Raw genomic sequence first — 53,833 nt, forward strand, 5'->3', positions numbered from 1 at the left:
GGGAAATTCGATTCGCCGCCTCCACTCATACTGATACTCATACGTAGTTGCCCCACACAGCAGCGGCTGTGTGGGGCATCTTATATTTCACCACTCGGAGTGTCTTTGACCTTGCTTATCCCGTACCGCTATGCTTAAACGAACGCAGTAATAACACTCATTCGCGCCAAGGTGGCAGAGTCCGGCCGAACGCAGCGGCCTGCAGAGCCGCCCCCCGCCGGTTCAAATCCGGCCCTTGGCTTATATTAGATACTTACAACCCAACCGGTTTGTAGGGATCAACCCCAACACGATGGGGCCATATTGAACTTTTCCGACTTTTCCAATACAGATACCAATTAATCGCATTCCGCGATAGCAACGCCTAACCGAGGTGTCGCGACATGACCAGTCGTCGCGAGTACTCTGGCGACTCGATCGATGGGACGCACCATACATCTCCGGGCGCCCTGAGCTGACGAAGAGACTGGCACTGTCGAACAGTTCATGCATTACTACAACCATTACAGACCGCATCAAACGCTCGACGGAAATACTCCAGCTGAGGAGGTTCAGAACTAGACAGTGCCAGTCATCTCAATTTCTGATAACAATGACACTTCCTAAGAAAACCGTCTGGGTGCCGATCAGTAGTTTTGTGGATGGATCAGGGACGAATGGCCATCATGAGAACGATGGTGCTAATTGTGGTTCGCTCTTCTAGCGGAGATTGTTGATCTTCTGTAGCTGTCGCTCAGAAGTCGAAAAGGACAAGGGCACCGCGCCAGCGGTGCCCATCACGAATGATTCCGCTGGATGTGTTTGGCTCGGAATCGCTCGCAGCGGACCTGTTGCAGCAGGTTCGCTGGCGTGACGGCGTTGAATGCCCTCGCTGCCGTTCTGACCGGACGGCCAAGAACGGCAGCTACAGGCACTTTCAACGGTATCTCTGTAAGGATTGCGACCGCACGTTCAACGACAAGACCGGCACGATTTTTGCCCACTCGAAGATCGCGCTCCGCAAGTGGTTGTTTTCGATCTACGCGTTTCTCCGGTTCAAGACCAGTATTCGACAACTGCAGACCGAGACCGACGTCACGTACGAGACGATCCACCGGCACGTCGAGCGCTGTGGCGAAGCGCTCGACGCGCCTCACCTCGACCTCGTCGGCCCCGTCGAGATCGACAAAGTGTACGTGACCGCTGGCAAGAAGGCTCGCGACCGCGACTCCCGTTCGCGGTCGGTAGCCTCTCCACGCGTGGACGCGGATCGTACCAGAGCGACAAGCCACCGGTGTTCATTCTCGTAGAACGTGGCACCGGTGACCGCTACGTCGTGCCCGCGAAATCCGCCGACGAATCGACCGTCCGACTCCTCCTCGCGGTCGGCGAGGAGGAGTCGTTGACCGTCTACACTGACGGATTTCGGGCCTACGATCCACTTGACGAAGACGATGAAATCACCCGAGAATACGTCGTCCACAGCGACGGTGAATACGCCGACGACGAGGTCCATGTCAACACCTGCGAGAGCCAGGGTCGCAGGAGCGACCCGTGGCTCTCGCCCCATCGAGGCGTCTCGAAAGACAAGCTCACTCCCTACGTTCGGGCGTTTCAGCTATGCAGAGAACTGTTCCGGAAGCTGGGGAAAGAAGCGCTCAAACACGCTATCCGAGCAACGCTGTGAATCAACAATGTGCCCTAGAAGAGCGATTGTGGTTATGGAGAGCAGGGAACTGCCTCCCAGACCTGAATTGACATAATGGAGCTACGTCTCCTGCTACTGCAATAATTCGCCCATCTCGCCGTAAAGAACGGCCGATTTGATAATATCGACTGGAAATAGGATACTAGTTGAACGACTCAAAATCACTGTTCGTCGAGAAGACGAGTTCATCGACTGCCTGCATGAGCGGGGTGTTATGACTGGCGCGGAGTTCATCAGAGAACAGTCGTGCCTGGAGTGCAAGATCGGGACCGTAGTGTTCGACTAGGTCCGCGAAGCCGACCAAGGCGATCGCCCTGCTTGCGATCGCCCGCACGTTCTCTGGCCGGCATTCTATTGATTGTACGCGAGAGGGAACCTCCATCAACTATCATATAGTCATTTAGGTTGAATATCCTAAAGTTGGATTACGGTTGATGTTGATAGATATTGCCATCAGTTATATAATCCTCTTTGTAGTTGGTTGACGATACATCATGGATCCTGCAAAATCTCACTTACGAGATTTGTTGTTCGGGCAAATGAAAGGGCAAATCCTTGGAACTGGGATAAAACTGGGCGTGTTCGAGGTTGTTGATACAGAACCCAAACCTGTTGAGGAGATCATCACGACACTAGATATCGACCCAAATCACGGATATCGGTTTCTTAGAGCTCTTTCTCACTTGGGTGTAGTAAATGAAGCTGATGGAACGTTTTCATTGACGTCTTCGGGAGAACTTCTCACTGAGGATCATCCTCACACATTTAAGGATTATTTCCTTCTTGAAGTCAGCCAGGTGAATTATTCGCTTTGGTCACAGCTTCCGTCCTTAATTGAGGACGGAGAGCAGAATACGTATGTTCGTGAATTCGGGGAGCCATTATTCGATTACTTGGATTCAAACCCGGAAGTTGCGTCCTTGTTTAACGATGCAATGGAAAGTTATTCTCGACTTCAAGGAACTGAAATACAAGAATTGCTAAACGATGTCGAAATCACCGAGCAATCTCATATCTGTGACATCGCCGGTGGATACGGCTACTTGCTATGTAATTTTCTTTCTACACGAGGGTGTCATAGAAGAGTTCTCACACCGTGATCACGGTGCTTCCTGGATTGTCTCCTCGTTCGTAGTTGGTGATTGCGACGACGAGGNGAGGGTGTCATAGAAGAGTTCTCACACCGTGATCACGGTGCTTCCTGGATTGTCTCCTCGTTCGTAGTTGGTGATTGCGACGACGAGGCGAAGACACAGTGCGAGGAACCCCTGCGCTCGTGCGTGGACGCGGCCTCGGGCGCGAACGTGCCCGAGGCCGCAGTCTTTGACTGCGTCGTTGGTTCGTTCGACTCCACTCCGTCGGTTGTACGTCTCGTCTAGTGTCGCTTGCTTCAGCTGCACGCCCTTGCTGAGTTTCTCGATTCGGTCTTCGACCCTGTACTCGATGTCTTTCGGGTTGTCAGTGTTTCGTGCGTTATATGGAGCGACTGGCACGCCCCCTGCGGCCAGCAGGTGGTCGTGCCAGTCGAGCGTGTCGTAGGCACTATCCCCGATCATCCAGATCGGCTGTTCGACGGCGAGCGCGTCACGTGTGACGCGCATCGCCGTCTCTTCTGGCGCTTGTTTGCTCTTGGTGAATTCTGCGGCGATAGGGATCTTTTGTCCGGTCGAGACGATCGTACAGCCATAACCGTAGTAGTATTCTTCAGCGGTTGGATCGTAGCATTTCGACGCATCTTGATCGGCGGGCATCGTTCTCACGTCGGTCGAATCGATGCAGTAGGTCAGGTCAAGCAGACCGCGGTAGGCGGCCTGCTCGACGAGATGGTCGAAGATCTCGTCAACGACGTGTTCAAGATCAGTGAGAAAGCGATCGACCGCGTCTCTCGACGGCGGTCGATCGAAGCCACAGCTGAGCCAGACGACCGTGTTTCGAAGCTCTCGTTCGACGGGACGAATTCCATAGATGTCGCGGTAGTAGCAATGAAGGAAGCCACGCATCATCTCGGATGGTTTGTGGTCTCGTGTTCGCCCCGTCTTCGCCGGGGCGAACACGTCGAACTCTTCGAGAAACTCGAAGGAGAGATACTCAAACAACGCTAGCGTCTCTGTCTCCACGATATTGAAGAACGTCTCTACCGAAGGAGCATCTCGCAGGGTCGCTGAACACATCTACCTCAGTGTTCACCCTGCTCTCTGGTATGGTAACTGTTCTATGACGCCCTCNCCGAAGGAGCATCTCGCAGGGTCGCTGAACACATCTACCTCAGTGTTCACCCTGCTCTCTGGTATGGTAACTGTTCTATGACGCCCTCTTCTACACGTCAATCTCTTACTGGTACCGTATTCGAACAACCAGAAATCGTCGAACAAGAGGCACAGCACTTAGCAACAGAGTTTGGAGTGGCGGACCGCTGCTCATATGTTGCAGGGGATATGTTCGAAGCAGTGCCTAGTGCTGATGTCTATTTTCTCAAACACATAATTCACGACTGGAGCGATACTCAAGCCATTCAAATCCTCACAACAATCCGGGAACATGCTCCCGATGATGCGCAATTAGTGCTTCTTGAACACGTGCTCCCCGAGTCGAATTCATCACATTTTGGGGCACTTTATGATATTCAGATGATTGTCTGGACGACCGGTCGTGAACGGACGCCTGATGAGTATGCATCGTTGCTTGAACAGAGTGGTTGGGAACATAATGAAACTACATTCGGCAAAAATAATCTATTGGGTGCTATCAAGGCAACTCCCACTTAAAACGAGAAGTCGAAGGATAACATCTCAAGAATCACTCTTCATTCTTGTCACTAATGAATATAAATGCGCTATCTCCAGATACTAAACGAACTTGCCGACGCTACAGTTTTCTCTCTCTGAGGAGTTATAGAAAAGCTATTCAACAGGATATTTGAAACTATTTTTTAGCGCGGTTTCGGTTACTAAGTGGAGTTGATCGCTCAATTCGTAGCGAACGAAATCGGATATCTGCCAGCATCAACGAGGGGGGGCTCTATCTCGTCGATATCGTGTTTCTCGGTGAGTTGGTGCAAGAACACCGTCCTCAGAATGGAGCGCATTCTGGTGAACTGCACGAGAGCGTGGTTCCGCTGATTTAGCTAGGACGATGATGGGGCGATTATTCTGACAACGCGAACATACCGTAGAGTTGTGTGCCGGCGAGGAGAACAACGGCGAGGCCACCGCCGACGTTGATGACGGTGACAAGCGTTCGTGTGTTCTCGAGCACGAAGGGAGAGGCGATGACCCAGAGACCGAGGAGAGCGAGGAGGAGTGTGAGAGCGATATTCGGTGACTGATAGGTGTCTGATAGCAGTGCGTTGACGGAACCGAGGGTTGCAATAACTGCCCCGAGAAGGACGTTGTGGAGGTTGAGGAGTCCGGTAATGGTGACGACGATGGATGAGGCCAGAAGGAGGAGGCCGACGACTGCGGTTGCACCGGCCGTTCGGACGACGATCGGAGCAACTGATTTTGCAGTTGGTGATGTGGGTGTCGCGGATTCCGAACTGCCCATAGATGCCATTCGTGAGCGATCCATATAGAGCCACTGCAGGGATTGTACAACAGATTAGTTAGCAACACTCTCTTGGCGAGTAGATTTGTTGGTGATCGAACGAGGCAGTACGATTGTAACCGACGCGAGGATGTTCTGCTCCCTTCATTACTGCGATCGGACTGCATCGAAAACTGCGCTGGTTTCGATGTTCACGCTCGCAGCTGTGAGTAGGGTAAGAAGCGGGCCGGGCGCGACTTGAACACACGGTCGGACGTGCTCGCTCTGCTGTGCGCGACCTCCCTGCGATTCAAATCACGCTAGTCGTGTTGCTCCTCGCCTAGTTGCTCGAAGCAAAAGCGGGCCGGGCGCGATTTGAACACGCGACCGTCTGGTTAAAAGCCAGACGCTCTGCCAGACTGAGCTACCGGCCCCGTGGTTTCACTATCGGCGAGTGGTGGTTAAACGTTTCTTTCTTCGCTGCCGACTGGCCGGTGGTAATGGCCTATACTTTGTCATATAGTCCCTGTAGAACTGTGTCCTGCGTTGTCAGCGGTCGATTCGCCATCTGCTAGTTCAGTCGAAGTACTGTTCGAGTGCATCGGTGACGAGTTCACCTGGGGTGGTATCGTCGAGGGAGGCGCGGCGGCGGAGGTCGCGATAGGTGTCGGGTGAGAGCGAGAGTTCGAGCTGGCCGAGGTGGACGCCGTGGTTGGTCAGGGCGCGATTGACGGGGGTTCCGTCGTTGATCGTGCTGGCGACGGTGCGGATGTCGCGGACGGTGAGGTCGCCGTCGATTGCGGCCCAGGCCAGGAGGAGACGGGCTTCGCCGCCGACGCGGGCGATGTGTTTGGCGGCGGTGGGAGCGATTTGGCCGAGGGCGACTTGTTTGCGGACGGATCGGGGGAGGTCGTGGACGCGGGCCCATTTGCGGATGAACGAGACGGTCACGTCGGGGCCGGCGCGTTCGGCGGCAGCCTTGTAGGAGCCTTCGCCGCGGACGAGTGCGGCACACGCGGCGGCACCGCGGAGCATGTAGAGGTGGTCGTCTTCGGTGGTGCCGGTTGCGAACTGCGAGACGGTGTCGGCGGCGGCGTCGAGGCTATCGGGGTCGGTCGGATCGAACTGGACGGCTTTGCGGGCGCGTGTTCCGGTGACGGATTCGTCGCCACGGATGACGGGTGCGCCGACGGGTGATTCGCGGTCGGTTGGAATTGGCCGTCCATCGGGACCGCGATTGCGCCCGCGTGAATTTTCTTCGGGCCGGTTGTCGGTCATGGGTCTGCCCTGGTCTATGGAACAGAGGGGGAAAAGTGTCGCTCCCTGTGAAGCGGTGGGAGAGTACTAGAGTGGCGAGTATGTGTCTATTATCTATCGTCTGTTCTCTGTTGTCCGTTGTCTATCGTCTGTTCTCTGTTGTCCGTTGTCTATCGTCTGTTCTCTGTTGTCCGTTGTCTATCGTCTGTTCTCTGTTGTGCGAGTACCAACTGCGGGTAGGGAAACAGGGAGTACATCATTATCATGGATATTGTTATCCAATAACGATAGAAGGCGTTTCACAGCAGGTAGAGGAGACAGATCGAGGCTTCCAGGGTCGTGGTAACGCAGGGACGAGTTCAGGCCCAGCTCCGGGTCCGGATCCGGATCCGGGTTTTCGTTACTCCTCGTCGTCGCGCTGCTCGGCGAGGTGTTCCCAGATTTCGGTACAGCCAGCGCCTTCTTCGATGTCGTCGAGGTGGGCGTCATCGCGTTCTCGGTCCTGGTCTGGTGTGTCCGAGTTCGGATTGTGGCTGGGTCGTTGGCTTTGTTCAGCCGTGTCAGTCATGACTGCCCATTTGGTTGGAAAGCGCATAAGTGACGCCTCGTGTGCAATGGATACCTGTACTCGGTTATAGCGGAGATGGTTGCCGTCATCTCGGTTCGGGCGAGTGGCGTGGAGGTCGTCGTCGTCGGTCGGTTCGGTCGATCTAGCGTGTCATCGGCGAGGCAAAACGTTGCAGCCATCGACGGACAGAGGTGGGTCCAGCACAGAGTGTCCATAGATACCGATGGCGATTGCACTGCGGACGCTCGACGATGGGGCCTGGATCAGCGTCAACGACTCCCGTGAGGTCGGTGTGAGTGATATCTGGGCCCTTCCGACGCGCGAGTTCTGTTCGTGTGAGACGCCCCACGTTCTTCTCGAGGCGTTTTCCGCCGTTCACGTTTCGGATCATCGAGTACTCGCGGATGCGGTGGGGATGTGTATCGAGTGTGGAACGCGGGACAGTATCGATTCGTTGCCGGTTGGCCGAATCGTTAACGGCGAGTTCAAGCCGTACGAGCCGGCTGGTGTCCAGTCGACGATCACGGGTGCTGTGGATGGGGCGGCCTGTTCGAGTTTCGAGTCGGTGGAGTAATTCGACCGTTGTCATCGGCTGGGAGTTGAATCCCTGGTTGTTGTGGTCGGTGTGGATGGACCGAATCGCGTCAGTATGTGGTGGCAAAAACCTCCGCAACTGGCTAGAGGCGGCCGGGTCTGACGCGACGCACGGGCGTATAAGACTCGTAGTCTATAGACTGAGCAAATGCCTACTGATGTCGAGGAGTGGAAGGACGAGGTCTACGGCACGGACATTCGAGACCACATCGAGCGATTCGCCGAGGAAGGCTGGGAGTCGATCCCGGAAGACGAGCGCGACGCCTGGTTCGAGCGCTTCAAGTGGTACGGACTGTACCACCAGCGCGCCGGTCAGGAGTCGTACTTCATGATGCGGATCGGGCCGCCAAGCGGCGTGCTCGAGCCGGGTCAGTTCCGCCGGATCGTCGAAATCGCGGACGAGTACGCTCGCGGTCCGGTCGCGAATCCCGAGTTCGGTAACGGCTGGCTCGACGTGACGACGCGACAGGCAATCCAGCTGCACTGGATTCGAATCGAGGACGTTCCCGAAATCTTCGACGAACTCGAGGACGCCGGACTGTCGACGGTGCAGGCTTGCGGTGACTCCTGGCGGAACATCGTCGGCTGTCCGGTCGCCGGAAAGGACAAACACGAGCACATCGATGCTAACGAGCTGGCATACGAACTCCACGATACGTTCAAGCAGAACGAAGCACACTCGAACCTGCCCCGCAAGTGGAAGGTTTCCGTGACCGGCTGTGACGAGGGTTGCGGGCAGGGCGACATCAACGACCTGGCGTTCGAGCCCGCCGAGAAGGAGGTAGACGGCGAGACGGTGACGGGCTACAACGTCCGCGTCGGCGGCGGACTGGCGCGTAACGAACCCCGCTTTGCGAAGAATATCGACGTTTTCGCAACGCCGGAGCAGGCGGTCGAGGTCGCGGGTGGCCTCTCCAAGCTCTTCCGGGATCACGGCGACCGCGATAACCGCTACAACGCTCGCATCAAGTTCCTCGTCGACGAGTGGGGTCCCGAGAAGGTTCGGGAGACGCTTCAGGACGAGTATATCGATTTCGAACTCGAGACGGCGGGCGAGGACCTTCGGCACTCCTACAGCTACAACGCCGGCGACGCGGACGGCAAGCACGACCACGTCGGCGTCCACGAACAGGTCGACGGCAACAACTACATCGGCCTGAACGTCCTCGTCGGGCGACTCGGTATCGATGACGCCTACGAAATCGCCGACGCCGCCGAGGAGCACGCGTCCGGCGAGGTCCGACTCACGCAGCGCCAGAACATCATCCTGACGGACGTGCCGGACGAGGATGTCGACGCCTTGCTCGATAACGAGGTCTTCGACGAGTACAGCCCCGATCCGCACCCGTTCCGGCGGGGCTCGATCGCCTGTACCGGCACCGAGTTCTGTTCGCTTTCGATCGTCGAGACGAAGAACCGGCAGGTTCGGTTCTCGCGCTGGCTGGTCGAGAACGTCGACCTGCCGGCGGGCGTCGAGGACTTCCACATCCACCTCTCGGGCTGTACCGCCTCCTGCGCCCAGCCCCAGATCGCCGACGTCTCCCTGCGCGGGATGAAGACCCGCAAGGACGGCGAACCCGTCGAGGCGCTCGACATCGGCCTCGGCGGCGGCCTCGGCGAGAACCCGCAGTTCGCCTCCTGGGTCGCAGACCGCGTCCCGGCCGACGAAGTGCCGGGTGCGATCGAGAACCTGCTCGAGAACTTCGCGGACCGACGAACGGACGGCGAGAGCTTCCGCGAGTTCGTCGCCGACCGCGACGACGAGGAGTTAGCCGAACTCGTCGAACCCGAGGAGACGAGCTACGAGGATCCGTACATGCACAACACCAAGCAGACCTGGTATCCGTACGCGGAAGATGACGGGCTGGACGAAGGCCCTGCACCTGCCCGGGCGGACGGGACGCCGATTCCGTCGGACGACTAACCCGCCACCTCCCCCGTCTTCGATATCAGTAGCCGCGGCGGGTATCCACGACTCGTCGGTCGCCACTTTTCGTTCTCGGCGTCGGCATCGAACGACTGTTCGTCCCTGGTAGGCCTGGAACGGTTCCGAGTTCGCGCTGTGCCGTCGTTTCCGATCGCGGTGACCACCGCGCGGCTCGCGCCCGTTGCGTCGCTGTTCTCGATATCCGCTCGCTGAACGCTCTGCTCGAACGTAAGGCCTATCTCGTCAGCGTCGGTTCGCGGAACTCGGACGCTTCGTGGATGGAATACTACGAAACCCCGGTCTGCTCGCCGGTGGGTCGAGCCGTGTCCGTCTCCACCGTCGCCTCGATCCCAGCGCGGGCTGGGTCAGTCGCGTTGACCGGCGTGATAATCCCAGTCGTTCGATGCGGTCGGTGTCCGTGGCCGTGGCCGTATCGACCACGCAGACAGGTCACCCGTTGGAAGCCCCTAAGTAGCCATACCCCGAGACCCTAGCCATGTCCGACCGACTGATGCGAGTCAACGCGTACACGACGCTCGACTACGTCGAAGCCACGGCGACGGGCCACGAGTTCGAGTTCGATTCCGTCGCCGTCGCCAACGCCACGACGGACCGCGAGGAGCCGGACTGCGTGCGCTTCCAGGTCGAACTCGACAACGCGACCGACCAACATTTCCCCAAGCACATGACCGAACTCGAGTTGACGCCGGACCAAGCCCGCGAACTCGCGAGCGAACTCGAGAAGTACGCGGATCGGGTCGAGGACGCCGCGAAGTAGCCGCTTACCGGGCTCGCTGTGCGCCTGCGACGGCAGGCGTCTCGCTTTTTCGCTCGCCCGGCAAAGCCTCGTGTGATCGTCCCATGAGCGTCGACACTATCCAAGACCTGTTCGAGCACGGCCTCGAAGACATTTATCACGCGGAACACCAACTCCTCGACGCGCTCGATGAACTCGAGTCGAACACCGAGCGCGAGGAGATCGCGGAGGCGTTTGCGGAACACCGCGAGGAGACCCAGGGGCATATCGACCGTCTCGAAGAGGTCTTCGACATGTTCGGCGAACCGCCGGAGAAAGAAGAGTGTGAGGGTATCGAGGGGTTGATCGAGGAGTACGAAGAGTTCACGTCGATGGACCCGTCCCAGGAGGTACTGGATTACCACAACATGGCGGCGGCGGAGAAGACGGAGCATTACGAGATTGCAGCCTACGGCAATTTGATCCCGCTTGCGGATCAGATCGGGATGGACGAGGCAGCGGATCTTCTCGAGGAGAACCTTCGAGAGGAACAGGGTGCACTCGACGAACTGAAGGAGTTGACCGAGACGTACGAGATGGACGCCATTCCGGCGGAGTAAGCACCGCTATCAGCGACTCCCACTTTCTTTTCTCGGTGAGTGTCTCGTAAACGCACGAGATACTTATACGATGATCCAGTCCGTTGACACAGATGGTGGTAGATAATGTCAGACACATCCCCGAAAACGGCTCGTGACGAGTGGGGAACCCGATTCGGGTTCCTTATGGCGATGATCGGTGGCATGGTTGGTGCAGGAAACATTTGGCGGTTCCCCTACGTGATGGGGGATAACGGAGGTGGTGCGTTCGTACTGGCGTTCCTCACCCTCCTGTTTTTACTCGCGGTCCCCGGGTTGATGGCGGAGGTTGCGCTCGGGCGATACACGAACAAGGGCGTCATCGGCGCATTTCGGGATGTCGTCGGTCGAGGTGGAATGGTCGGGTTCGGCGTCGTCGTCTTGCTCGTCAACATCGCCCTGATGTCGTACTACTCGCCGTTGATCGGCTGGACGCTGTACTACGCGGTTCATTCCCTGTTGTTTACCTTCACGGCACCCGGGTTTGAGGCGCAGGCGTTCATGGACAGTTTCTTCGCGAACCCGGCGCTGATGATCGCCCTTCACACGGTCGTGATGGGCTCGATCGCAGCCATTCTCGCGCTCGGTATCCGACGCGGCGTCGAGCGGATCGTCGTCTACGCGGTGCCGGCGCTCGTGATCTCGCTCGTCATTATGGCGATCCGCGGGCTCACATTGCCGGGGGCCAGCGAGGGGATCGCGTTCACGTTCGGCGTGCAGTGGGAGTACCTGATCGCGAGTGAGACCTGGATCGCCGCGCTCGGACAGGCGCTGTTCTCGACCGGACTCGGGTGGGGTATCGCCCTGACCGTCGGCAGTTATCTCCGGGAGTACGACGACGTTCCACTCGGTGGCGGGGTCTTTACCGCGATCGGCGAATCGAGCATCGCTATCCTCGCGACGCTTGCCATCTTCCCCGTCGTCTTCGCCGTCGGCGTCGAACCCGACGCCGGAACCGGTCTCGCGTTCGTCTCCCTGGTGCAGGTCTTCCCGGAGATTCCGCTCGGCGGACTGGTTGCGATCCTCTTTTTCGCCGGGTTCTTCCTCGCGACGTTTACCTCCGGCCTGCTCATCACCGAAGTGAGCGTGACGACGGTAAGCGAGGAAACCCGACTCAGCCGGACGCAGACCGTCCTCGCCGTCTGTGGGGGTATCTGGCTCCTCGGGCTCCCGAGCGCCTACTCTACCGAAGTCCTCGATTTCCTCGATTTCGTCTTCGGAAACTGGGGACTCCCCCTCGCAACCCTTGCCATCATCGGCATCATCGGCTGGGTTCTCGGCCCCGAACGACTGCGCGTGCTTACGGTCAACCGCAACGCTGGCATCCATATCGGCACGTGGTGGAATCCCGTCATCAAGTACGTCATTCCCGCCGTCATGCTGTTCATCATGGGTTACTTCGCCTGGGAGAACTTCCGCGAACCCGAGATGATCGCCGGGATGCTCGTCCTCGTGCTCTTCCCGCTCATCGGCTACGCGATCATGTCTCTCGTCGAGGGCCGCCGCGATACGACTGATACGGCCGGCGTCACCGGAGGTGACGACTAATGGCGCTCTCCGCAGAGGTTCTCGGCATGCTCGCGTTCACGCTACTCGCGTTCTGGGGCGTCTCCCTCTGGGCGCTTACCCGTACGCTCCGCCAAGAAAGCCGCAAAGTCGACATCCTCGAACAGCAGGATCGGATGGACACCTACTCGCCGGAAGCGCTCGCCGAACTCCGCGAGTGGATCGAGGACCACCCCAACGACCCGCTCGCCGACCGGGCCCGCGCCCAGTATAACGAATGCGTCGATGTCGTCACCCAAACCGATCGACACTTCTACGACTGGTCGGACGCTGACATCAACCGGCTCGAACGTCTCTGAACGCTCGATCGAACCATCCGTTTTTACCACCTGGCATCGTACGTTGCCCCGTGACAGTACGGGCCCCAGAGGGTGACGATCATGGCCACGGCCACGGCGACCGAAACGACGGTGAACTCGCGATCCGTCCCGCCGAACGGGCGGACCTCCTGGCCGTCGTCCGCATCGAAAACGAGTCGTTCCCCCAACCCTGGCCGTACGAGGCCTTCGACCGCTTTCTCGGCGACCCCGGTTTTCTCGTCGCCGTCACGAACGGCGATATCGCGGGCTACGTCGTCGCCGACGTGTCACCCTCGTTCGGTCGCCAGCTCGGCCACGTCAAGGATATCGCCGTCCATCCGGACCGCCGCGAAATGGGCGTCGGTTCCGCACTTCTCTCGCGATCTGTTGCCGTCCTCACAGCTCACGGTGCAGACTCGATCAAACTCGAAGTACGACGCTCGAACGACCGCGCGAAACGACTCTACCGCCAGTTCGGGTTCGAACCGATCCGGCGGATTCCCGGCTACTACGGCAACGACGAGGACGCGATCGTGATGGTCCGACAGCTCGAGTGATAAGCGACTCTCACGGACCACCGTCTTATCCCGACGGCACCGATGCCAGCGAGGGAAAGGACGAGGACGTTTTACCGCCCGCGTGCGTACGACGCCTATGGGATACGCCTGCCCGGTCTGTGACGCCGAACAGGCCGACGCGGAGCACCTCGCGAACCACCTCGCGATCACCGCATCGCTCGACCGTCCGGATCACAAGGAATGGCTCGAGGAACACGCCCCGGACTGGGCCGATCACTCCCCGCCGGAGTTAGGGGAAATCGTCCGCGAGCACGCATCCGAGATCGACACCCCCGAGTTCGAGAGCGCAGGAACGGGTGGTCACGACAACCCCGACCCCGACCACGATCACGGCCACGTCCACGACCATACACCCGGCCGTCCGACCGGAATCGAATCCGACCTCGCCGGACAGCGCCGTCAGCCAACCCGTGGCTCGATGTCGGCCGAGGCCGAACGTGCACTGCAGGAAGCACAGGAGATGACCCAGCAAATGCTCGCAGATGCGACCGACGACGCGGACGCAGCGGACCCGGACGACGAAGCGACCGACGGCTAACGGCCCCGAACACGCAATTGGTAACTGGCCGCCCCGCGCATACCGAGACATGCACACTGTTGGGACGGTTACGCCGGCGTCGATCGAGGAGGCACGCGAACGCTACGACGAACTCGGCCCAGCGGCGCAGACGGTCGTCCGCGAGGTCGCAAAGGCCATGTCGTTCGATCGCGAGGAGTACGACGAGCGCGTCACCAGCGCCGTCGTCGAAACCGCCCGCGACGCCCTGTTTGCAAGTCTACTCGAAATCTCGGTCGGCACCAGCGACGAGTTCAGCGAGTGGCGCGACGGCTACGACGGCGAGGTGACGGTGGTCGGGAACGAGAACGTCGAGAACGTCGTCTGGCACGCCGGGCCGGCCGACGAGGCGGTCGCCGCGACCTTCCAGAACGAGGAGGAGGCGGCCGTCGGAACGGTGCGCCGACAGGCGTTCGGGCGGTTGTATCGAGACTACTTCGAGGCCGCCGACTATAGTAACAACTAAAACGGTTTACACGCTGATCGCACGGCCATCAGGCGGTCAGGTGTGCACTGACTTTCAGTGGCTACTATAGCTGTGCGTCGGCGTTGCTGTCACGGTCGAGTCACAGTCACAGGTACGGCCGAAGCAACGCGCCGTCGTGGAGGTTGTCGGGGAGCGTGTCGAACCATCGTGCGGCCCTGATTTCGTCGGGAGAGACGCCGAGTGATTCCGCGTCTGCGATCGGTCCGTTGGCGGTGGCCGCAAAGACGACGTATGCTGCTCGGAAGGAGTCGCCGGTGGCACTCGAACGGTACGTCTGCTCCAAGACGACCAGCGGATCGCGTATCGTCGCACGCAGTCCCGTTTCTTCGCGAATTTCGCGCCGAGCGGCGTCACGCAGTCGTTCGCCGGGTTCGACCGCGCCGCCAGGGAGTATCCAGCCATCGGCCCAGCGATTTTTGACGAGCGCGATCCGGCCGTCGCTATCACGAACGCGTGCGGCGGCAGTGAGCGCCGTTCCGCCGACGCCCCACTCGCGGAACGATTCGAACGACGGTTCGGAGAGGGAGAGCGTTTGCTCCTCGCGGGCCACATCGCTGAACTCGTCGTCGAGCACGTCCGACCAAGCGCGCGCTTTCGACAAATACGTTCGGTCGTTGTCTCGTTCGAACAGTACCTATTACGTCTTCGAACGCCCACACTCCGACGATGACTGCCGACGAGTGGAGCGTTCTCGAGGAAGTGATCGAGTACGAGACGCCGTGGTACGACGGCGGCTACGACCTGCTCGAACAACCGGACGGCACGGAAAAACGCTACTACTGGGCCGACCTCCCGCCGTCGGTCGTCGTCGTCGCGTGCGTCGACGGCCGCGTGCTTCCGGACGGGTCGGACGCCGAACCCGCGGCCACGCGCGATGATGCCAGCGTCGACGGTACCGTCCACACCGATACTGACATCGACGCAACCGACAACCACCTGCTGTTCGTCGAACAGTATCGTCCACCCGTCCACGAGACCCACCTCGAACTCCCCGCCGGTATCGTCGAGGACGGCGAATCCTACACGGAAGCCGCGACGCGCGAACTCGAGGAGGAAACCGGATTTCGCCCGTCGAGTACGGTCCTCCTGCAGGAGTATGCGGTCGCGACGGGCGTCCTCCGACACGACCGCGGCATCGTCTACGCCGACGGGCTGGTGCCCGGCGAGCGTGAACTCGATAGCAACGAGTTCCTCGACGTCACGGCGGTGCCCGTGACGGAGGCGCTCGACCGGGCGCGCGAACGGCCGGCGAACGATGCGACGCTGACGGCGCTGTTACTCGCGGCGGAAGACGGGATGCTCGACCTGGGGTGAGGTTGTGCGGGTTCCCGTCCTCTCCCTGCTTGCGTCCGCCGCACCTCCGCGATGTCGCAGGCGACGCACCCGACCCGTGGCCTTATTCTTCCGGCGTTCCAACGCGGGAGTGATGGATGGCGAAATCTCCCCGGACGAGGTCAAAGATCTCCTGAACACGGATACCGATGATACCGGTGCGAACGGGACGAACGGAGCGAACGCGGATGCGGACTCCGATACCGTCGTTCGAGTCGTCGATATCCGCGACGAACGCAGTTTCGCCCACAGCCGTATCCCCGGCAGCGAAAACATCCCCTTTCAGGAACTGACCGGCCGCGTCGACGAACTCGAGGACGCGGATCGGATCGTCACCGTCTGTCCGCACGGCAAGGCGAGCGTGCAGGCGGCTCAACTCCTCGGATCGTACGAGGGAACGGCGGATGCACGAATCGAGAGTATGGCCGGCGGCCTCGAAAAATACGGGCTCAAGTACGGCCTCGCCGCCGGCGACCGAAGTTCCGATGGAGCCGACGAGTCGGCCAGTACGAACGCCGAATCTCCGTTCTAGCGGTGCTATCCTGTCCCCCGATCGACACTCTTCGAGGCGGACGCGTGTCACCATCCTTCTCGGCGATTCGCCCGTTCGGTACCGTCGATGGCGCGTTTTGATGGTGAGAGACGTTATAGTCGATGACAACGCTATTCAGACCGTTGTCACTCCGGAGACGCGAAACAAAACCGACAGTGAAGTTGACGGCCCGATACAGCGGGTCGCGAGTTCGGAAGTCGTCTCAGAGCATCGCGGGCATCAGTTAGGCGACGTTGAAGCCGCGGTCCCGAAGGAACTCCTCGATGCGTCCGGTGTGGTTGCCCTGGAGTTCGATGTGACCGTCCTCGACGGTCCCTCCGCAGGCAAACTTGGACTTGAGATCCGACGAGAGACTGTCTAGGTCGACGTCCTTCGGATCGAATCCTTCGACGATCGTTACCTCCTTACCGTATCTGCGCTCGTCAATGCGGATGGTGAGTTGCTGTTGTCCCTTGGCCACGTCCTCGCAGACGCAGAGTTCCTCGGGCAGCCCGCACGTCGAGCAGACTTCCGACATTACGTTCCTTGCTACGAAATGGCCATATTAAACACTATCGGGACCTACATGCTGTCGCGTGGTTCTTTTTCAGTGATCCACCGATCGATGATCCGATGGTCCGGTGAGCCGATGGGTCGGTTCGAACCGACTGTCGGCGCGATTCGGACTACGGGCGGTCCGCGTCGGGGGCCGTGTCCGAACTCGGGCTCACGAACGGTAACCGCTCGCGTGCGAGTTCATCGACGAACTCGATGGCGGTCGCGGCGTCGTCGGGAGTGACGCCGGTGCCGTAGACGGCCTGTTCGTAGCACGCGAGGACGTGTTCGACCCGTGGATCGGTCGGGGCGGGTGTGTGTGGTGACTGTGAGTAGGTGTGCGAGTGTGTCTGTGAATCCGAATGGACATCTGAACGTGACTGTGGATCTCCCTGCGATCGGGGCTGTGACTGTGACCCTGACTCCGCTGAACGGTCCGACGGTAACGTAGTCGCTGCCTGCGCTTCCAGGGCACTCACATACGCCCGCGGTGATTCGCCGGGACGGCGCGGCCTGAACTCGCGTTCGAACAGGCGTTCGAGGCGGCGGTAGGCGCGTTCGGTGTCCCGGGCGGGGTCGTCGTGGCGGCGCTGCCAGTACAGTCCGATCGTGCGGAAGTAGAGTTCGCGGCCGCCGGTGCGGTGGATGGCAGCGGCCAGCCCGACGATAGCGACGGCGGTGAACGCGAGGAACTCGCGCGGGATCGTGATCGCGAGCGGGTTGGTATCGTCGTCCTCGCCGTCGCCGTCCTGTGCGGCCGGTGTGCCGGGGTCGGGACGGGTGGGATCGGTGGAATTCGTTCCGTTGGGGTCGCTGGAGTTGTTCGGGTCGGTCGGATCGGTTGGATCGGTTCCGTTGTCGGGCGGACTGGGTTCATTCGGGTCGGGCGATGGCTCGTTACCGGGGTCATCCTCGCTGTCGTTGCGAATCGGAACGTCCTCGCTTTCGTCGGTGTCGACGTTCTCGTGACCGTTCTCGCGGGCCTCCTGTAGGCGATCCATGTGTACGTCGTCGCGCTCGCCGCCTGGGGTGGGATCGAACGAGACCCAGCCGTGGTCGGGGAAGTAGACTTCGACCCAGGCGTGGGCGTCGAGACCGCGGACGACGTGGGTATTGTCGTCGACTTGCTGGCCGCTCGTGTAGCCCGTGACGTATCGAGCGGGGATGTCCTCCGCGCGAAGCATTTGCGTCATCGTGGTCGCGAAGTAGATGCAGTAGCCCTCGTCCATCTCCAGGAGGAACTCCTCGGCGACGTTCCCGTTCGGCTGCTCGATGTCGAGTGAGTAACCCTTCGACGAGCGGAGATACGATTCGATCGTCGCTGCCGTTTCGTACGGGGTGTCAGCGTCTTCGGTCACCGTGGCGGTCCGGTCGTCGAATTCCGACGAGGTGCCTTCCGGCAGTTGCAGGTAGTACTCTTCGATCTCGTCGGGGTAGTCCGTCCCCGCTTGCTTGAGTGAAGCGGGATCGCTGTCGATGATCGCGCTCTCGACGACGTAGCTGTCGTCCTCGATCAGCGTCGTCGAGGGGTGAACCTGGCCGTGTCGCGTCACTTCGGCGTACTGTGCGGCTCCCTCGCTGACGGACAACGGCTGGGGGGCGACCGGCATGACGCCGAGTTCAGTTTCGGCGGTGACGACCTGCCTGGCCACGTCGTACTCGCCGGGCGGGGAGGTTATCGGTCCGTTGAGCGACTGCAACTGTCCGCTTCGGACCCACTCGTCGCCGGTAAAACGATCGTAGACGCCGGTACGCCAGTAGGAGGCCTGCTCGGACTCGACGGTGAACCGGACCTCGGGTGAGAGGTCGACCTGGCCGGTAAAGCCGGAGCGCTGGCCGGCGGAATCGATAGCGCCCTCGAGTGAACTCGGGCCGCCGCGATCGAGCGTGACCGGGCCGGTTGCGTTTCCGGGGACGAACGTGACGGACAGCGAGAGGACGATGATCAGTGCGAAGAGGACGGCAAGCAGGTCCGCCTGGGCGATCGAGCCGCCGCGGCGCTCGAGTTCGCCGAAGCCGACGGTACCCAGTGCGGCGAGGGTGCCGACCAGGGTGATCGTGAGGTCGGCGTCGCCGGTCAGGACGAGAAAGCAAAGCGTGAAGCCGCCGGGGAGCACGCTCAGGGCGTATCGACCCCGGAGCGCGAGGTACCACGAGAGGAAGACGGGTGCGGGAACGAGGCCGAGCGTCAGCGCGCTGGCTTCGACCGTTCGAAGCAGCGAGAGGCCGGTAACGAGCGTGACAACGTCGGCGAGCAGCGACTCGGTTGCCGAGAGGACGACGCCGACGCCGACGCCGCTGGCCTCGAGGTAGTACGCAAACCCGAGGCTGGCTGCCGTCACCGCGGCGATCGTGGCGGTCCGCGGACGGATCAGGCGGGCGAGCAGCGTCGCGGCGAGCAACATCGTGCCGGCGAGGACGAACAGCGAGTCCGTTCCGCCGACGACCCGCGTCACGTCCTGTAGAACGGAGACGATCGACGCGAGCAACACCAGGACGCAGCCGAGTGCGAGCGTGCGGAACGCACCGGGGCCGACCGTTCGTCCGGTTTCGTTTCGACCCCTCCCCGTTCCGCCGAGGGAAATCGTCCGCTCCGTGCGACGAGACTCGGCGTCCGTGCTCATGTGAGCACCCCCGATCGCTGCGTCCCCGTCCTCCCCGCGCCGTCATCGTTTCCTGTCCCCGTAGCCCGCTGTCCGGCGTTCCTGCGGTCGCCGCCGTCAGCGGCCGGTCCCGGCCGCGCGCGCTCGCTAGCGCCTCGCAGCCGCTCGAAGGGGATTTCGTGTTCGGCCTCTCCCTCGCCGATGGCGACCGAAACCGTCCCCGTTCGCGCTGTAACGCGAATCTCCGCATCGGTCCGGTCGCGATCCGTGAGCGCCGCCGTCCCTGCACCCGTCTCGAGGGCGGCGAGGACGGCGAGCAGTTCGTAGTAGTGTCCGGCGTCGGAACTCGGCTGAACGACCGTTCCGTCCACGACGAGGCCGACCCGAATACTCGTCTCGCGAAGCGCCGTCACGATGCTCGCAACCGCCGTCGCGAGTTCGTCTTCCAATCCCGTCGCACATTCGGCGGCGATAGTAACCGTTTCGAGACCCGCATCGGCGGCGTACTCCGTGACGACGAGGTCGTCTTCGGGCTGTTTGGCCGCGGCCTTCCAGTGGACGTCGCGCAACGAATCACCGCGGCGATACTCCCGGAGGTGATCGAACTCCTCGCGGTTGCGTCGGGCCGTCGCGTCGGCGAACTCGTGCAATCGCTTGTCCAACGCGCCCTGTAATTCGTACACCCGCGGGTAGACCGTTACCGAACTCGTCTCGCTGAACTCGAACCGACGCGTGACGAGCCCGAAGACATCGCGTATCGTGATCGTCGCTGGTCCGACCGTTCGATCGCCACGGGACGCAAGCGCTACGTCGTAGGTCACTCGCGTCTCGCCGTCGAGGATCGTTTCCGTCGCCGGGGTGTGCGTGGGCATCGATTCCGATTCGGGTGCATGCGTTCTCGCCTCATCCGTTTCGAGAGCGAGTCCCGTTCCGATTTCGTCACGGACGGTCGCCGCTACGTCGCCGGTCGTCTCGACGGCGAACGCGGCTTCGCGGGTCTCGCCGACGAACCCGTCGTCCATCGGTAGCCGTCTGACCGCGGGACGGTCGAGGCGGAGCGTCACGACGAAACCGGCCAGCAGGATAACGAGCAGCGGCGCGACGACGGCGTTTAGCGACCGCGGGCCGTACTGCCACCCCATCGCGACCGAGAGACAGATGATGGCGAGGACGGCCCAGCCGCGGCGTGTGAGTGTTACGTGCATACGTCCGTTTCGGTTACCGCCGGTTCGATCGCGCTCGCGCTCGCTTCGCTCGCGGCCGTGTCACCCGTCTCTCCCGCGTCATCCGTCTCGGTCCTCAACCGGGACCCGCTCGAGCGCGTCCGCGACGATATCACCGCCGTCGCGGGCGCGGTCGTTCGTCTTTACGCGATGACTCAATACGACGGGTGCCTCCACCTGTACGTCGTCGGGCGTGACGAACTCGCGGCCGTCGACGACCGCCCGCGCCTGCGATGCCCGGAGGAGCGAAATCGCTCCTCGCGGACTGACGCCGACGTGTGCGTTCTCGCGCGTATAGCCGACGAGCCGCGTTACGTACTTCCTAATCGGTTCCGCAACCTGCACCTGCGAGACCGCTTCCCGCGCCCGAACGAGCGTTTCCCGGTCGGTGACGGACTCGAGTTCGTCGATCGGATGCGTCCCGACGGTTCGACCCAACAGTTCGGATTCGTCCTCGGGACTCGGATAGCCGAGGTGGAGTTTCTTCATGAATCGGTCGAGTTCGGCGAAGGGCAGGTCGTAGGTCCGGTTCGGCTCGATTGCGTTCTGCGTCGCGATGACGGTAAACGGCGAGGGAAGCCCGCGCGTCTCGCCGTCGGCGGTGACCTGTTCTTCTTCCATCGCCTCGAGCAGCGCCGACTGGGTTTTCGGCGGCGCGCGGTTGATCTCGTCGCCGAGGACGATATTGCCGAAGATGGGGCCGGGCTGGAACTCGAACTCGCGGGTCTGTTGGTTGAAGACGTTCACGCCGGTCACGTCCGTCGGAAGAAGATCGGGCGTAAACTGAACTCGTCTGAAGGTGCAGTCCACCGAGGTCGCAATCGATCGGGCGAGCATCGTCTTGCCGACCCCAGGAACGTCATCGAGCAGGACGTGTCCGCGGCCGAGCAAGGCCGTAATGACGTGATCGATCACGTCCTCGTGACCGACGATGACGCGCGAAACGTTCTCCGCGATGTCGGTTCCGATCGTTTCCACGGTCGAGAGCGCCAGTGGCTCAACGGCCGTCTCGTCGGCCGGAGGCGTCTCGAGCACCGTCTCGGATGTCGGGTCAGCGTCAGTCATCGGTCGAGGTGAGGGCGAACTCGCGAGGAGATTCGGACGCGCGGCACCTGCAGACTCATCGTGCTTGTGCGACCTCCGCGTGTCGGAACTATATGCTTTGTGTCGAGACAAGTGAGTGTTTCACCTTACGGGTGGTCTCACCGGGCGCATTTACCACCGAAGCAGTAAGCAGACGCACCGCTGTTCATCGCGTTGTCACTCAAAAACGAACGGTCGGAGAACGATACTGCCTTCGGATCGCCGATCTAGAGGCGCTCGACGCTCGTCGCGCGCGGGCCCTTCTCAGCCTCCTCGATTTCGAACTCGAGTTCCTGACCCTCTTCCAGATCAGGACCGCCAACGTCCTCCATGTGGAAGAACACGTCCTCGTCCGCGTCCTCGGTCTCGATGAATCCGTAACCGCCGGTGTCGTTGAAGAATGCAACCGTACCTTTCGCCATTGCAGTTCAACAAACTCACGACGGAGATATAAATGTTCGGGAGATTGCCACCGAATTCGTCCGAAAACGGTCCGTTACCCGCAGTCAGTCGGCACTTACCAGGTTTTGCACGCGGGGCAGACGAACGTCCCGTCGTCGCGCCAGCGGCGGGTGCTCGCTTCGCCGCACTCGCTGCACACCGCCGCATCCGCGGGCGGACTCCACGCGTACGTCGCTAGCGACGAGTTCAGTGTCTCCGAACCTGAACTCGAGGCCGAGCCCGGATCGGTATTCGAGTTGGCTGTGGAGTCGGTCTCCGTCTCTGTCTCCGTCTCCGTCTCTGTCGCCGTTTCCGACGGGGCGGGTTCGCGTTCGGACGATTCGTCTGTGCGTTCCTCGGTCTCTGCCGCCTGATAGTCTGAAAGGGTCTTGTCGTCCGTCATAGCTGGGACTGCGATCGGCAATCGGTTAGCTACCGGTGGTTTTCCCCGACGCGTTCGAAGTCGTCGTCCGGATCGCTCTCTACAACGAGCCGTTTTACTGCGGATGGCGGTTATTAGTAGCTCGTCATTGGAGAAAGTTTTTTCACCTATTTGGTGGAAATCCAACCAATGGATCTCCGCGAGTCACTCGCTGCACTCGGTGCCGCTCTGGAAGGCGATGAGATAACGGGCCGCCAGGCGGCGATCATCGTCGCAGTCTGGATGGGCGGGATCGCCGTCTTCGGGATCGTCGCCTACTTCATCGTCTTCGTGATCATCGGCTTTTGAGCGGGGTCGGGCACACTCGCATCGCGGCACGTACAACGCCCCTGCCGATCGCTCGGAACGGTCTCGGAGCGGGACCGGCACGGCCAAGTACCACCGGTGACAATCCCCACACATGGAAACCGCCGTAGTGCTGAACGTCATCGTTGACAACGTGATTGAGATGAACGAATACTTCAGTAACGTCGCGACGGGCGAGGGAGCCGCACCGCTGCTCATCCTCGTCGGAACGCTCCTCATCGTCTTCTCGCTCGGCGTCTTCGGCGTCTTGACCCTCGGTGCGCTCGGCAGTCTCGTAACCGGTAACTGAGTTCGTCTTCTTCGTTTCTCTTCGCAACGCGAGTGCGTTTACTGACGAGAGCCACGAGAGCCACGGACGCGCGCAATCGCTTCGCTCGCGCGCTCGATCGCATCATCGAGTTCAGGACCGAGCGGCGAGCCGACGACGATCCCGTCGACGTGGTCGAGCATCGCGTCGAACCGATCCGCGACCTGCGCCGTCGTCCCGGCGACGCAGAACGCGTCGATCATCGCCGGCGTGACGCGGTCGAACGCGTCGGTGAGATCCCCCTTCGAGAGCGCGTCGCCGACCGAACTCGCGGCCTCGCGGTCGATGTCGTGTCGGTCGAGCACCGGGTCGGCCGCCCCGCCGACGATGAAGGCGACCGGGGGACGTGCGGCCTCCCGCGCCGCCGCTTCGTCCGCCGCGACGCTCACGCTCGCGAACGCGAGCGCCTCGAACGCGCCGCGGTCGGCGGGCCGCTCGTCCAGTCCGTGCTCGAGTTGGCCGGCCGCCCACTCGAGATCGCGCGGATGGGCGGCGTTGACCAGCACGCCGTCGGCGTGCTTGGCGCTCATCCGGAGCATGTGCGGCCCCTGCGCGCCGACGTAGACGGGAATCCGACCCGACGGCGGCTCGAGATTGAGCGACGCGTCGCTGGCCGCGAACGTCCCGTCGTGGCTGACGGTCTCGCCCGCCCAGAGATCGCGCGCGACATCGAACGTTTCGAGGACGCGCCGAAGCGGCCGCTCGTGTTCGATGCCGAGGTTCGCGAGCGACGACCGGTCACCCGCACCGATCCCGAAGACGGCACGGCCGTCGCTGAACTCGTCGATCGTCGCCGTTTGGGCGGCGAGTTTGACCGGGTGGGTCTCGTAGGGATTGACGACGCCCGGGCCGAGTCGAATGCTGTCCGTGGCGTCGGCCATGCGCGAGAGCGCCACGAACGGGTCGCGGTTGAAGTAGTGGCTGCTCGCGAACGCGATGTCGAATCCCTCGTCCTCTGCGAGGGCCGCGAGTTCGGCGATGCGCTCGATGGGGTGTTCGGGCGTGAGTTCGATGCCGACGGTCGGCTCGGTATCGGCGTTCGTGCTCATTCGTCGGCCCTCCACTCCCACCCGCGAAGCGCTTGTCTGATGAGGTCGTCTTCGACCGAGCGGAAGAGTTCGTCGCTGCCGTCGAGGTCGCCGAAGGCCCAGTCGCTGACGACGACGGCGGGGGTGCCGCCGGCCCCTTCGCCGGTGACGAGGTTCGCGGCGGCGGCGAGTTCGTCGACGACGGACTGGACGGTGACGCCGAGTTCGCGGCCGTCGCGGTCGCGTTCGCCGCGCCAGTCGCGGCTGGCGGGGAGGCCGTCCCAGCCGATGGCGACGCCGCGCTGGCCGTGGCGGAAGGGGCGGCCGCAGGTGTCGGTGACGATCACGGCAACGTCCTCGTAGCCGCGCTCTTCGAGTCCGTCTCGGATTCGTGCCGCGCTTTCGCTCGGCCGCTCCGGCAGGAGCAACAGGTCGTGACCGGGCACGTTCGAGCGGTCGATGCCCGCGTTCACGCAGATGTGGCCGAACCGCGTTTCGGTGAGCAGGAAGGGGGCGTCGATCAGCAGTTCCGTGCTCTCCTCGAGAACGGCCTGTGCGAATCGGGGGTCTTTCTCCTCGCCGGTGAGATCGCCGATGCGCTCGGCGAGTTCATTCGCGCGGCCGCTGACCGGGTAGTCGTCGAGGTCGGCCGTTCGTCCCTCGGCCTTGGAGACGATGGTGCTGGCGACGGTGAGCACGTCGCCCTCGGCGAGGGTGTCCCCCGCCCGATCCGCGACGAGGTCGGCGATGTCGTCGCCGGGGCGGATCTCGGGCAGGTCCGCCACTGGTGTGAGTTCCATACCGGTGGGTGGGCGAGTACCGCCAAAAACGCACCGTCACCGGAGAATCGAACCAGCGGCCGGCAGCGCGTCACCCGCTCGTCGCTTATCGCTCGCGTTCGAAGAGCGCTCCCGGCCCGTCGATCGTGAGTCGGTTCTCGCTCCCGGTTTCAGCCTCGCTCGCGCTCGTACTCGCGCGCTCGTTCTCGTTTTCGTTTTCGCGTTCGCTCTCGCTCTCGCTCTCGAAATCAGCAACCCGCGCGAGATCCCAGAGCGTCGCTCCGTTGCTCGTGACGACCGGGACCCCGAGTTCCGACTCGAGATCGTCGACGGCGGCGAGCGAACGGTAGTTGGTACACGAGACGAAGATCGCATCGAGGCCGCTCGAATCGCACTGCCCGACGTGGTCGACCACCTGTTGAAACGCCTCGGTCTCGTCCAGTGCGCCGATGGCCGTGTTTCGCTCGAGGCCGCGCCCGTCGATCGTCGCGACATCGAAGCCGCGCTGCTCGAGAAACTCCCGTTCTTTCTCGTCCAGGTCGGCAGTGTACGGCGTGACGACGGCGATTCGCGTCGCGTCGATGAACTCGAGCGCGCGGACGACGGATCGTGCCGTCGCGACGGCCGGAACGCCCGCCGCCTCCCGGATGGTCGCCTCGAGTTCGGCGTCGAAACCGGGCCCGTGCAACAGGCTGCCGGTCGTGCAGGCGTAGGCGATCGCGTCGACGGCGGCGTGACCGAGCAGTTCGGCCGCGCGGGTCGCGTCGTCGCTCATCGCGTCGAGTTCGTCGACGGTCACCGACTCGAGGGACATCCGCGCACCGTGGACGCTCACGGAGGCCGGAAGCGCCGCGCGGAACTCCGGTTCGGCCGTCGTGTTCGACGAGGGGACGATCAGGCCGATTCGACCGCGTTGGTTCCCGCCGGCGTCAGCTTCATTGGTCGGCATCGTCACCTCGCGAGTTCGCGTCGCTTTCAGCTTCGAGCGCCGTGGTGTTTCGCGCTGCCGGCTCGCCGTGGCCGCCGCCGCCCGGCGTCCGGACGGTGACGGTCGTTCCCGCCTCGACATCGACCGTCGTCTTTGCGGGCACCGCCTCGCCGTCGATCAGGTTTTCGCCCGTCGCGCCGCTCTCGCCGCCCGCGACGCCGGCGGGCGCGTGGCGTCGGCGCTCGGTCAAAAGCGATACCGTCGCGTCTCGCTCGACGGTGACGGTGCGCTCGAGTCCACAACCGCCGCGGAACTCGCCGCGGCCGCCGCTGTCTTCGCGCAGCCCGTAGCGGTCGACGCGGAGCGGGTACTCCGTTTCGATCGATTCGACGGGCGTGTTGAGCGTGTTCGTCATGCCGACCTGGACGCCGTCCATGCCGTCGCGATCGGCGCGCGCCCCGAAGCCGCCGGCGATGGTTTCGTAGTAGGCGAACGAGCCGTCCCGCGCGCCGATGGTCAGGTTGTTCATCGTGCCCTGGCCCTGTGCGGGGACGCGGTCCGGCGCGGCGCTCGCGAGCGCGGTAAAGACCACGTCCGTCACCCGCTGGCTGGTCTCGACGTTTCCCCCGACGACCGCCGCGGGGGGCTCCGGATTCAGGAGCGTCCCTTCGGGAGCGCGGACGCTCACCGGCTCGTAACAGCCGTGGTTCGGCGGGATCTCGGGATCGGTGAGACACCGGACGACGAAGTACACCGCGCTCTTCGCGACCGCGAGCGGCGCGTTGAGATTCCCCGCGAGCTGGTCGTCGGTTCCGTCGAAGTCGACGTCGATCGTCGCGCCATCGACCGTCACCGTCACCGCGAGTTCGATGTCGTCGTCGATCACCCCGTCGCCCTCGAGCACGTCGGTCGCCTCGTAGGTCCCGTCGGGAAGGGTTTCGAGTTCGCCTTCGATGCGCTCGCGCGAGTAGTCGATGACGGCCTCGAATCCCGCCAGAGCGGTGTCGCGGCCGTGCCGGTCGAGCAGTGCGGCGAGTCGCTCTTGGGCGCGCTCGTTCGCGGCGAGTTGGGCGCGCAGGTCGGCGCGTCGCTCGCGGGGGTTGCGGACGTTCGCGAGGATGAGCGACCGGATGTCCTCGCGCACCTCGCCGGCCTCGACGAGTCGCGTCGGCGGGAGTCGCAGCCCTTCCTGGTAGATCTCCTCCGCGCCGGCGGGCATGCTTCCGGGCGTCATGCCACCCACGTCGGCGTGGTGGGCGCGGGAGACGGCGTAGCCGACGATGTCGCCGTCCGCGGCGAGGGGCGAGACCATCGTCACGTCCGGCAGGTGCGTCCCGCCCCGGAAGGGGTCGTTGAGCACGAACACGTCGCCGGGTCGCGGATCGAACTCGAGGACGGCGTCGACGGCGGCGGGCATCGCGCCGAGGTGGACCGGGATGTGTTCGGCCTGGGCGATCATCCGCCCGTCGGCGTCGAACAGGGCCGTCGAGCAGTCCCGGCGCTCCTTGATGTTCGGCGAGTACGCGCCGCGGATCAGGGTCTGGCCCATCTCCTCGGCGATGCTCTCGAGTTGGTTGCGAAGCACTTCGAGCGTCACCGGGTCGATATCGCTGCCGGGTTCAGGGGTTATGGCGTTCGGTCGGTCGGTGCCGTCGGTTTCGGCGTTGTCACTCTCGGTGTTGTCGAGTTCAGTGTCGTCGGTCGTCATTCTTCGGTCACCTCCGTGCGGGTCACGACGAGCGTTCCGTCCGCCAGACAGCGTCCCGTCCACCCCGGCGGGACGACGGCGGTGCTTTCGTCCTGTTCGAGAATCGCCGGGCCGGCGACCGTCGCGTTCGGTGCAAGGCGGTCGCGGTCGTAGACGGTCGCCTCCCGGGGCTCGGGTTCCGATTTCGATTCCGATTCCGTTTCGAGATCGAAGCCGGGGAAGTGGGCCATCCGCGTGCCGACGCGGGCGTCGCCGTTCCCCGCGTGGCGGACGGTCGGATCGGCTCCGGGGACGGTCGCCGTCGCGCGGAGGTTGACGACCTCGATCCGTTCGTCCAACTCGTAGCCGTAGGCGCGCTCGTGGGCCTCGTGGAACCGCTCTGCGATCGCCGCTGCGTCGAATCCGTCCGCCATGGGAACGGAGAGTTCGAAGCTCTGGCCGGCGTACCGACAGTCCGCCGCGCGCTCGACGCGCGCCGAATCGGGGTCCGACGTCTCCGCGAGCACGTCCGCGACGAGTTCGTCGGAAACGGCTTCGGTCGCCTCCGGATCGGCCGTCTCGAGGTCGACGCCGACGGTGCGGACGGCGTCGTAGCTCTCGTCGGCGGCGAGGAGGCCGAACGCCGAGAGGACCCCGCCCGGTCGCGGGATGACGACGCGGTCGACGTCGAGCGAGTCGGCGAGCGCGACGGCGTGCAGCGGTCCCGCGCCGCCGAAGGCGACGAGCGCGAACTCGCGCGGGTCGTGGCCGCGTTCGACGGTGACGCTGCGGATCGTTCGGGTCATCGTCGCGTTGGCCACGCGGTAGACGCCGCGGGCGGCCGCGAGCGCGTCGGGCAGTCCGGCTTCGTCGGCCAGTTGCGCGAGGGCGTCGCGGGCCGCGTCCACGTCGAGCGTGAGCTCGCCGCCCAGGGCGGTGTCGGGGCCGATGTAGCCGAGGACGACGTTGGCGTCGGTGACGGTCGGCCGCGTCCCACCGCGGCCGTAGCAGGCGGGGCCGGGCTGTGCGCCCGCGGATTGGGGGCCGACTCGAAGCGCCCCGCCGCCGTCGACCCACGCGATCGAGCCGCCGCCGGCACCGACGGTGTTCACGTCGACCATCGGCGTTCGGATCGGGAGGCCGTCGATCTCGGCGTCGGTCGTCCGCTCCGCTCGGCCGTCGCGGACGAGGCTCACGTCGCTCGAGGTGCCGCCCATGTCGAATGTGACGAGTCCCTCGATCGTGCCGCCGCCGGGTTCGTCGGCGTCCGCGCTCGTAGCGTCGGCCTCTCCGTCACCGACCGTCGCCGCAGCACCCACGACGCCCGCGGCGGGTCCGGAGAGCGCCGTCGTGACGGCGTGTTCGCGGACGGTCTCGGGGTCCGCGATGCCGCCGTTGGCCTGCATGATCCGCGGGGCCGGAATCCCCGCCTCCGCGGCCTCGTCGACGAGCCGCCCGACGTAGCGGTCGATCGCCGGCCGGACGTAGGCGTCGACCGCGGTGGTCGACGTGCGCTCGAACTCGCGGAACTCGGCGAGCACCTCGTGGGAGGCCGAGACCGGCACGTCGAGTTCGTCTCGCAGGGTTTCGGCGACCACTCGCTCGTTCGCGGGGTCGGCGTAGGCGTGCAACAGACAGACGGCGACGGATTCGACCTCCCGGTCGCGCAGCGTCGCCGCGAGTTCGCGCACCTCATCGGGGTCGACCGCCCGTTCGATTCCGTCGACCGTCGTTCGCTCGTCGATCTCGAAGCGCAACTCGCGCGGAACGAGCGGTGCCGGTTTCTCGGCGTCGAGGTCGTACAGCGCGGGCCGGTCCTGCCGGCCGATCTCGAGCACGTCCCGGAATCTCGACGTGGTGACGAGCGCCGTCTTCGCGCCCCCGCGCTCCAAGAGGGCGTTAACCGAGACGGTCATCGCGTGACCGAACTCGTCGATGTCGTCCGGGTCGATGCCCGCCTCGGCGCAGGCCTTTCGAACGCCCTCGAGGACGCCGACGTGTTGTTCGTCCGTCGTCGGCACCTTCGCGGTGACGAGGCTGTCGTCCACGGAGAGGGCCACGTCGGTGAAGGTGCCGCCGACGTCGACGCCGATTCGAACGGCGTCGGTACCGTCGTCGGTCCCCGCGTTCCGAGCCGCCGAGTCGCTGTGTGTCATCGATACGTCCGTGTTCGTGTCAGAGGTATGTGAATCGATCATGTCGTCGAATAGGATGTTCTGCGTGTCCGTGCGTCGTGGTGAGACGAGTTCAGGTGGTGGTCGTGTCGTCGCTGTGGGTGCATAGTCAGGCGAAGAGCACGTCGTACAGCGTCTGCAGCCCGATCCCGATCACGACGAGCGTGACGAACCCGCCGAGTGCGTTCTGGAGCCGGCTATTGGTGTGCTCGCCGAGCAGCCCCTCGTTGTTCATCGCGTAGGTGAGGAAGACGGCGAGGATCGGCAACAGCAGTCCGTTGGCGACCTGCGCGAAGACGATCACGGTGATCGGGTTGTAATCCAGCGCCGAGAAGACGATGCCCGTCCCCAGAATCGTCATCCAGACCGCTCGGAACCGGGTCGCCGTCAGATCGCGCTCCCAGCCGAGCGCGCCGGCCGTCGCGTACGCCCCGGCAAGCGGCGCGCTCATCGAACTCGTGAATCCGGCCGCGAAGAGCCCGATCGCGAAGAAGGTCAGCGCGTAGCCGCCGAAGACCGGCTCGAGCTGCGTTGCCATCGCCCCGACGTCGTCGATCTCGGTCCCGCTGGGAAACACCGCGGCGGCCGTGACGACGATCGACGTCGTGATGAGCCCGCCGATGGCGACCATCAGGATCGTGTCGGTCCGGCACTCGGTGAGATCGGCCGCGCCGTCCCAGCGCTCCTGGACGGTGCTCGCGTGCAAGAAGAGGTTGTAGCCGACGACGGTCGTCCCGATGAGTCCGGCGATCAGGTAGGCCGATCCGTCGGGAATCGTCGGCACGAGTCCGATCGAGAGCGCCCCCATATCGGGGCGGACGATAATCGCGTTAATGACGAACGCGAGGCCCATGACGATCACGAGGCCGATGAAGACCCGTTCGATCAGTTTGTAGTTTCCCGACCACAGCAAGCCGGCGGCCACGAACCCGATAAGGGGGCCCCAGACGCTCTCGCTGACCCCGGTTATCGTCGCGAGGCCGGCAGCGCCCCCGACGATGTTGCCGGTCTGAAAGGCCGCCGTCCCGATCCCGATCGCGCTCACGACGAGCGCAACGGTCGCGCCCTTCGCGATCGGATTCGAGAACTCGTTTCGAAACGCTTCGCCCAGACCCTCCGCGGTGATCAGGCCGAGCCGCGCGCTCATCTCCTGTAAGACCATCGTCGCCAGAATCGAAAACGCGATCGTCCAGACGAGCACGTACGCGTACTCGGCACCGATCACGCTCGCCGTCGTCACCGTTCCCGGCCCGACGAACGCGGCCGCGACGAGTGCGCCCGGTCCAACCGCTTTCAATCGCTCCAGAATGCCCATGGTATCTGTACACACATATCGCTCTCCGAACGAGTCAAAAACGTTGTTAAGAGTCGATCATACGCGCGCCCCGAGTTCGGTCGCCGATGAGCGTTCGTATGAACTCGTATCACCTTCTCCCCCTACGGAGCTTGTCGGTGAACTCCCGTTCTGGCCGAAGCTATAGTAGCCACTGAAAGTCAGTGCACACCTGATCGTGCGACAGCCGTACGATCAGTGTGTAAACCGTTTCAGTTGTTACTATACTCGGCAGGCGAATACTCGCCGTTCACGTTCGGCGTTCCCGACTTCAGGGCGAGATGAACGCCGGAGTTTCGCCGAGACCGGGCGGTCAGTCGACGCGCTCGGTGATGATCACCTTCGAGACGCCCTGTTCGATCTCGATCTCGGTCGGGAGGTCGGCGGTGCTGCGCTCGATGAAGCGCGTCATGAACCAGCGGATCGCCTCCGACGGAAAGACGAGGTGATAATCGGCGTCCTCGCGGCGCACCTCGAGAAAGCCGCAAAACGAGAGCCATTCGAGAACCTCGCCGACCGTCTCAAAGCGGTCCGCGTATTCGTGGGCATGGTACTCCGAAACGCGGTCGGCCGCCTCGACGAACGCCGGGTCCGGGTCGCCGCCGTCGTAACAGAACTCGAGAAAGGCATGGAGGAAATCGACGTCGAGCAACACGTGCTCCCCCGACGCCAGCATCCGGTAGTACTGCTCTAAATTATCGCTGGGCTGTTGATTCGCCGCCTCGAAGTTCGCCGCGTAAAAGGCGAGCGCGCGCCGGACGACCTCGCTCTGCCCGGCACCCGTCTCGGTCACCAGCGTCTCGAGGGCGGCCGCTGACTCCTCGTCAAGCGATACCGTTACGCGCTGTGTCATACTGACTCGTCGAACTCGAGACGTGTATAGCTCACGTCATCCGCGCAGCGGTTGCATTCCCACCCCGCTCGGACCCCGATCCCGAAAGCGATTCCCCCGTTGCCGCCATGGAATCGGATATGAACGACGCTTCGGATGCGACCGACGACACCGACCCGGCCACGGAGCCGACCCAGGCCGATGTCGTCACCGCCTTCCTCCGCAACCGCGGCGAGATCCTCTGCTTGCGTCGCAGCGACGCCGTCGGCACCTATTCGGGCCAGTGGGGCGGCGTCTCCGGCTTCGCCGAGGGCGATCCCGACAGCCAGGTTCGCACCGAAATCCGCGAGGAAACCGGCCTCGGCGACGACGATTGTGAACTCGTCCGCACCGGTCGCCCGGTGACGGTCACCGATCCGGATCTCGACCGCGAGTGGACCGTCCACCCGTATCTCTTCGACGTGGACCACCGCGAGATCGACCCGAGCGAGGAACACGACGAGTTCAGGTGGCTCTCGCCGACGGCGATCGTCGATCCGGCCGACGACCGTGAGACGGTGCCGGCGCTGTGGACGGCCTACGAGCGCGTGGCCCCGACGGTCCGATCGATCGCGGCGGACGACGAGCACGGCGCTGCGGCCCTTTCGATCCGCGCGCTCGAAGTTCTGCGGGATCGGGCGGGGTTGCTGGTCGCCGAGCGGGACGACGGCGGGGACGAGAGCGACGCCGCGGACGGAGACGAGGCGGGGGCCGTCCGCACTGAAGACGAGTGGGACGAACTCGCGGCGCTGGCTGGCCGGCTGCTCAAGGCCCGGCCGTCGATGGCCGTCCTCCGAAATCGGGTCAACAGAGCGATGGCGGACGCAAGTGGAACCGTCGATACCGACGACGCGGCTGCGGTCGCCGGCGCACCCGCCGTCCTCGCCGCCGCCGTCGCCGGTATCGACCGCGCGACGGCCGCCGACGAGGAGGCCGCGGCGGCCGCGAGCGAGTTCACCGAGGGCACCGTGATGACCCTCTCGCGGTCGGGAACCGTCCTCGATGCGCTGCGGAACGGGTCGCCGTCGCGGGTGTTCGTCGCCGAATCCCGGCCCGCGCGGGAGGGGATCGACGCGGCCGAACGCCTGGCTGCCGAACTGGATTGTCCGATTGCGGTCCACACCGACGCCGCGGTCGCCCACGTGCTCGCGACCGAGCCCGTCGATCGGGTGCTGGTCGGTGCCGACACGATTCGCCCCGACGGGGCCGCGGTGAACAAGACCGGCACCCGAACGCTCGCCGTCGCCGCCGCTCGGGCGGACGTGCCCGTCACGGTCGTCGCTGCCGCTGATAAGGTCTCGACTCGCGAAGACGTGAACCTGGAATCCGGCTCCCGGAACGCCGTCTACGACGGCGACTGCGACCTCGACGTTCTGAATCCGACGTTCGACGTGACGCCCGCCGAGTTCGTCGCCGCGTTCGCCACGGAGCGGGGCGTACTCGACCCCGGCGACATCGAGGCGGTCGCCGACGAGTTCACTGAACTCGCGGACTGGCGCGAGCACGGTTAGTCGCTGTCGGGCTGAGGTGGTTGCCGCGTCCTGACCGCTCTCGGAACTGCGTTCGGACGGTGCACTGCAGCGACCTGCGGACTTCGAAGCGGGACGTACTACCGGGGCGTCGCTGACGCAACACGCTTCTGGCGAGGGGAGTGGACGGTCACGGCGCAGTTTCGAGAGTGCGTTGTCTTCCGCCTTGACTCTCGCTGCGAACCGGGTTACGCCCGTGGTCCGTTGACGACTCGGAAGACGATCCCGAGTCCGGAGCAGACGATACCGACCTGAACGAACAAGAGCCCCACACTGGTTATCCACGCGAAGCCGGTGACGAGCATCCCCGATAGTCGCCCGACCAGTATCGGACCGGCGAGCAGGACGACGGACAGACTTCCGGCGACGGCCCCCGTTGTGAGGAGCCGTCGCGACTGTTCGGCCGGGTTCCACAGGGACGTGACGAGGACCAGCAGTCCCGCTTCTCCGAGCGTGAGGACGCCGATGAGCGCGAATACGATCACGAAGATGCCGGTGAGCCCGGCCGCGAATCCATCGCCGCCGGGCGGAGTGTCGGGTATCGATGTAAACAGCAGTGCCGCAGTTGCGAAACTGACCCCGCCGAGCAGCGCGGTGACGACAGCAACTGTCCCGTGACGAGAAATATTCATCGAACGGACACTAGTTCTCGTCTGGGGTATATAAGAACTCGTTACTCTCGTGACGGTTCTTCGAACGAGTTCTTCACCCGAGTTTCGGGAGACGAGTGCTCACCGTGTCGTTTCGGGGTACGAGTAGATCTCCGAGGAACGCGTTTACGGGCCGAGTTGGGCGGTGGGAGCGGTGTTGTGGTTCCGATGGCGATGGTGGTTGTGGTGGTCGTCTCGCGTCCCACCGTCAACTCGGCTGGCCGCCGCGATCCGAGTTCAGTTTGGATGAACTCGTCTCGCGGTCTTACTTCGAGTCGGGTTCGGATCTCGTCTCGACAACGGGAGCGACGCGACAGCCACAGGGACCGGCGACGGCTTCGCCCGGCCCGATCATGGTCCGCCGGACGATGGGCGTGTTACAGCGCGGACAGCGCGGGAATGTATCACCGTCATCACTCGCGGCGGTCTCCGCGTCTGCTTTCGGATTCGCCTTCGAATCAGCCTTCGATTCAGTCTTCGGACCAGCCTTCGAACCAGTCGAGTCGCCCGATCGATCCGGCGCGAACTCGTCCGCTGTGAACTCGTCGGTCATACCGCGTCCACCATCCTGTACTCGGTGGGAGCAAATCGGACGCCGGCGGCTCTTTGTGCGGTCCAACGCGTCAATCGTGCGGGATGTTTATATCCCGTGAGAATGTACGCAAACATGGCTGCAAGCATACCGCTTGGAAGCCACGTCTCGGGTGTCCTAGACCCGGGACATTTTACGTCCGTTTAGCGGCTTCCGTTCTAATTGTTAACTGGTAGGAACTTATATCTACCGCTCATCACGGGGAAGGAGAGTTTGATCTGACAGAGTGCAGTCGATTTCCTCGATTGGGGAGTCGAATTGAACGCGGTTATGAAAACGTTCCAACTGCTCCCTTCGAGCGAGTGCAGGCGAGACTGCCACACGGGACCGACAGACGGAAAGTCATTCGCCGAGTACCGCCTCTCGGCGGCCGTGACGAAGTGTTACCCCCACCGAGCCCCTTGTGACGAGGGTTTTTCCCGAGCCGCCTTTCGGAATACCAGTCGAGAGCGCCGGCACCGTGCAAAGCTTGAACGTCGACTCGTTCGTACCACCGCGTATGCCAACTCGCGAATCGGACCCGGACCCGGACCCGAACTCGAACTCGAACTCGAACTCGAGCGCGAACGCCGACACGAACGCCGACGCCGCCCCCAGCATCGACCTCGACCACCTCGGCGTTCACACCTCGGTCAGCGCCGTCTTTCCGCCCGCTGAACTCGCGACCGAACTCGCCGACCTCCCCACTTCCGCGACCGTCGACGTCATCGGCGACGACCAAATCGCCGACTGTAACGCCGTCGTCACCCTCGACCACCGCGAGGCGTTCCTCGACCTCGACTGGGTGCACTCGATCCAGGCCGGCGTCGACCGCTTTCCCTTCGACGAGTTCAGGGCGAACGACGTCGTCCTCACCAACAGCACCGGCATCCACGGTCGGTCCATCGGCGAGACCGTCGCGGGCTATCTTCTCTCGTTCGCGCGCCGCCTGCACGCCTACGTCGCCGCTCAGCAGGACCGGCGCTGGGAGCAACCCGAGTGGGACGAGGCGGTTACGCTCTCCGGCAAGACGGCGTGCGTCCTCGGCACCGGCACGCTCGGCAGCGGCGTCGCCGATGTCCTCGGCGCGCTCGACGTGCGCGTGACCGGCGTTCGACGGTCCGCCGACCCTGTTCCCGGCTTCGAGGAAGTTTACGCGACCGAGGACCGCCGCGACGCCATCGCCGACGCCGAGTTCGTCATCGTCACGCTCCCGTTGACCGACGACACCCACCACCTGGTCGACGCCGACGCGTTCGACGCCATGCGCGAGGACGCGTATCTCGTCAACGTCGGCCGCGGCCCCGTCGTCGACGAGGACGCGCTGATCGACGCGCTCGGATCCAACTCGATCGCCGGCGCGGCGCTCGACGTTTTCGAAACCGAACCACTCCCCGAGAACTCGCCGCTGTGGGGGATGGACGAGGTGATCGTCACGCCCCACTGCGGAGCCTTCACGGTGGATTACTTCCGCGACGTCGCTGAACTCGTCTTCGAGAACGTCGAGCGACTCGCGGACGACGAGCCGTTTGTCAACCGGGTCGTCTAACGGAACTTGTTACTTGTCCGCCGAACGAACGAGTGCGCGAATCGAACGGCGTGAGAAACCTCCGATCCGGGGAAAGAGCGGCTGTTCACTCGTCTTAACCGCGAGTGAGCGAAGCGAACGAGCGGGCCGACGACTGCTGTGGAGAGCGCCGTGCGCTCGGAACGGCGGGAGGAGTGCTTTTCATCAAAGTTTTGCCGAGGGTGCGCTTTTGGCGCACCCGCAGCGCAAAAGTTTGTTAGAAAAACTTGAACAGGTCGTCCCGCTTCTGGTCGTGTAAGTGCTCGCGGACGGCCTCGTTCAGCGAGCTAATTTGGCCCTTCTTTGCGGTAATCGGCGCGATGGTCTCTTGCCACTGTTTCCAGGGTGGCAACAGCCCGAGGCGATCGCAGAGTTCGTCCAGTCGCTCGTCGCGGTCGTCGACTTTGTCCATCTTGTTGACGGCGACGACGGTCGGAATCCCGAGGTCGCGCAGGAAGTGGAACATTTCGACGTCGTAGGGGATTTCGTCGGGGCCGGAGTGGCGATCGATGATGTCGATGACGCTCTTGCCGTCGACGACCAGAATTGCGACGAGGATGTCATCCGCGTGCGATTCGAGGTACTGGACGATGTCCGTCTTGATCTGCTCGCGGTGCTCCTCGTCGACGCCACTCATGAAGCCGAAGCCGGGAAGATCGCTGATGACGAAGTCTTCCGCGGCCCAGTCGTAGTGGTTGGGGCTGCGGGTCACGCCGGGGTTACCGCCGGTATCGAAGCTGTGACCGGTCAACTCGCGCATGAGCGTCGACTTGCCCACGTTCGAGCGACCGACCAGGGCGACTTCGGCCTCGCGGTCGGGACGCGTATCGAACATACCCACCCGTAGACCGCTCGCGGCTTTATAAGCACCGTGACGGCTCGGCTGTTCCAGTCCCGTCGATCCACCGTCCTGACTCGGTCCCTGCAACCTGAACTCGGCTGCAGGAGCGAGAAGTTCGTGTACGCGATCCCTGAAGTTATGCCTGCAGACATACTCAGGATCGCACGTGCGCCTCGTCCAGTTGACGGTTCCGACAGGAGAGCGACAGACGATCCTCGAGACGCTCGACGAACGGGAGATCGATTACGTCGTCACCGACGAGAACAGCGGCCGGGAGTACACCGCCGTCGTCTACTTTCCGCTTCCCACGCCGGCGGTCGAACCCGTTCTCGACGACCTCCAGAAGGCCGGCATCGACGAGGACGCCTACACCGTCGTCGTCGACGCTGAAACGGTCATCTCGCGCCGGTTCGAGGCGCTTCGCGACGAGTACGAACAGGGCGACGTCGAATCCGACCGTATCTCCCGACAGGAACTCCTGGCGGAAGCCGACTCGCTGACCCCGACCTTCGGCGTCTACGCGACGATGACGATCGTCAGCGCCATCGTCGCGACCGCCGGTCTCCTGCTCGATTCGTCCGCCGTCGTCGTCGGCTCCATGGTCATCGCACCGTTGATCGGCCCCGCACTCGGCGCGAGCGTCGGCTCCGTGATCGACGACGAAGAACTGTTCACCGAGAGCGTCCTCTACCAACTCGTCGGTATCGTCCTCGCCATCGCCGCCGCGGCCGTCTTCGCCTGGCTCGTCCGGACGACGAACGTCGTTCCACCCGGGCTCGATATCGGCTCCGTCGACGAAATTTCCGAGCGGCTGACGCCGGATCTCCTCTCTCTCGCGGTCGCCCTCGGTGCCGGCGTCGCCGGCATCGTCAGCATCGCTACCGGCATCTCCGTGGCACTCGTCGGCGTGATGATCGCGGCCGCGCTCATTCCGCCCGCCGCCGCCGCCGGCGTCGCCATCGCCTGGGGCCAACCGTCCGCTGCCATCGGCTCGACGGCGCTCGTCCTCGTCAACGTCCTCTCCGTGAACCTCGCCGGCCTCCTGACGCTCTGGTACGTCGGCTATCGCCCCGAAAGCCTGTTTTCGCTGACCGAAACCGAACAACGAGTTCGCAAACGCGTCGTCGCGCTCGGCGTCATCGTCCTCGTCTTCGCCGTCTTCCTCGGCGGGATCACCTACTCGTCGTACACGCTGGCCACGTTCGAGGAGAACGCCCAGACCGAAGCTGAACTCGTCCTCGAGGAGCCAGCGTTCGAGGAGTACCAACTCCTCGGCGTGAACGTCATCGCCGACGACGAGTACCCGTTCGTCGGCCCCGAACGCGTCATCATTCGGATCGGCGGCCCGCCGGGCGACTCGGAACCCGGCATCGCCGACACGCTGGCCGAGCGGATAAACCGCCACACCTCCGAACAGGTCGGCGTCGAAATCCGCTATATCGGGCTGGTCGAACGGTGATCGTCGCGGGGACCTCTCCGCTCACCGACCGAACAACCGTTCGAGCCGACCGCCCTCTCCCGACTCGGTCGTTTGCTCGTGGCCGCCTGCCCGGTTGTCCGAACTCGATCCGTCGTGTCCGGTGCTGTCAGCGTCTCTATCACCGTCGCCGACACCGCCGCTCTCACCACCGCCGCCACCGAGCCAGCGCCGTCGCTCGAACCGCCGCCGAATCCACGCCCGCGGACCGCCGATTCTGTTGATAACGTACGTCGGAAAGTAAAGCGTCAACACCCCGAGAACGAGAAAGATTCCGCCGACGACGACCCGATCGGTACGGATGAACTCGAAGCCGACGACGAACATCGGGCCGGCCATCGAGAACCCGGCCGCGAGTTGGAGCATGTCGAACAGTCCTGGTCCTTTCATGTGTTCCCGGTTCGATCGATTCGGTACTCGACACTCGGCCGCGTTACTCGGCGTTCGCTCCGCCCGCGGTAGCCGACACTCTCCAGTGGCTGGCGCGGCCGACGTTCATTGCTCCTCTTCGAACGGTAACGTCGGTTCGTAGTCGACCGCCTCGACGGCGGCCTCGAGGACGGTCTCGACGTTCTCGCCGGTTTCGACGCTCATCGTGTAATCCGCGTTCATCGCGTCGGTCCGGCTGTCGTCCCAGACGTCGGCTCGGTCCGTCTTGTTCGCGATCGTCAATACGGGGACGGTCTCGAACTGGGCGGCGATCGAATCCCGGAGTTCGAGTTGCGAGTCGAGCGGGTAGCCGCATTCGGCGCTCGGATCGAGCATGACGAGCATGCAGTCGGCGAGGTGTTCGATGGCGCTGACGGCCTGGGATTCGATCTCGTTTCGCTCCGCCGGCGGTCGATCGAGCAGGCCCGGCGTATCGACGATCTGGTAGCGGATGTGGTCGCGTTCGAAGTGGCCGAGGCCGATCCCCTTCGTCGTGAACGGGTAGGAGGCGGTCTCGCCGCGGGCGCTCGTGACGTCGTTGACGAACGAGGACTTGCCGACGTTGGGATAGCCGGCGACGACGATCGTCGGTTCGTCCGGATTGATTTCGGGCAGATCCCGCAGGTCGTTTCGTGCCTCGTTGATCCGCAGCAGGTGGTCGTCGACCTGTTCGACGATGTCTGCGAGCCGTGCGAAGGCTTGTTTGCGGTGCTTGCGAGCCGTGTCGACGTCCGTTTTTCGCAGCCGCGGCTGGTACTCCTCGTGAATCTCGCGGGCCTTCCGGCTGGCCCACATCACTTCCGAGAGACTCTGGCGGAGCGCGTCCACGTCCACGATGGCGTCGGCGAGTTCGTAGTAGAACGGGTGGGCGTCGTACTCGAAGTCGGGCCAGGCCGTGACGACGTTTTCGAGGTTATCGGAGATGATGTTCGCCGCGGTCTGGAGCATGGACTGCTGGGCTTCGAGGCCGCCTTTGGCCTTGCCGGCCCGTGCTGCCCGCGAAAACGCCTTGTCGATCAACTCTTCCGACGTGGGCGTCGTCGGAAGATCTTCGAAAATCATGCTCACAGGTAGGACGCGCGGTCTTAAAAGGTCGTTCGTTACGCGGCGAGGGCTTATGCGCACACGGCGCGAACGGACGGCTACGATGACAGACTGGCGTGCCGTTATTATCGGCTTTCTCGTCGCAACGGTCCTCAGCATCGTCGGGCTCGCGATCCCCGGCATCGGCCAGTTCGTTGCGGGGCTGGTCGGCGGCTTCGTCGCGGGCTATCTCGCGGGCGGCGGCCTCGGACGCGGGTTCTGGCACGGGCTGTTAGCGGGTGCGTTCGGCGGGATCGTCGTCGGCGTCCTCCTCGCCCTCCTCGTCGCCCTGACGGGATGGGCTGCCGGGCCCATCGGCGGCCTCCTCTCGGGCGTCGCCGGCATCGGTATTCTCCTCGCCGCGCTGCTCGTCTCGTTCATCCTGGCGCTCGAGAGCGCGCTCGCCGGCGCGGTCGGCGGGCTGTTCAATCCCCGATCTCAATCGTCCGGGCGCGCTCGTGGTCGTCGCCGCTAAGTTAGCCGCCCGATCGCCCGCCTACGCCGACGCCATCTCCCGACAGCTCTCGGCGCACTTCGGCAGAATTTCTGCACACGCCTGGCAGTGCTCGTTATCGTGTTGCTCGCACTCTTCGGCACACTCCTCGCAGAGTTCAGCGCAGATTTCCCCGAGTTCAGCGTGGTAGCCCGAGTTCCGCGCCATCCAGCGGGCGTGAAGCGACGCGATGTCGGCGACGTCTCGACAGAGCCTGATACACCGAGCCATCTCCTCGCCCTCGTCGGCGCAGGCGTCGGCACACCACTCACAGACCTGCGCGGCGTCGAGACAGTTGTCGATACACTCCTGCATCTGCTCGTCTGCGTGCTCGAGTTTGTCGAGTGCCATCACCTGAACTCGTCATCGTCGAATGGCATGAACGTGTGACGGGCGACTGCAAGCGTCTCCGCAACAGTGCCACAGTCACCACCGACTCCCGCTAGCGCCGCGCCTCGAGTTCAGTTTCCAGTTCGTCGAGGGACATGTCCTTCATCGAGAGGAGAACGAGCAGGTGGTAGACGATGTCGGCGGCTTCGGCGGCGATTTCGTCCTCCTGGTCGTCTTTCGCGGCGAGAACGAGTTCGGTCGCTTCTTCGCCGAGTTTCTCGAGGACGGCGTTTTCGCCCTTTTCGTGGGTAAAAAGCGAGGCAGTATAGGAGTCGTCGGGTAGGGTTTCCTTGCGATCCTCGATGACGGCGAACAGTTCGTCGAGTGTATCCTCCATTTATAGATCACCGGAGACGTTGCGGATGTCTTCGAGTTGGTCGAACTTCTCACTGTCGTCACGGCTGTCCTCGAAGACGGCGTCGCTGACTTCGATCGAGGCGTTGGTCCGGGCGGCGAGCGCGAGGGAGTCGCTCGGCCGGGCGTCGATGACGGTTTCGCCTCGCGGCGTCTCGACGTACAGATCCGCGAGATAGGTGCCGCCCTGGCCGTCGTCGCGGTCTTCGATTTCGGTGACGACGACGCGGTCGATCCGACTCCCGAGTTCTTCGACCACGTCGAGCAAGAGATCGTGCGTCAGCGGTCGGCCGATGTCCTCGGCTTCGAGACCGCGGGCGATACTGGTCGCCTCGGTGAATCCGATGAAGATGGGGACGACGTCGTCCTCACCGTCGATATCGAGGACGACGACTGGGACCGGGCCCTGTGGCGTCCCAGCGACACGGACTGCGTCGATAGCTGCCTGCATATCCCTCTCGTTGGGTCTCCGGGAGGAAAAACATGTCCGGTTGCGAATGCATACAGCGTCCCGCCGCTCACCCGGCGGGGCGACCGCCGCGCGTGCCGCCCGACAGTGTATCCGGGCGAGACGACAGCGGCGCTGCACTCCTCGCGGTCCGTCCGAGCCGATTTCCCGCCGTTACTCGGCGGTTGCGGACGGGAGAACGGCGTCGTCGTTCTCGAAGAACGCCAGGCCGTGAATCCGGCTGTCCCTCGTCAACTCCGGATGGAAGGCTGTGCCCACGACCGGCCCGTCTCGAACCGCAACCGGTCGGCCGTCCCACGTCGCCAGCACGTCGACCGCCGCTGAACTCGCATCGTCGATCGCGGGTGCACGGATGAATACTGCCGGGAACGGCGCGTCGTCCGCGAGCCCCTGCACGTCGAGCGGGGCCTCGAAACTGTCCGCCTGGCGGCCGAAGGCGTTTCGCTCGACGGTTACGTCGATCAGCCCGAGTTCGTCGACGCGGTCGTCACCGGCGTCGGTTGCGGCGACGATCAGTCCGGCGCAGGTGGCAAACAGGGGTTTGCCCGCGGCGACGTGAGCTTCGACTTCGGCGGCGATACCCTCGTCGTGGAGCAGTCTGGAGATGGTCGTCGACTCGCCGCCGGGCAGTGCGAGCACGTCGCAGTCGGGGACGGCTCCAGCGGTACGGATCTCCTCGACATCGATCGTTCTGTCGTGAGCCGCGGCCGCACGTTCGATCGCGGCTGCGTGTTCTGCAACGTCGCCCTGAACGGCGACGACGCCGGCGCGCAGTGTCATAGCTGGGCCTACGAACACCGGGCTCAAAAAGGACGCGACGCGCCGATTCGGCCGCTGGCCGAGGGTGTCGCGAGAGAAACGGCAGCGCTTCCGAGACTTACGGGACTTACGAGACGAGCGTCAGAAGCTGGATGAGGACGCCGATCATGACGCCCGTCGCGATAACCGTCTTCGGGTCGATGAGAATTGCGTTCGAGTCCTCGGAGTCGAAGTAGCGGACGAGTCCGGCACTGGACATCAGCCCGCCGGTGTTCTGTCCTTTATCCATACTCGCCTGTACGGGTTCCCGGAACTAAACCTTTCGACTCTCGGAGTGGCCCGGCCGACGGTCAGTTCACCGGTTCGTTCTGTGCCGCACGGTCATCGCGCACCGCTGTCCTGCAACCTGACAGCAATGCCGCCCGGTGGCAAAGTCACCCGCCGCAGTACGGAGAGCCGGCAAGCGACTACGACTGGGAAACCCTTATGCGCCGCGCGCGGCAACTAGCGCTGAACCGTATGACTGTCACGCTCAAGGACTTCTACGCGGACTGGTGTGGTCCCTGCAAGACACAGGACCCCATCCTCGAAGAACTCGAAGACGACTGGGACGGCCGGTTCGATGTCGAGAAGGTAAACGTAGACGAACAGCAAGACGTTGCCAACGAATACCAGGTACGATCGCTGCCGACGCTCATCATCGAGAACGACGACGGTATCGTCGAGCGTTTCGTCGGTGTCACCCAGCGCGGGGATCTCGAGGACGCCCTCGAATCTGCGGGCGCGTAAGCGCAGTTTCTGCAGTTCTTCGGTTTCGCTCCGGTAGCAGCGGCTCTATCGCGCTCCGTATTTCTTCCTGCAACCACTTCGACACGAGTGAAACGCGCCACGGACTACTGTGGGTGTCTCGTACGGACCGCTGTCAGTCGATTCCGGCCCAGTCGCGACTCGTCCTGCGAGTGCGCTGGAAATCGGTACAGGAGACCGTATCAGACCCACTTGACGCCAACGTCGTGCAGTTCGTCGTTGTGTTTCGCGATGTTGATGACCAGCGGCGTCACGCTTTCGACCTCCGCGGCGTTCGCGAGCGGCCCCGCATCGAGTGCGCGCAGCCCGTCAATCTCGTTCGCGAGCGCCCGAACGGTCTCCTTTGCGCTGTCGTCGTCCCCGACGAGGAGCGTATCGAGGTCAAATTCCGCGGAGAGATCCGCGAGCTTGCCGGCGGCGAGGTTGTGGAACGCGCCGACGACGGGGACCCCGTCGGATGCGCGCTGGGCGACGAGTTCAGTGACGCTGCCGGCACCCGGCGGGTGGTAGTGCATGCCGTCTTCGTCGCCTTTCATGCCGACGGCGGGGGTGACGAGGACGGTGTCGGCATCGAGGACGCCGTCGATGGCGTCGACGGTATCACCGGCGTAGTAGGGTGGGACGCTGAGGATGGCAACGTCGGCGCGATCCGCGGCCATCTCGTTGCCGAAGCCGTTGATGTCGGGATCGTCGACGGCGTGTGAGTCGAGTTCGGCTTTGTAGTCGTCGACGGCATCGCGGGCCTTTTCGGGGTCGCGGGAGCCGACGAGGAGTTCGTGGTCCGTATCGCGAGCGAAGCGGAGCGTGAGACCTTCGCCGATGTCGCCGGTTCCGCCGAGGAGTGCGATTCGCATGCGTCTCACTCGTGGGGGCACTCGAATAAAGGGTCGGGGGGCGGTGTATCTCGCCGGAAGCGGTTCGCTACTCGACTCGTCGTCCGGTGGTCGTCGAGGGCCCGTCCGTCCGGTTTCGGTACGGCGGTCCATCCGCGCGCTCTCAGGCGAGCACGCGAACCGTCGCCTCGACGGCATCGGCGTCGCTGACGACGCGGACGGGGAACTGCTCGTTCCGAGCGGTCGGATAGGTTTCGTAGCCGAGCTGCAACTGCCGGCGCTCGCCGCCCGAGAGCGTTACCGACCGACTCTCGACGACCGTCGGATCGTGGCCGACGACGAGTTCAACGGTCGTCGTTCGCGTTTCGGAGCCGCCGTTCCGGACGGTTGCGGTGACGGCGAGGAACTCGCCCGCGTCGACCGGCGAGTTCGTTTCCTGGATCGAGACGGCAATGTCGCCGTTTTCGCCGTCTCCGTTGCCGTCGACGTCGTTGCCCCCGCTTCGCGCGTCGAGTTCCCAGCGAGAGTCGAGTGCGGTGACGGTACCGTCGGTACAGATCACCCACGGGAGGACGGTGCAGGTGTGACAGCCCGACGAAAGCGAGATCGTCGCGGTGTCGCGTGCCCCCTCGAGTTCGGTCACGTCGAGGATGACGTCGGACTGGGTGAGCCACCAGACGACGCTGTCGAGGCTCCCGTCCGGATCGGTGGCGACGAGTTCGAACTCGGTCGGCGTCGTCCGAGAGATCGACACGACCTGCTCGCGCGGTCGCACACCCTCGACGGTCGGCGACGTAGCCCCGTCGTCGGTTACCTCCACGCGCCAGCGGGCCGCGTACGTCTCCCGACTCGGCTCCGCGATCGGTGCCGTGCCCGGCAGTACGGCCGCCGTCACGTCGTGCGTTCCGCTCGATTCGAACTCGTGCCACCGGTAGTGCGCCCCGCGTTCGGCGTAGTAGGTCGACACCCAGGGCCCGCCGACGCCGCCGCCGACCCGTTCCCCGTCGACCCACCAGACGGTCCGCTGTGCGGACCCCGGATCGACGGCTTCGGCCTCGAACAGCACCGCCGTCCCCGGCTGCACCGCGAGTTCACTGTCCGGCCGCGCGGCTGGCACCGACGAGGCGGCGGTGACGCCGACGCGGCGGGCCGACGACTGCCCGCCCGCCGCGACCTGAATCTCGAACTCGTCGTTTCGGGGCACGGGATAGGTGTAGAACCCCTGCCGGATCGTTCTGGTCCGGCCGGCTTCGATGGTCAGCCCGCGGCGCGAGACGCGCGTTTCGTCGTCGCCGACGAGCAGCGAGGCCTCGGTCCGAATCGCGTCCGTCCCGGTGTTTTCGAGCGCGGTCGTCACCCGCAGGTACTCGCCGGCGGGCAGCGGCGCGTTCGTTTCGGTGATCGAGACGCGGAGTGCGTCCTGCGTTTGTGCCTGCGCCTGCTCCCGCGCTCGGGGTCGTGGTTGTGGTCGTCCCCGCCCTCCCCGCTCACCAGTTCCCACCGATACGCTCGACCCCGCCCCGTCGCCCCGCCGCGTGCCCGCGAGCGTCGGTGCGAGTACGACGCCCGGAGCCGTCCGCAACAGTCTGCGTCGCGTCGGTCCAGTCATCGACTGAACTCGCGGCGATCGGGGGAAAAACCGCGGTGATCGTTGCGGTCTCAACGTCGTGTTAGCGATCTCAGTGGCGGACTATCGTCCCGAGTCCGAACGTACCGGCGTCCTACGGGGCCTCGTCCTCGTCCGGATTCATCGCGGCACCGAGGCCGCTGTCGTAGGCGTCCCGGTTCTCGACTTCCCGGAGCCGCTGTTCGATGCGGGTTACAAGTTCAGTGCGCCGGTCCTCGTCGGTATCGGGGTCGTTGCCGAGGGCCTGCAGGTCCTCGCGAGCCGTCCGGAGGACGGCGATCGCCTCCTCGTCCTCGAGTTCGGTTGCGCGGTCGAGTTGCCGCGCGATGTCGTCGAGCGTGGTGTCGGTCATCGTGGTCGGTCGTTTGACGGCCAGGATGTTCATACCCGGCCTCGGTGGGCTCATTCCCGTTCGAGTTCGTCGGCTGCGTTCGACAGCCCCTCGGTCGCCGGCCCCTCCAGCAGGTCCCCGTCCGGGGCGAACCGCGAGCCGTGGCAGGGGCAATCCCAGCTACATTCGCCGTCGTTCCACTCGACGAGACAGTACATGTGCGTACAGACGGCCGAGGTCGCGTGAAGTTCGCCGTCGGCGTCTCGCGCGCAGGCGACGGGCGTCCCTTCGCGGCGGATCACCGTTCCCTCGCCGGGATCGAGTTCGAGCGATCCGGACGCGAGCATCGTCCGGAGCCAGTCGGTCGCGAGTTCGCTCATCGCGTCGACGTTCTCGGTGACGGCCTTCCCGGCCGAGGGCTTCGGCGTGAACCGCAGCGGATCGAACAGCTTCCGCTCCGGCGGCTTCTGCCCGTCGATGAGGGCGGCGAGCAGCCGGCCGGCGGCGACGCCGTTGGTCATGCCCCAGCCGCGAAATCCGGTCGCGACGAAGACGTTCGGCGTGCCGGCACCGGCGCGACCGACGAACGGCACCCGATCGACCGGCTTGTAGTCCTGGTTCGACCAGCGGTACGCCACGGATTCGACGGGAAACCGCTCGCGGGCCCACTCGAGGAGTCGCCGGTAGCGGTCGACGGTCGAGCCGCCCTGGCCGGTCTTGTGGTTCTCTCCGCCGACCAGCAGGAGTTCCTCCTCGTCGCCGCGATAGGTCCGCACCGAGCGGTAGTTGTCGCCGGTCCGGTAGTACATCCCGTCCGGCGGGTCCCTGTCGAGTCGAAGCGCGAGCACGTAGGACCGTTTCGGGTGCATCCGCGCGAAGTACCCCGCGCGGTCGAGGATCGGAAATCCGGTTGCGAGGACAACCTGCTCGGCAGTCACCGACGCCGCTTCGGTCCGGACCCGACACGGCGTCCCCGGTTCGACGGCCGTGACGCGGGTCCGTTCGAAGACCCTGGCTCCGTCATCTTCGCGGAGCACGTCCGCGATCCCGAGCAGATATCGGCGCGGGTGAAACCACGCCTGCTCGTCGAACCGCACCGCGGCCTGCGCTCGCTCGAACGGCGGCACCGACGTGACGAGCGTCGCCGGGAGCCCCGCATCTTGTGCGGCGTCGGCCTCGCGTTCGAGTTTGTCCCGACTGTCTCCGTACAGGTACGACGATTGGCGCTCGAACCCGCAGTCGATCCCGAACTCGTCGATCCGTCGCTCGACCGCGTCGATCGCGTCCTCCTGCACCGTCGCGTACTGCTTTGCCGCCCGCCGGCTGAACTCGCGGCGCAGGTGGTCGTAGATCGCCCCGTGCTGGCTCGTCAGCTTCGCCGTCGATTTACCCGTGATCCCTGCCGAGACGCGGTCTCGTTCGAGCACGGCGACCGTCTTCCCCCGCTCGCGCAGTTCGAGCGCCGTCGAAAGGCCGGCGATTCCCGCACCGACGACCGCCACGTCGACCGTTCGGTCGGCCGTGAGCGGACGCTCGCCACCGCCGCGCTCCGAGTCGCGGTCCGGTTTCGCTTCGGGCGGCTCCGCGAGCCAGAGCGCGGTCGGTTCGCCGGGCAGGTTGGGATCGCAGGAAAATCGGTCGGGATCGGAGTCGGAATCGGGGTTGGGGTCGGGGTCGTGGTCAGAACCGGTCATAGGACTGGCGCGGGCTACACCGACGACGGCTAAAAAACGGGCGTGCGAACGTGCTGGCTCGCTCGCGCAGCCGGCGGTTACGCCTCGAGTAGCGCCGGCAGGTCGTTCACCGATTCGAGGACGGCCGACGCGTTCTCCGCTTCGTACTTCCGTCGCCCGTCCTCGCCGGTGAGACCGCCCGTCAGGACGCCGACGCCGTGGTACTCCCGATCGGCGTCCGCCTCGTTCGCGTTCGTCGCCGTTCTGATATCGTCGAGCGTATCGCCGGCGAAGACCACGCGTTCGGCGTCGAACCGGTCTGCCAGCGTCGTCAGCGCCCGCGGGTGCGGCTTGCCCTCCTTCCAGTCGTCCATCGTAAACCGGTGCTCAACGGAAACTTCGTCCGCCAGCCCGACCCGATCGAGCGCGAGTTCAGCTTCGGCTTTCGGTCGCCCGGTCAGCACGCCGACCGCGCCGTCGTACGCGTCGACGAGCCGGTCGCGGGTTTCCGCCGACAGCAGTACCGGCTCGTCGTGGATGAATCCGGACTCGTCGACGAGTTCGGCGTCCGGTTCGCCACCCTCGAGTGCGCGGTAGAGTTCGGTGCCGAGATACAGTTGCTGGAAGACGTCGCGAAGCCGCTCGCGATCCCAGCGGTTCGTCACGCGCTGGGTTGCGCGCGCGCCGAGGCCGTCGCGGACGACGGTTTCGGCCGCTTCGAGGCCGCCGCCCTCGGCGGCGATGGCGTCGGTGAACTCGTCGATCGACGCGTCGTAGCCCTCGCTCGTCGCGAGAATATAGAGCGCCGCGGCGTGTGTGAGTTCCCAGTCGTTGTTGAACCCGCCGGCGTCTTTGAACTGCTGGATGTCGTCCTTGCGGATCGTCCGGTCGTAGACGACCTCGACGGACTCGACGATCGCGCGCCGGTAGGAGTCGGCCACGTCGACGAGCACGCCGTCGATGTCGAGGACGACGGCGTCTGCGGCGAGGGTGGCCGTGTCGGTCGCGGTTGCGTGCTCGGTCATACGCGCTCGAACGGGCCGGCGGGAATAAAGGCGGTCGGATTCGGCCGGCGCGACGGACCTGCCCGCGCTCAAAGCAGCGGCGTGCCAGCGACGGCGAACGCGACGAGCAACAATGCGACCGCGTAGAGTACGTCCGCCCACAGCCACGAGAGCACGTTCGCGACGTAGATCACGAGGATGACCGGAACTCCGAGCAGGACGAGCGGCGACCGCCGCCACTTGGCTCGTGCGTGCGCCCAGAGCGTGTTCGCATCGCCGGTGCTCGGAAACGCCTGCATCCCGACTGCGAGCCCGAGCCAGCCGAGGGCGGCCATGCCGATCAGCATCTCCCGGGAGACGGCCGCCGGATCAACCGCGGGGAATCCGCCGCCCGTCGGCGACACGACACCGGTCCCCGTCGCGAGTTCCGCGAAGGCGAGACAGGCGACAAGCGCCACGACGGTGTTGACGAGAAACGGCGCGACGCCGATGAGGAACGCGTCGCGGTACCGGTCCGGTTGTTCGTGGCGGACGTAGCCGGCGGGGTCGCCGAGGCGAAAGTAGACGACCTCGTGAACGCGGACGCCGACGGCCCGGCAGGTTATCGCGTGGGCGAACTCGTGGACGACGACGCCGGGGGCGGTCGCGAGTTCGAGGGCGAACCACAGCAGTGTGCCGAAGCCGGCGATGACGGCCGCGAGAACGACGGTCACGAGCAGTATTGCGAGGAGGGACAGGACAGTATCGGGGAGCACGCGTCGGTTCGAAGCAACGTCCCCGGTGCTGTTAATTCATGCGTCTCGGCTCGACTCGGGATGCGTGCTCACGTACAGCGTTCCAGCTTGGATCGTCTGTCGCTCGACGGGAATCGCCGGTTGGTCGCCGCCGAGCGTCGTAAAGAGAAACGCTGCGTCGGCGGCGTGGGCAACGTCCCGGGCCGGCCGGTGCAGTTCGGGCGGCAGGTTCCGGGCGTAGATCGCGTCCGCGTCGGCGTAGACCGACGGCTCGGGATCGACGATATCGTCTCGGACGAACTGAACTCGTTCGGGAACGTCTCGCTGATAGATATCCGTCGCCGTGACGGCGTGGCCACGTTCCGCCAGCGTCGCCGCCAGCTCGGTTCGTCGGCCGATCCCCACCTCGACGAGTCGGTCGTATGCTGCGAGGACAGTTGTCATCGCCGGTAGATTTCGCCGAGTGTGGCCCATGGCGGGACGTTTATGAGCGAAGCGACCATAGCGTTTGTCATGCTCGTCGACATCGTGCCGGTCGGCAACGTCCCCGCAGCGGTCAAACGGGCAGCGTCCTCGGCGTTACGATCGGTCTACGACTGCGACGTTTCGGTCACCGATTCCCAGCCAGTGCCGGGCGGGGCGTACGACTCCGGTCGCGACCAGTATTCCGCAGAGGCGTTCATCCAACTCGCAGAACGCGTCGGTCGCGGGGGGAAAAACATCGCCGTCACGCCACACGACCTTTTCTACCGCCGTCGGAACTACGTCTTCGGACTCGCCTATCTCGACGGCAGCGGCAGCGTCGTTTCGACCTATCGATTGCAAACCTCGAGCGACGGCGGCTTTTCGAACAAGAGCGCAGGCGAAATTTTCGAGAACCGCGTCCGCAAGGAAATCGTCCACGAAATCGGCCATACATATGGGCTCGAACACTGCGACAACAACCGCTGCGTGATGAACTTCTCGCCGACCGTCCGCGAAGTCGATATCAAAGAAGAGAACCTCTGTGGCAGTTGCCAACGCTTCGTTCGCTGAACCGTTTTCCCCGCTCTCGCTGACCATTGTGTTGCCCGCTTCGCGAACTCGAGAGCGACAGCCGGCAACGATGGGTCTTCTTACTGTCATTGAAACCGTTTGATTAAATACTCCGCTTCACATTACTGCAGCCAACTCATGGCAGCAATCGAAACGAACGGAGTTTCGAAACGGTTCGACGAGACTCACGCCGTTCGAGATATCGATCTTACCGTCGAGAGCGGCGAGGTGTTCGGCTTTCTCGGCCCGAACGGGGCAGGCAAGTCGACGACGATCAATATGCTTCTCGACTTCGTGCGGCCGACAACCGGCGCTATCTCCATTCTGGGCGTCGACCCGCAGGAACAGCCCCGCGTCGTTCGCCGGCGTACCGGCGTGCTTCCGGAGGGGTACGCCTTCTACGATCGCCTCTCGGGTCGCCGTCACGTCGAACTGGCCATCGACATGTACGAGAGCGACGACGACCCGGTCGACATCCTCGCTCGCGTCGGCCTGACCGGAGACGAAGAGACTGCCGTCGGAACCTACTCGAAGGGCATGCGACAGCGCCTCGCCCTCGGTATCGCGCTCGTCGACGACCCCGATCTGTTAATCCTCGACGAGCCCTCCTCCGGCCTCGATCCGAACGGCATCAGAACGCTTCGAGAGATCGTCCGCGAGGAAGCCGACCACGGGACGACCGTCTTCCTCTCGAGTCACGTCCTCGACCAGGTCGAAGCCGTCTGCGACCGCGTCGCCATTATGAACGACGGCACCCTCCTGACCGTCGACACCGTCGACGGCCTCCGAGAAACTCTCGATCCGAACTCGACGCTCATCCTTTCCGTCGATACGGTTCCCGAATCGGTTTCCCAGCGCCTCGCCGAACTGGATCGCGTCGACACCGTCGCTGTCGATGCCGCCAGTACCGGTCGCGGTGGAACAATTTCTATCACCTGTACCGACTCCGGCGTCAAATCCGCCGCTATCGGCCGCGTCGAGGACGCCGGTGCAACGGTGACGGACATCGATGTCGAGGATTCCTCCCTGGAAGAACTGTTCGCAGCCTATACCGCCTCCCCGTCCGACGGTGAGCCGCGATGAACTCGGTCGCTGCGATCGCTCGAACCGACATCGCAGATGCGATCCACTCCCGGACACTCTGGGGTACGACGGGGCTCATGACTGCCCTCGTCGCCATCTCCTGGCTCAGTCTCAGTACCGAATTAGTCGAGCAGGTAGACACACCGCTGTTGACCGCTATCGACTCGTTCGGTCTCTGGGTTCCGCTCGTCGCGATCGTCCTCGGTTACGAGGCCGTAATCGGCGAACGCGAATCCGGTCGCATTCGCTTTCTCCTCGGACTCCCGAGCACGCGTCGGGAACTGATCATCGGCAAGTACCTGAGTCGCGTGAGCGTGCTGGTAACCGCGCTTGTCGCCTCGCTCGGTGTCCTTGCAGTGCTCGTCTTCGTCCGTGTCGACGAAATCCCGCTCGTTCCGTTGCTCAGCGCCGTGATACTGCTCGTCCTCTACGGACTTGCGTGGATCGGGATGGCGGTCGGCGTGTCGAGTATCGTCTCGTCGAAAACGCGCGCGGTCGCAGTCGTCGTCGGTCTCTACGCGCTGTTCGGACCGCTCTGGGGACAGATCGTCCTTCCCGCCTGCGTCCGGTTTGGTGAACTCGTCACGGGGACGACGCAGTCGATCAACCTGACGGGACGGCTCACGTACGCCGACGAGCCAACGTGGTTTCTGTACGTGGCCCGTCTCAGCCCGCTCGAAGCCTTCGACGCTGCCCGCTACTACATTCGAGATCTCCTCGAGATCGCGCTGGTGGGCGGCCAGACGACCGCCGCTCACGGGCCGAATCTATTCGGACTCGCCGTCCTGCTCTGCTGGGCGATCGCGCCCGTCGCTCTCGGCGTTTGGTTCTTCGATCGAGTCGATCTCGAGTAACCGTTGTCTCTCCGGTATCGGTTTCGTTCATGCCGCCACTCTGGTCAGCAAGGCACCCAAATTGCCGCTTGGACGACCAGAGAAAAAGGAAATGGTCAGTGTTCGATCAGCAGCCGCAACTGTCCGTGATGATACACTCGCCGTCGTCGCAGGTGTTACACTTTTTCTTGTACCGCCCGACGAAACACCAGTCCTCTTCGCAGGCGCAACCGTCGCAGTTGTCGCCGGAACAACTGTCGGCTGACGCTTCGCTGTCGCTTTCGGAGACGGTCAGATCGGATTCGAAACGCCGGTATTCCTCTCCATCGGGTGCTGTGTATAGCACGACAGCACCACCGTCTTTCGGGAAGAGAGCGGCCGACGGGATCGCCTCCTCGCCGAAGCTAACCTGTAGTCGCCCACGGGTGGTGGACGTCGTAAATGCGATCTGCTTGTTTCCATCGGTGTACGTCCGATGGATCTGTCCGTTTTCGTCGAACTGCTGATTCGGCAATACGTCCAGCGACGCCTCCTCGAGCAGTCCATCCGCCGCCAACCTGCGTAGTAAGCGCTTTCCGCTCCGGACGTCGGTCGGGACTGAAACGTCCCGGGATTCGAGGACGACCCCTTCCGCCTTCAGTTCCGAGAGGCCGAACGAAGTCGCTGACGCGCTCGCGGACGTGGCGGAAACCGCTCCGAGACCGGCGACGGTCGCAACCGATGATTTGCGAAGCAATGCTCGTCGACTCGTCTGTGTGATGTCATCTTGGGACATCAATACGTGATCCATCATCAAAGAATAAAATATTTTCCCAGATTTTTAGGCTTCAACTATCTCTATGTATATAAAATACCGGCCTATCTGTTTACGATAACAAGAATTAGACCAGTTGATTTATTTACTATTATCAGAGCGGACACTTTCGGCATTCCTACTCGGACTCGTCTCGGCGAGTTCGTTTTCGAAGCGTGCTCGCGACGCACTTACCTGATGGCGTCGTTCGATACCGGCCCCGTCGCGAACAAGACTGAACTCTCGGCGTTCAATCCGTCGAGAAGGATGGGACTGAGACTATCGTTCCGGACGATTGATGGGAACTATCATCACGAAGCGCGTTTAGCGCCCCGCTCGCTGCGTTTCACACGCGTTCGTACAAGTCGATCGGTGCGGTGTGCGAGGTGTCGTTCTCGGTCACAACTCATCCGACTTCCGCCTCGAACG

61 protein-coding genes, 2 tRNA genes and 2 pseudogenes (1 of these 65 cut by a window edge) are annotated in these 53,833 nt (G+C 63.7%); 26 read left to right on the forward strand and 39 right to left on the reverse strand.

The genetic code is table 11. From position 1 onward, the window contains the following. Window positions 1–165 precede the first annotated feature (165 nt). The 3 genes and pseudogenes from C480_RS00015 (at window position 166) to C480_RS00020 (ending at window position 1,666) form a co-directional block, all read left to right on the forward strand. A tRNA-Cys gene (locus C480_RS00015) sits at window positions 166–241 on the forward strand. A 233-nt stretch (window positions 242–474) separates the two neighbouring features. Then, window positions 475–561, forward strand: a pseudogene (locus C480_RS22865) (IS6 family transposase); the annotation flags it as partial. Window positions 562–782: 221 nt separating this feature from the next. Continuing rightward, window positions 783–1,666, forward strand: a pseudogene (locus C480_RS00020) (IS1595 family transposase). Between the two features lie 163 nt (window positions 1,667–1,829). Here the strand turns inward: C480_RS00020 and C480_RS00025 are convergent. Next, on the reverse strand, window positions 1,830–2,069 hold the full coding sequence (locus tag C480_RS00025) for a hypothetical protein (protein WP_241433767.1): 240 nt from the start codon (window positions 2,067–2,069) through the stop codon (window positions 1,830–1,832). A gap of 112 nt (window positions 2,070–2,181) precedes the next feature. Between C480_RS00025 and C480_RS21960 the strand changes: the two genes are divergently transcribed. Next, on the forward strand, window positions 2,182–2,787 hold the full coding sequence (locus C480_RS21960; protein WP_083873321.1) for a methyltransferase family protein: 606 nt from the start codon (window positions 2,182–2,184) through the stop codon (window positions 2,785–2,787). Between the two features lie 78 nt (window positions 2,788–2,865). Here C480_RS21960 and C480_RS00030 read toward each other — a convergent pair whose 3' ends face one another. Then, a complete protein-coding gene (locus C480_RS00030) occupies window positions 2,866–3,858 on the reverse strand; it encodes a transposase (protein ID WP_049902952.1) in 993 nt (330 codons plus the stop codon). 132 nt (window positions 3,859–3,990) lie between these two features. On the opposite strand from C480_RS00030, the gene C480_RS21965 reads away from it, so the two are divergent. Then, entirely contained in the window at window positions 3,991–4,452 is a 462-nt protein-coding gene (locus C480_RS21965; RefSeq protein WP_006663581.1) for a methyltransferase, read from the forward strand. A 379-nt stretch (window positions 4,453–4,831) separates the two neighbouring features. Here C480_RS21965 and C480_RS00035 read toward each other — a convergent pair whose 3' ends face one another. From C480_RS00035 to C480_RS23675, 4 genes are all read right to left on the reverse strand, one after another. Continuing rightward, window positions 4,832–5,230 carry an SPW repeat domain-containing protein gene (locus tag C480_RS00035; RefSeq protein WP_006663582.1) on the reverse strand — a complete coding sequence of 133 codons (399 nt, stop codon included), beginning with the start codon at window positions 5,228–5,230 and terminating at the stop codon, window positions 4,832–4,834. 339 nt (window positions 5,231–5,569) lie between these two features. Further along, window positions 5,570–5,643: transfer RNA gene (locus C480_RS00040), tRNA-Lys, on the reverse strand. A gap of 142 nt (window positions 5,644–5,785) precedes the next feature. Beyond that, a complete protein-coding gene (locus tag C480_RS00045; RefSeq protein WP_006663583.1) occupies window positions 5,786–6,487 on the reverse strand; it encodes a DUF7119 family protein in 702 nt (233 codons plus the stop codon). Window positions 6,488–6,866: 379 nt separating this feature from the next. After that, complete coding sequence (locus C480_RS23675; RefSeq protein ID WP_006663584.1) at window positions 6,867–7,034, reverse strand: hypothetical protein; 168 nt, start codon at window positions 7,032–7,034, stop codon at window positions 6,867–6,869. Between the two features lie 223 nt (window positions 7,035–7,257). Here C480_RS23675 and C480_RS00050 point away from each other — a divergent pair, with 223 nt between their 5' ends. From C480_RS00050 to C480_RS00090, 9 genes are all read left to right on the forward strand, one after another. Further along, on the forward strand, window positions 7,258–7,608 hold the full coding sequence (locus tag C480_RS00050; RefSeq protein WP_006663585.1) for a hypothetical protein: 351 nt from the start codon (window positions 7,258–7,260) through the stop codon (window positions 7,606–7,608). A gap of 168 nt (window positions 7,609–7,776) precedes the next feature. Then, window positions 7,777–9,552, forward strand: a complete 1,776-nt coding sequence (locus tag C480_RS00055; RefSeq protein ID WP_006663586.1) for a nitrite/sulfite reductase — start codon at window positions 7,777–7,779, stop codon at window positions 9,550–9,552. A gap of 499 nt (window positions 9,553–10,051) precedes the next feature. Continuing rightward, a complete protein-coding gene (locus C480_RS00060; protein WP_006663587.1) occupies window positions 10,052–10,333 on the forward strand; it encodes a DUF6360 family protein in 282 nt (93 codons plus the stop codon). Window positions 10,334–10,416: 83 nt separating this feature from the next. Continuing rightward, on the forward strand, window positions 10,417–10,911 hold the full coding sequence (locus C480_RS00065; RefSeq protein ID WP_006663588.1) for a ferritin-like domain-containing protein: 495 nt from the start codon (window positions 10,417–10,419) through the stop codon (window positions 10,909–10,911). A 105-nt stretch (window positions 10,912–11,016) separates the two neighbouring features. Continuing rightward, complete coding sequence (locus tag C480_RS00070) at window positions 11,017–12,477, forward strand: sodium-dependent transporter (protein WP_083873322.1); 1,461 nt, start codon at window positions 11,017–11,019, stop codon at window positions 12,475–12,477. After that, a complete protein-coding gene (locus tag C480_RS00075; protein WP_006663590.1) occupies window positions 12,477–12,794 on the forward strand; it encodes a hypothetical protein in 318 nt (105 codons plus the stop codon). Before C480_RS00070 ends, C480_RS00075 begins: the two co-directional genes overlap by 1 nt. A gap of 50 nt (window positions 12,795–12,844) precedes the next feature. Beyond that, on the forward strand, window positions 12,845–13,351 hold the full coding sequence (gene rimI, locus C480_RS00080; RefSeq protein WP_006663591.1) for a ribosomal protein S18-alanine N-acetyltransferase: 507 nt from the start codon (window positions 12,845–12,847) through the stop codon (window positions 13,349–13,351). Between the two features lie 97 nt (window positions 13,352–13,448). After that, entirely contained in the window at window positions 13,449–13,910 is a 462-nt protein-coding gene (locus C480_RS00085) for a DUF5810 domain-containing protein (RefSeq protein WP_006663592.1), read from the forward strand. Window positions 13,911–13,959: 49 nt separating this feature from the next. Then, a complete protein-coding gene (locus C480_RS00090; RefSeq protein ID WP_006663593.1) occupies window positions 13,960–14,394 on the forward strand; it encodes a DUF5809 family protein in 435 nt (144 codons plus the stop codon). Between the two features lie 106 nt (window positions 14,395–14,500). Here the strand turns inward: C480_RS00090 and C480_RS00095 are convergent, their stop codons facing one another. Further along, window positions 14,501–14,989, reverse strand: a complete 489-nt coding sequence (locus C480_RS00095) for an NUDIX hydrolase (protein WP_006663594.1) — start codon at window positions 14,987–14,989, stop codon at window positions 14,501–14,503. A gap of 92 nt (window positions 14,990–15,081) precedes the next feature. On the opposite strand from C480_RS00095, the gene C480_RS00100 reads away from it, so the two are divergent. Both C480_RS00100 and C480_RS00105 read left to right on the forward strand, forming a co-directional pair. Further along, window positions 15,082–15,729: an NUDIX hydrolase gene (locus tag C480_RS00100; RefSeq protein ID WP_006663595.1), complete on the forward strand. Its 648-nt coding sequence runs from the start codon at window positions 15,082–15,084 to the stop codon at window positions 15,727–15,729. Between the two features lie 112 nt (window positions 15,730–15,841). Continuing rightward, window positions 15,842–16,279 carry a rhodanese-like domain-containing protein gene (locus C480_RS00105; protein WP_006663596.1) on the forward strand — a complete coding sequence of 146 codons (438 nt, stop codon included), beginning with the start codon at window positions 15,842–15,844 and terminating at the stop codon, window positions 16,277–16,279. A 244-nt stretch (window positions 16,280–16,523) separates the two neighbouring features. On the opposite strand, the gene yciH is transcribed toward C480_RS00105, so the two are convergent. From yciH to C480_RS00135, 6 genes are all read right to left on the reverse strand, one after another. Then, complete coding sequence (gene yciH, locus C480_RS00110) at window positions 16,524–16,817, reverse strand: stress response translation initiation inhibitor YciH (protein ID WP_006107575.1); 294 nt, start codon at window positions 16,815–16,817, stop codon at window positions 16,524–16,526. Between the two features lie 148 nt (window positions 16,818–16,965). Beyond that, a complete protein-coding gene (locus C480_RS00115; protein WP_006663597.1) occupies window positions 16,966–19,458 on the reverse strand; it encodes a transglutaminase family protein in 2,493 nt (830 codons plus the stop codon). Further along, window positions 19,455–20,642, reverse strand: a complete 1,188-nt coding sequence (locus C480_RS00120; protein ID WP_006663598.1) for a DUF58 domain-containing protein — start codon at window positions 20,640–20,642, stop codon at window positions 19,455–19,457. Before C480_RS00120 ends, C480_RS00115 begins: the two co-directional genes overlap by 4 nt. A 78-nt stretch (window positions 20,643–20,720) precedes the next feature. Beyond that, window positions 20,721–21,725, reverse strand: a complete 1,005-nt coding sequence (locus tag C480_RS00125) for an AAA family ATPase (RefSeq protein ID WP_006663599.1) — start codon at window positions 21,723–21,725, stop codon at window positions 20,721–20,723. Between the two features lie 245 nt (window positions 21,726–21,970). After that, window positions 21,971–22,165: a cold-shock protein gene (locus C480_RS00130; RefSeq protein WP_006107579.1), complete on the reverse strand. Its 195-nt coding sequence runs from the start codon at window positions 22,163–22,165 to the stop codon at window positions 21,971–21,973. A gap of 95 nt (window positions 22,166–22,260) precedes the next feature. Continuing rightward, window positions 22,261–22,587, reverse strand: coding sequence for a DUF7573 domain-containing protein (locus tag C480_RS00135; protein WP_006663600.1), 327 nt, complete (start codon window positions 22,585–22,587; stop codon window positions 22,261–22,263). 168 nt (window positions 22,588–22,755) lie between these two features. Here C480_RS00135 and C480_RS23680 point away from each other — a divergent pair, with 168 nt between their 5' ends. Together C480_RS23680 and C480_RS00140 are read left to right on the forward strand one after the other, a co-directional pair. Beyond that, window positions 22,756–22,914 (forward strand): hypothetical protein, encoded by a 159-nt coding sequence (locus tag C480_RS23680; RefSeq protein WP_162832062.1) that lies wholly within the window; start codon window positions 22,756–22,758, stop codon window positions 22,912–22,914. 112 nt (window positions 22,915–23,026) lie between these two features. Beyond that, window positions 23,027–23,221 (forward strand): hypothetical protein, encoded by a 195-nt coding sequence (locus C480_RS00140; protein ID WP_006663601.1) that lies wholly within the window; start codon window positions 23,027–23,029, stop codon window positions 23,219–23,221. Between the two features lie 38 nt (window positions 23,222–23,259). Here the strand turns inward: C480_RS00140 and C480_RS00145 are convergent, their stop codons facing one another. The 7 genes from C480_RS00145 to C480_RS00175 all read right to left on the reverse strand — a co-directional run bounded on the left by C480_RS00145 (window position 23,260) and on the right by C480_RS00175 (window position 32,021). After that, window positions 23,260–24,288, reverse strand: coding sequence for a 5,10-methylenetetrahydromethanopterin reductase (locus C480_RS00145; protein ID WP_006663602.1), 1,029 nt, complete (start codon window positions 24,286–24,288; stop codon window positions 23,260–23,262). Further along, entirely contained in the window at window positions 24,285–25,067 is a 783-nt protein-coding gene (locus tag C480_RS00150; RefSeq protein WP_006663603.1) for a coenzyme F420-0:L-glutamate ligase, read from the reverse strand. The genes C480_RS00145 and C480_RS00150 overlap by 4 nt, the downstream gene beginning before the upstream one ends. A gap of 85 nt (window positions 25,068–25,152) precedes the next feature. Next, a complete protein-coding gene (locus C480_RS00155; protein ID WP_006663604.1) occupies window positions 25,153–25,995 on the reverse strand; it encodes a maleate cis-trans isomerase family protein in 843 nt (280 codons plus the stop codon). Continuing rightward, window positions 25,982–27,682, reverse strand: coding sequence for a hydantoinase B/oxoprolinase family protein (locus C480_RS00160; protein WP_006663605.1), 1,701 nt, complete (start codon window positions 27,680–27,682; stop codon window positions 25,982–25,984). Before C480_RS00160 ends, C480_RS00155 begins: the two co-directional genes overlap by 14 nt. Beyond that, the gene (locus C480_RS00165; RefSeq protein ID WP_394296347.1) at window positions 27,679–29,817 is read right to left on the reverse strand and encodes a hydantoinase/oxoprolinase family protein; all 2,139 of its coding nucleotides are present in this window, start codon (window positions 29,815–29,817) and stop codon (window positions 27,679–27,681) included. Before C480_RS00165 ends, C480_RS00160 begins: the two co-directional genes overlap by 4 nt. Window positions 29,818–29,944: 127 nt before the next feature. Further along, a complete protein-coding gene (locus C480_RS00170; protein ID WP_006663607.1) occupies window positions 29,945–31,150 on the reverse strand; it encodes an Nramp family divalent metal transporter in 1,206 nt (401 codons plus the stop codon). Between the two features lie 331 nt (window positions 31,151–31,481). Then, a complete protein-coding gene (locus C480_RS00175; protein WP_006663608.1) occupies window positions 31,482–32,021 on the reverse strand; it encodes a ribbon-helix-helix protein, CopG family in 540 nt (179 codons plus the stop codon). A gap of 107 nt (window positions 32,022–32,128) precedes the next feature. Between C480_RS00175 and C480_RS00180 the strand changes: the two genes are divergently transcribed. Beyond that, the gene (locus tag C480_RS00180) at window positions 32,129–33,550 is read left to right on the forward strand and encodes an NUDIX domain-containing protein (protein ID WP_006663609.1); all 1,422 of its coding nucleotides are present in this window, start codon (window positions 32,129–32,131) and stop codon (window positions 33,548–33,550) included. A 206-nt stretch (window positions 33,551–33,756) separates the two neighbouring features. On the opposite strand, the gene C480_RS00185 is transcribed toward C480_RS00180, so the two are convergent. Continuing rightward, window positions 33,757–34,200, reverse strand: coding sequence for a hypothetical protein (locus C480_RS00185; RefSeq protein ID WP_006663610.1), 444 nt, complete (start codon window positions 34,198–34,200; stop codon window positions 33,757–33,759). A gap of 283 nt (window positions 34,201–34,483) precedes the next feature. Then, window positions 34,484–34,771: a hypothetical protein gene (locus C480_RS00190; protein ID WP_006663611.1), complete on the reverse strand. Its 288-nt coding sequence runs from the start codon at window positions 34,769–34,771 to the stop codon at window positions 34,484–34,486. 538 nt (window positions 34,772–35,309) lie between these two features. On the opposite strand from C480_RS00190, the gene ddh reads away from it, so the two are divergent. Next, complete coding sequence (gene ddh, locus C480_RS00195; protein WP_006663612.1) at window positions 35,310–36,338, forward strand: D-2-hydroxyacid dehydrogenase; 1,029 nt, start codon at window positions 35,310–35,312, stop codon at window positions 36,336–36,338. A 235-nt stretch (window positions 36,339–36,573) separates the two neighbouring features. On the opposite strand, the gene engB is transcribed toward ddh, so the two are convergent. Continuing rightward, window positions 36,574–37,191, reverse strand: coding sequence for a GTP-binding protein EngB (gene engB / locus C480_RS00200; RefSeq protein ID WP_006663613.1), 618 nt, complete (start codon window positions 37,189–37,191; stop codon window positions 36,574–36,576). 172 nt (window positions 37,192–37,363) lie between these two features. Here engB and C480_RS00205 point away from each other — a divergent pair, with 172 nt between their 5' ends. Further along, window positions 37,364–38,656, forward strand: coding sequence for a TIGR00341 family protein (locus C480_RS00205; protein ID WP_006663614.1), 1,293 nt, complete (start codon window positions 37,364–37,366; stop codon window positions 38,654–38,656). Between the two features lie 21 nt (window positions 38,657–38,677). Here the strand turns inward: C480_RS00205 and C480_RS00210 are convergent, their stop codons facing one another. Further along, window positions 38,678–39,064 (reverse strand): hypothetical protein, encoded by a 387-nt coding sequence (locus C480_RS00210; RefSeq protein ID WP_006663615.1) that lies wholly within the window; start codon window positions 39,062–39,064, stop codon window positions 38,678–38,680. A 105-nt stretch (window positions 39,065–39,169) separates the two neighbouring features. After that, entirely contained in the window at window positions 39,170–40,165 is a 996-nt protein-coding gene (locus C480_RS00215) for an NOG1 family protein (protein WP_006663616.1), read from the reverse strand. An 85-nt stretch (window positions 40,166–40,250) separates the two neighbouring features. Between C480_RS00215 and C480_RS00220 the strand changes: the two genes are divergently transcribed. Further along, a complete protein-coding gene (locus C480_RS00220) occupies window positions 40,251–40,661 on the forward strand; it encodes a DUF5518 domain-containing protein (protein ID WP_049902969.1) in 411 nt (136 codons plus the stop codon). A gap of 21 nt (window positions 40,662–40,682) precedes the next feature. Here the strand turns inward: C480_RS00220 and C480_RS00225 are convergent, their stop codons facing one another. From C480_RS00225 to C480_RS00245, 5 genes are all read right to left on the reverse strand, one after another. After that, a complete protein-coding gene (locus C480_RS00225) occupies window positions 40,683–41,030 on the reverse strand; it encodes a four-helix bundle copper-binding protein (RefSeq protein WP_006663618.1) in 348 nt (115 codons plus the stop codon). Window positions 41,031–41,121: 91 nt separating this feature from the next. Next, on the reverse strand, window positions 41,122–41,406 hold the full coding sequence (gene hisE / locus C480_RS00230; RefSeq protein ID WP_006107601.1) for a phosphoribosyl-ATP diphosphatase: 285 nt from the start codon (window positions 41,404–41,406) through the stop codon (window positions 41,122–41,124). Further along, window positions 41,407–41,874 carry a bifunctional nuclease family protein gene (locus tag C480_RS00235; protein WP_006663619.1) on the reverse strand — a complete coding sequence of 156 codons (468 nt, stop codon included), beginning with the start codon at window positions 41,872–41,874 and terminating at the stop codon, window positions 41,407–41,409. Between the two features lie 171 nt (window positions 41,875–42,045). Then, a complete protein-coding gene (pdxT, locus tag C480_RS00240; RefSeq protein WP_006663620.1) occupies window positions 42,046–42,672 on the reverse strand; it encodes a pyridoxal 5'-phosphate synthase glutaminase subunit PdxT in 627 nt (208 codons plus the stop codon). 106 nt (window positions 42,673–42,778) lie between these two features. Beyond that, entirely contained in the window at window positions 42,779–42,940 is a 162-nt protein-coding gene (locus C480_RS00245) for a preprotein translocase subunit Sec61beta (protein WP_006107604.1), read from the reverse strand. Between the two features lie 230 nt (window positions 42,941–43,170). Between C480_RS00245 and C480_RS00250 the strand changes: the two genes are divergently transcribed. Continuing rightward, window positions 43,171–43,440 carry a thioredoxin family protein gene (locus tag C480_RS00250; RefSeq protein ID WP_006107605.1) on the forward strand — a complete coding sequence of 90 codons (270 nt, stop codon included), beginning with the start codon at window positions 43,171–43,173 and terminating at the stop codon, window positions 43,438–43,440. A gap of 200 nt (window positions 43,441–43,640) precedes the next feature. Here the strand turns inward: C480_RS00250 and npdG are convergent, their stop codons facing one another. The 7 genes from npdG to C480_RS00285 form a co-directional block, all read right to left on the reverse strand. Further along, window positions 43,641–44,312 (reverse strand): NADPH-dependent F420 reductase, encoded by a 672-nt coding sequence (gene npdG, locus C480_RS00255; RefSeq protein ID WP_006663621.1) that lies wholly within the window; start codon window positions 44,310–44,312, stop codon window positions 43,641–43,643. Between the two features lie 142 nt (window positions 44,313–44,454). Continuing rightward, window positions 44,455–45,900 carry a hypothetical protein gene (locus C480_RS00260; RefSeq protein ID WP_006663622.1) on the reverse strand — a complete coding sequence of 482 codons (1,446 nt, stop codon included), beginning with the start codon at window positions 45,898–45,900 and terminating at the stop codon, window positions 44,455–44,457. A 112-nt stretch (window positions 45,901–46,012) separates the two neighbouring features. After that, window positions 46,013–46,303, reverse strand: coding sequence for a hypothetical protein (locus C480_RS00265; protein WP_006663623.1), 291 nt, complete (start codon window positions 46,301–46,303; stop codon window positions 46,013–46,015). 17 nt (window positions 46,304–46,320) lie between these two features. Then, entirely contained in the window at window positions 46,321–47,943 is a 1,623-nt protein-coding gene (locus tag C480_RS00270; protein ID WP_006663624.1) for an FAD-dependent oxidoreductase, read from the reverse strand. A gap of 77 nt (window positions 47,944–48,020) precedes the next feature. Beyond that, window positions 48,021–48,947 (reverse strand): TIGR01548 family HAD-type hydrolase, encoded by a 927-nt coding sequence (locus C480_RS00275; protein WP_006663625.1) that lies wholly within the window; start codon window positions 48,945–48,947, stop codon window positions 48,021–48,023. 68 nt (window positions 48,948–49,015) lie between these two features. Next, a complete protein-coding gene (locus C480_RS00280) occupies window positions 49,016–49,681 on the reverse strand; it encodes a DUF3267 domain-containing protein (protein ID WP_006663626.1) in 666 nt (221 codons plus the stop codon). A 36-nt stretch (window positions 49,682–49,717) separates the two neighbouring features. Further along, window positions 49,718–50,134 carry a UPF0146 family protein gene (locus C480_RS00285; RefSeq protein ID WP_049902959.1) on the reverse strand — a complete coding sequence of 139 codons (417 nt, stop codon included), beginning with the start codon at window positions 50,132–50,134 and terminating at the stop codon, window positions 49,718–49,720. A gap of 39 nt (window positions 50,135–50,173) precedes the next feature. Between C480_RS00285 and C480_RS00290 the strand changes: the two genes are divergently transcribed. The 3 genes from C480_RS00290 to C480_RS00300 all read left to right on the forward strand — a co-directional run bounded on the left by C480_RS00290 (window position 50,174) and on the right by C480_RS00300 (window position 52,632). Next, window positions 50,174–50,695 carry an archaemetzincin family Zn-dependent metalloprotease gene (locus tag C480_RS00290; RefSeq protein WP_006107613.1) on the forward strand — a complete coding sequence of 174 codons (522 nt, stop codon included), beginning with the start codon at window positions 50,174–50,176 and terminating at the stop codon, window positions 50,693–50,695. A 138-nt stretch (window positions 50,696–50,833) separates the two neighbouring features. Further along, window positions 50,834–51,778 (forward strand): ABC transporter ATP-binding protein, encoded by a 945-nt coding sequence (locus tag C480_RS00295; RefSeq protein WP_006663628.1) that lies wholly within the window; start codon window positions 50,834–50,836, stop codon window positions 51,776–51,778. Beyond that, entirely contained in the window at window positions 51,775–52,632 is an 858-nt protein-coding gene (locus C480_RS00300; RefSeq protein ID WP_006663629.1) for an ABC transporter permease subunit, read from the forward strand. Before C480_RS00295 ends, C480_RS00300 begins: the two co-directional genes overlap by 4 nt. A gap of 106 nt (window positions 52,633–52,738) precedes the next feature. On the opposite strand, the gene C480_RS00305 is transcribed toward C480_RS00300, so the two are convergent. Beyond that, window positions 52,739–53,386: a hypothetical protein gene (locus tag C480_RS00305; protein ID WP_241433769.1), complete on the reverse strand. Its 648-nt coding sequence runs from the start codon at window positions 53,384–53,386 to the stop codon at window positions 52,739–52,741. A 424-nt stretch (window positions 53,387–53,810) separates the two neighbouring features. Further along, window positions 53,811–53,833: the 3' end of a helix-turn-helix domain-containing protein gene (locus C480_RS00310; protein ID WP_006663631.1), read on the reverse strand. 271 nt of this gene lie beyond the right edge of the window; 23 of the gene's 294 nt are visible here — the last part of the coding sequence; the start codon falls outside the window, past its right edge — the gene reads right to left on this strand; it ends in the stop codon at window positions 53,811–53,813.

The sequence above is a fragment of the Natrialba aegyptia DSM 13077 genome, assembly GCF_000337535.1.
Taxonomy (GTDB): Archaea; Halobacteriota; Halobacteria; order Halobacteriales; family Natrialbaceae; genus Natrialba; species Natrialba aegyptia.

Excerpts from the sequence above, each read along its gene's own strand:
- C480_RS00025 (WP_241433767.1), bottom strand. The coding sequence starts at position 2,069 with ATGGAGGTTCCCTCTCGCGTACAATCAATAGAATGCCGGCCAGAGAAC.
- C480_RS21960 (WP_083873321.1), top strand. The coding sequence starts at position 2,182 with ATGGATCCTGCAAAATCTCACTTACGAGATTTGTTGTTCGGGCAAATG.
- C480_RS00030 (WP_049902952.1), bottom strand. The coding sequence starts at position 3,858 with ATGTGTTCAGCGACCCTGCGAGATGCTCCTTCGGTAGAGACGTTCTTC.
- C480_RS21965 (WP_006663581.1), top strand. The coding sequence starts at position 3,991 with ATGACGCCCTCTTCTACACGTCAATCTCTTACTGGTACCGTATTCGAA.
- C480_RS00035 (WP_006663582.1), bottom strand. The coding sequence starts at position 5,230 with ATGGGCAGTTCGGAATCCGCGACACCCACATCACCAACTGCAAAATCA.
- C480_RS00045 (WP_006663583.1), bottom strand. The coding sequence starts at position 6,487 with ATGACCGACAACCGGCCCGAAGAAAATTCACGCGGGCGCAATCGCGGT.
- C480_RS23675 (WP_006663584.1), bottom strand. The coding sequence starts at position 7,034 with ATGACTGACACGGCTGAACAAAGCCAACGACCCAGCCACAATCCGAAC.
- C480_RS00050 (WP_006663585.1), top strand. The coding sequence starts at position 7,258 with ATGGCGATTGCACTGCGGACGCTCGACGATGGGGCCTGGATCAGCGTC.
- C480_RS00055 (WP_006663586.1), top strand. The coding sequence starts at position 7,777 with ATGCCTACTGATGTCGAGGAGTGGAAGGACGAGGTCTACGGCACGGAC.
- C480_RS00060 (WP_006663587.1), top strand. The coding sequence starts at position 10,052 with ATGTCCGACCGACTGATGCGAGTCAACGCGTACACGACGCTCGACTAC.
- C480_RS00065 (WP_006663588.1), top strand. The coding sequence starts at position 10,417 with ATGAGCGTCGACACTATCCAAGACCTGTTCGAGCACGGCCTCGAAGAC.
- C480_RS00070 (WP_083873322.1), top strand. The coding sequence starts at position 11,017 with ATGTCAGACACATCCCCGAAAACGGCTCGTGACGAGTGGGGAACCCGA.
- C480_RS00075 (WP_006663590.1), top strand. The coding sequence starts at position 12,477 with ATGGCGCTCTCCGCAGAGGTTCTCGGCATGCTCGCGTTCACGCTACTC.
- C480_RS00085 (WP_006663592.1), top strand. The coding sequence starts at position 13,449 with ATGGGATACGCCTGCCCGGTCTGTGACGCCGAACAGGCCGACGCGGAG.
- C480_RS00090 (WP_006663593.1), top strand. The coding sequence starts at position 13,960 with ATGCACACTGTTGGGACGGTTACGCCGGCGTCGATCGAGGAGGCACGC.
- C480_RS00100 (WP_006663595.1), top strand. The coding sequence starts at position 15,082 with ATGACTGCCGACGAGTGGAGCGTTCTCGAGGAAGTGATCGAGTACGAG.
- C480_RS00105 (WP_006663596.1), top strand. The coding sequence starts at position 15,842 with ATGGATGGCGAAATCTCCCCGGACGAGGTCAAAGATCTCCTGAACACG.
- yciH (WP_006107575.1), bottom strand. The coding sequence starts at position 16,817 with ATGTCGGAAGTCTGCTCGACGTGCGGGCTGCCCGAGGAACTCTGCGTC.
- C480_RS00115 (WP_006663597.1), bottom strand. The coding sequence starts at position 19,458 with ATGAGCACGGACGCCGAGTCTCGTCGCACGGAGCGGACGATTTCCCTC.
- C480_RS00120 (WP_006663598.1), bottom strand. The coding sequence starts at position 20,642 with ATGCACGTAACACTCACACGCCGCGGCTGGGCCGTCCTCGCCATCATC.
- C480_RS00125 (WP_006663599.1), bottom strand. The coding sequence starts at position 21,725 with ATGACTGACGCTGACCCGACATCCGAGACGGTGCTCGAGACGCCTCCG.
- C480_RS00130 (WP_006107579.1), bottom strand. The coding sequence starts at position 22,165 with ATGGCGAAAGGTACGGTTGCATTCTTCAACGACACCGGCGGTTACGGA.
- C480_RS00135 (WP_006663600.1), bottom strand. The coding sequence starts at position 22,587 with ATGACGGACGACAAGACCCTTTCAGACTATCAGGCGGCAGAGACCGAG.
- C480_RS23680 (WP_162832062.1), top strand. The coding sequence starts at position 22,756 with ATGGATCTCCGCGAGTCACTCGCTGCACTCGGTGCCGCTCTGGAAGGC.
- C480_RS00140 (WP_006663601.1), top strand. The coding sequence starts at position 23,027 with ATGGAAACCGCCGTAGTGCTGAACGTCATCGTTGACAACGTGATTGAG.
- C480_RS00145 (WP_006663602.1), bottom strand. The coding sequence starts at position 24,288 with ATGAGCACGAACGCCGATACCGAGCCGACCGTCGGCATCGAACTCACG.
- C480_RS00150 (WP_006663603.1), bottom strand. The coding sequence starts at position 25,067 with ATGGAACTCACACCAGTGGCGGACCTGCCCGAGATCCGCCCCGGCGAC.
- C480_RS00155 (WP_006663604.1), bottom strand. The coding sequence starts at position 25,995 with ATGCCGACCAATGAAGCTGACGCCGGCGGGAACCAACGCGGTCGAATC.
- C480_RS00160 (WP_006663605.1), bottom strand. The coding sequence starts at position 27,682 with ATGACGACCGACGACACTGAACTCGACAACACCGAGAGTGACAACGCC.
- C480_RS00165 (WP_394296347.1), bottom strand. The coding sequence starts at position 29,817 with ATGACACACAGCGACTCGGCGGCTCGGAACGCGGGGACCGACGACGGT.
- C480_RS00170 (WP_006663607.1), bottom strand. The coding sequence starts at position 31,150 with ATGGGCATTCTGGAGCGATTGAAAGCGGTTGGACCGGGCGCACTCGTC.
- C480_RS00175 (WP_006663608.1), bottom strand. The coding sequence starts at position 32,021 with ATGACACAGCGCGTAACGGTATCGCTTGACGAGGAGTCAGCGGCCGCC.
- C480_RS00180 (WP_006663609.1), top strand. The coding sequence starts at position 32,129 with ATGGAATCGGATATGAACGACGCTTCGGATGCGACCGACGACACCGAC.
- C480_RS00185 (WP_006663610.1), bottom strand. The coding sequence starts at position 34,200 with ATGAATATTTCTCGTCACGGGACAGTTGCTGTCGTCACCGCGCTGCTC.
- C480_RS00190 (WP_006663611.1), bottom strand. The coding sequence starts at position 34,771 with ATGACCGACGAGTTCACAGCGGACGAGTTCGCGCCGGATCGATCGGGC.
- ddh (WP_006663612.1), top strand. The coding sequence starts at position 35,310 with ATGCCAACTCGCGAATCGGACCCGGACCCGGACCCGAACTCGAACTCG.
- engB (WP_006663613.1), bottom strand. The coding sequence starts at position 37,191 with ATGTTCGATACGCGTCCCGACCGCGAGGCCGAAGTCGCCCTGGTCGGT.
- C480_RS00210 (WP_006663615.1), bottom strand. The coding sequence starts at position 39,064 with ATGAAAGGACCAGGACTGTTCGACATGCTCCAACTCGCGGCCGGGTTC.
- C480_RS00215 (WP_006663616.1), bottom strand. The coding sequence starts at position 40,165 with ATGATTTTCGAAGATCTTCCGACGACGCCCACGTCGGAAGAGTTGATC.
- C480_RS00220 (WP_049902969.1), top strand. The coding sequence starts at position 40,251 with ATGACAGACTGGCGTGCCGTTATTATCGGCTTTCTCGTCGCAACGGTC.
- C480_RS00225 (WP_006663618.1), bottom strand. The coding sequence starts at position 41,030 with ATGGCACTCGACAAACTCGAGCACGCAGACGAGCAGATGCAGGAGTGT.
- hisE (WP_006107601.1), bottom strand. The coding sequence starts at position 41,406 with ATGGAGGATACACTCGACGAACTGTTCGCCGTCATCGAGGATCGCAAG.
- C480_RS00235 (WP_006663619.1), bottom strand. The coding sequence starts at position 41,874 with ATGCAGGCAGCTATCGACGCAGTCCGTGTCGCTGGGACGCCACAGGGC.
- pdxT (WP_006663620.1), bottom strand. The coding sequence starts at position 42,672 with ATGACACTGCGCGCCGGCGTCGTCGCCGTTCAGGGCGACGTTGCAGAA.
- C480_RS00245 (WP_006107604.1), bottom strand. The coding sequence starts at position 42,940 with ATGGATAAAGGACAGAACACCGGCGGGCTGATGTCCAGTGCCGGACTC.
- C480_RS00250 (WP_006107605.1), top strand. The coding sequence starts at position 43,171 with ATGACTGTCACGCTCAAGGACTTCTACGCGGACTGGTGTGGTCCCTGC.
- npdG (WP_006663621.1), bottom strand. The coding sequence starts at position 44,312 with ATGCGAATCGCACTCCTCGGCGGAACCGGCGACATCGGCGAAGGTCTC.
- C480_RS00260 (WP_006663622.1), bottom strand. The coding sequence starts at position 45,900 with ATGACTGGACCGACGCGACGCAGACTGTTGCGGACGGCTCCGGGCGTC.
- C480_RS00265 (WP_006663623.1), bottom strand. The coding sequence starts at position 46,303 with ATGAACATCCTGGCCGTCAAACGACCGACCACGATGACCGACACCACG.
- C480_RS00270 (WP_006663624.1), bottom strand. The coding sequence starts at position 47,943 with ATGACCGGTTCTGACCACGACCCCGACCCCAACCCCGATTCCGACTCC.
- C480_RS00275 (WP_006663625.1), bottom strand. The coding sequence starts at position 48,947 with ATGACCGAGCACGCAACCGCGACCGACACGGCCACCCTCGCCGCAGAC.
- C480_RS00285 (WP_049902959.1), bottom strand. The coding sequence starts at position 50,134 with ATGGGCCACACTCGGCGAAATCTACCGGCGATGACAACTGTCCTCGCA.
- C480_RS00290 (WP_006107613.1), top strand. The coding sequence starts at position 50,174 with ATGCTCGTCGACATCGTGCCGGTCGGCAACGTCCCCGCAGCGGTCAAA.
- C480_RS00295 (WP_006663628.1), top strand. The coding sequence starts at position 50,834 with ATGGCAGCAATCGAAACGAACGGAGTTTCGAAACGGTTCGACGAGACT.
- C480_RS00300 (WP_006663629.1), top strand. The coding sequence starts at position 51,775 with ATGAACTCGGTCGCTGCGATCGCTCGAACCGACATCGCAGATGCGATC.
- C480_RS00305 (WP_241433769.1), bottom strand. The coding sequence starts at position 53,386 with ATGTCCCAAGATGACATCACACAGACGAGTCGACGAGCATTGCTTCGC.